The following is a 57,671-nucleotide window of genomic DNA, read 5'->3' as shown; positions in this document are numbered from 1 at the left end:
GAATATGGCTTCGTTGGGACCGCACATCGGAAACATCGGAGGCGGTGAACAGGTAGATAACCAGCATGTAAACCAGACCATGGTCGTTGCCGTATTTGATTGATAAGGAGGATATACGATGTTTGCATTTGGAAAAAATAATCAGGATACCTCAAGCGTTTCCTCTGGCAGATCATTCCATACGGACGAACTTGAAGGCCTCAGGTCCATAGGTGAATATGCTCTCAAGCAGAAAATGCTGCTTCAGAATGAGGAAACCAAGACCTCTGATGATCTTCAGGGCATTCAGGATTCCTTCGACATAGTGCGTCAGAAATCCGATGATATTTCCGATTCAGTAAGCTCTTTCCAGACCCAGTTTTCAAGGGTTCAGGAGATCGTGGACAGATTTGACAGCATCATCTCCAAGATGGCATCTACCGTCAATGAATCTCACAACAGTATGAACATGGTCAGAGAGAAGTCCAATGACGTTTACGAGACCATTTCAGCCGTTGAACAGGTTTTTGAAGAGTTCCAAAAGAGCTTTGCCGAGATTTCAAAAAATGTTGGTGCTATCAACAGAATCGCCAGCCAGACAAATCTCCTTGCCATCAATGCTTCCATCGAGGCTGCAAGAGCAGGTCAGGCAGGAAAGGGCTTCGCAGTTGTTGCTACCGAAGTAAACAAACTTTCCAAGAACATTCAGGAGATCGTTGGTTCCATTGACAGAAGTATGAACGATCTTAATTCAAACAACCTGAAGCTTAAGGACGCCATCATCAATACAAGAGCGGCTATCGATGAATCCCAGACTCAGGTCAATGAGACCGATGCGGTGGTTGACAGTATAAACGCTGTTTCTGATGACATCGCAAACGGCAACAAGGAGATGCTCCAGGTATTTGATGACTGCAACAGAAACATCGACATGGTTGCTGCCAATGTACGTGACTCTGCAGTCTACTATGATAAGGTTGAGGCCGACATACAGACCATGATGACCAACATCACAAAGAAAGGCTTCGTTTTCGAGGATCTGAACAACGCTCTTGAACAGATCGAGCCTTTAGTTGCAAGAGTGCACAACAGATGATAAAGCGGATGCACCCTAACATCCACTCTTTCATAAATATTTATACCCCTTCTTTAATAGCCCGCAGCCCTGCTGTGGGCTATATCCTCGCAGAAGGATTTTTCTTCTTTTGTAATGATTTCTAAAACAACTTCTAATTTTTTTATTCTGATTTGATGTTATGATGTGATATATAGGAGGAAGAATATTATGAGTAGAAAAAACTTTGCAGGACTTGCAATAGTCGCATCCCTGGCTCTTATTGTTTCAGGCTGCGGAGCGCAGAATACGCCGGAGGCTCCGGAATCCACAACAACAGGAACCGAAGCTGCTGAAACCACTGCGGCAGAGGAAACCACTGCTTCCGGAGAAAATGAAAAACCGGACGCAGCCGACAAGATAGAGCAGCTCGGCTTTGAATGTAAGCTGAATTACGATTACATTTACATGGATCCAAAGGCAGGAGATGACTCAAGACTTATAGCCATAGGACATTATCCTTCAATTAAACTCGGATTCTACGAGGACAGTGAATTTTCAGAGTATCAGGGGCTCTACGAAAAACTGTCAGACAGCATTTCTGCCTACAACAAGGATAGAAAAGAAAACTTTGAAGCCTTAGTAGAGGAATGCAGAGAACTTGCAAAGGATGACCCGAGGTTTGATGATAAGTCGGAGGACGCCTACGACTACAATTACTCTGTTGACACAGATACTACTGTCACTCGTTCCGACAGTGTCGTATTCAGTATTTCAGATACCACATATACCTTCATGGGCGGCCCACATCCGAATACCGTTTTTAACTGTTACAACATAGATTCAGAAACCGGAAAGGTTCTGAAGATATCCGATGTTGTTACTGACAGGGATGCCTTCATAGATGCTCTTGATAAAAAGCTTCATGAAACCTATCCCGATCTGGATAAGGATCTGTTTGATCCTGACCTTAATAAAACCCTCAATGACATGTATGATGAAGTAGACGGCATGTCTCTTACCTACAATCTGACCTATGACTCACTGGTTGTGTCATTTGCAGCCTACGAGCTGACACCATACGCTGTTGGTCCTCTGGAAGCTGTACTGCCGTTTGAGGAGTGTAAGGATATCATCGACTCTCGCTTCATTAAAACAGCAGAGAGTTATGCTTATGAGGTAAGCACACTTACACCTTACACCTTCGTAGCAAAAGATGGTTCTCCAAAGACGTTTAAAGTTGATCTGGAAACTGCTCAGGGCGACTACATGGATGACTGCTACGACCTGACCATATCTCTTGATGGCAAAGAGTTCAAAGATACCATCATGTATACCTATGGTGTATTCCCATATCTTATGTATGAGAACGGTAAGGCATTCCTCTATGTCCGCAGCAAAACGGATAATGACTATGAGTTCACAAGCATCTATGACCTGAACGGTGAAAAGGCATCCAAGGTAGAGGATAGTATGGACGGATCATTCTATTCCGTAACCCCTACAGACCCTGATGACTTCATCATGTTCACAAGATCAGCTCTTTTAAGCACCTTCTCAATTTTCCGTCATTACGAGCTTGATACAGATGGAAGGCCTCTGGCGAAGACCGAAGAGTGGTGGATTCAGACCGACAATGAGCTCACCCTGAAAAAGGATCTGACTCTGAGCATCATGGATGAACTTACACCGGATGGAATCGATAACGGAAAAGACGAAAAGCTTCCTAAGGGAACCGTCCTTAAACCAAAGCGCACCAACGGCTTTGCCTGGGTTGATGCCGAAACAGAAGACGGAAGATACGCCCGTATATATATCGACAATTCCGACTGGCCTCAGACTGTGGACGGTGTGGATATCGAAGAGCTCTTCGACGGAATAGTTTTTGCGGGATGAGTGCCTGATCTGACAAGGCAGGTATTGGCATTTTTCGTAAGATGCACAGCTTATCAAGTATAATAATTAACATTATTTAGAAAAAATTTTACATGGTATAAAAAAACTGTCCTTATACAATTACAGTAAGGGCAGTTTTTTATTGCCCTAAATCTCTGATATCGGATTTTATCAACAGAGAAAACTGATTTCCGATATCTTATTTTCCGGAGGCCACTTTGAATATTTCAATATATAACGACTGGGATCATATCCCTAAATACACAGCGAACGGAATCGACGAGGCCGTACTTTCCTTTAACGGAGAGTACAGGAAGGGGGATGTTATACATATATCCGACCTTGACCCCGGGAAGTTCTATGTTATGCAGCTTGATGCCGTACTTAACCCTTCCGTGGTTTACGTCACAAAAGAGGAGCTGCTTTATCCGGTTCCCTTTTACGATAAGAGGGAAAACCTAAATCCTCTCACATTCTCCGGAAACCGCCATGTGGTAAGCATCCGAAAAGCCGGGGCTCATGAGGTCATGATATACAGAAATCTCTCAGAGAACAGCTTTGATCCCCATGATGATATAGGTGTCTATCCCCACTCAAGCGCCAATATCGAAACCCGTGGTGAGTCAGTCTTTGCTGCCGCCAATGCCATAAACGGAAACATTGCCCACGGCTCCCATGGAGAATGGCCATACGAGTCCTGGGGCATAAACTGCAGAGATGACGCAGAGTTCAGGCTCGATTTCGGACGTCCCGTGAACATCCGGGAGATCTGGATCTATGAACGCTGCGACTTTCCTCATGATAACTGGTGGACGGAAGGAACTGTACTCTTTTCAAACGGTAAAAAGGAGATACTGAAGCTTGAAAAGAGGGCAGACGGAAGTGCACAGAAATTTAAAGTTGCAGAGGACAATGTTACAGGCCTCACTTTGTGCAATCTCATAAAATCTTCGGACCCCAGTCCTTTCCCGGCCCTTACACAGATAAAGGTGTTTGGAACGGAGTACTCCGGCATTGATTAAGTGTTTGGAGAAATTGAAATTCCATTGTGCTGACTAAGACTCTTTATAAGAATCTATATACCAGCAATAAAGAAAACTCTTTTACGAAGGATTTATTATGCTTTCATCAAAATATAAAACTACCATCCCGGATATGCCATTGGGTCTTTCTGACTTCGATCCACTATATCTTCCTGATATCAAAGAGCGTTCATTCTGGGAAAGTCTTCCTGAGGATTATCGTCATGAACGTCTGAAGCTGGCGGAAGATGCATATGAAAGAGACTGGCCTGAGATACTCATGTCAGACTATCTCCGATTCTCAAAAGACGGGAATCGTGTTGAATTTGAGGACAAATACTTTACCCGGCGCAGGATGCTTACTTCTCTCGTCATGGGCGAGTGCATAGAAGGGAATGGCAGATTTCTCCAAAAGATAATCGATGGGATTTATCTGATACTTGGTGAGACTACATGGTGCCTTCCTGCTCACAACAGCTACATAAGAGATACGAAGCAGTTCACCATCCCTGACACAGGAAGACCAGTGGTAGACCTCTTCTCCGGAGAAACTGCAGCGATACTTTCCGTATCGGAGGAACTGCTTCGTCCGGCGCTTTCAAACGAAAGCCCTTTTATATCTGCAGCTATAGACAACGCACTCCACGAAAGAGTGCTCGATCCGTATCTCAGATTTCATTTCTGGTGGATGGGCAACGGACTTGAGCCTATGTGCAACTGGACTCCCTGGATAACACAGAATGTACTTCTGACTGCATTTACGAGACCTGTTGGGGAAGAGCCCGCCATCCTTTCAGATGTCATATCCTCAAAAAAAGAAGCACAGGAAAACGGAAATACCAGGAAATCAATATTTCATGAGTCTTCCCGCAACACGGACTCTAACAACAGTATCATGTCTTCTCATGATGTGAATGCAGAGTTAAGTGATGTTTCTGCTTTCAGTAACAGTGTAATGTCATCAAAGAAACTGTCAGAACGTTTCTCTGATGAAGATGGTCGAGTTAATCCGCCTGATTGGGAAACAAAGCATCTTTTACCTACACCTGAAGACCTGCATCAGATTTATGATTCGGCTGTTAAATCAGTTCATCATTTCCTTTCGGAATATGCAATGGACGGATGCTGTGATGAAGGAGCCCAGTATTACAGCCACGCAGGGCTTTGTCTTTTCGGGTGCCTCAGTATACTGAAAAGTATCTCGGAAAGGAAAGGGAATCTCCATCAGTCAGATAATAATAGTTCACAATTTAATGAATCTGACTCTTTGATTACCGGCAGTGATTTTGCAGGAAGCCACCATTTGGTTGCTGGTTTAAATACACATGATTCATCTGAGAATTTTCCCGATTTCCAACAGGAGTTTTCTTCTGAGACAGAAAAGATCAAAAACATCGCTACATATATTATGAAGGTCCATGTGGGCGGGGAATATTATATAAACTTTGCAGACTGTTCCCCTAAAGCCGGAAGACGGGGTGCCAGGGAATATCTTTTTGGAGCATTCATACACGATACCAACATGTGTGATTTTGCCGCAGAAGATTACAGATCGGAATCCTGGACAGAGCGCCTGAATCCATCGGAAGAGAACCTCTGGTATCATGTTCTGAATGCCCGGTGCCACAGGAAGATGATGGAACATACTCCGGAAATCTGCGAGCACGAAAAAGCCGATGCCTGGTTTCCAAGCACGGGCCTTATGGTAGCCCGGGATAAGCATTATGTTCTGGCAGTCAAGGCCGGAGACAATGCCGACTCCCATAACCATAACGACGTGGGCAGCTTCATTCTTTACAAAAACGGTAAGCCATTCATCATCGATCTTGGCGTAGGCAGCTACACTCAGAAGACATTTTCAAAAGACCGCTACGATATCTGGACCATGCAGTCGCAGTATCACAACCTGCCGAGCTTCTGCGACGGCGATGGAAACATCATCATGGAGCATGACGGAGAGAAGTACTGCGCTGTCAATGTTTCCTGCCGCATGGATGAAAAAAGCTCAGAACTCTCAATGGAGCTTCAGGATGCATACTCAGGGCTGGACGGAAAACTAACGCGTTCTGTCAGGCTCTTAAAAAACACAGACACTTCCTCAGAGCCTGTAAACAATATTTCTATCGACACAGAATCTCGCAATGCTCCGGTAGTCATAAATGATCATTACGATGGAAAGCTGAAATTCACGGAAAATATAATTTGCTATGAAAAGCCGGAGCCAGAAGAACTCTGCCGTGATACAGCATGCTCTGAACGAACCCTAAGGATCGGCAATGTCGGAAAGATAAAAGCCTTCGGTTTCTCAGACATAAAAATAGAAGAGCTGCCCATAACAGATCCCCGTCTCGGAGAAACCTGGAAGCATTCCTGCTACAGGGTTCAACTTACTGCTTCAGTAAATGATGTATCTTTGATTTTCACATAAAACATAGTGCGATTAAAGAAGCTACTAAAAGTAATGATGAAAAAGCATATTTATAAGACGATGGCAGCGATGCTTCTATTGTCTCTGGTTAGTGTACCCTTTTCTCCCTGTTCAAAGACGCGAGTGATATGTCTTTAAGATTTAATCGACAGCCGCTCTTACGATTCATATAAGAGCTACCCATAACATATGGATGCACACCAAGCTTAAAACTACATAATCATTTCAAAAACGCCTCTGGTTATGATTTATATCTCATTTCATAACCAGAGGCGTTAATTTACATCAATTTTCAATTAATTTTTTGTGCAATATTCCATTATTTAAGCCCTGCCTTTTCTTCCTCCTCTTTTCATTTTGTCGATATTGAAAAAAAGAAAAATAAATCTATAATTAAATTAGTGCAATAATGCACACATCAGTATTACAGAATTACAATTGCAGAAAAACATTTTTACCTCGCGGTAAAACTCATCACACAAAAAGGATAGTATGTTAAACTTATTTGACAAAAAAAACGATGATTCAATCAAAGATGACGATAACATCAGCAGGAACATAACTGCATCCGGTTTAGAAAATGCAATGGAGCTTTGTTCTTTGGAGCGCCGACTCTTATGCACCTTTGACTCCCATTCAGCCATAACCACAAGGGATGATGGCCCCACCAGTACATTGATCATGTCCGTCACCACCAGAAAAGACGGTGAAAATGAAGTGACGGATTTTTTATCCTGCGAATATACATCTCAAGATAACAAAAAAGAAATCGAAAAGATGATGGAGGTCTTATCATCCGACCTTCAAAAATCCAAAAACAAAGGTGTGAAGTATTTTGTAGTTCCTCAGACCGGTCTGGATTTGTATGCTTATATAAAAGCAAGGCCCTCCATCGAGATTGATATGGATGATCTTGCAAATGAAATCAGAAACAACAATAATAAGAAGCTCAGAACAGATTTCATAAAAAACATACAGGTGGGCAAAAAGGTTAATGTTTTCATTGCCAAAAACAGTATGTATAACATGATTGCATACGAAATGTTGAAGAATGCCTATAACAATTATGCGAATGTGCATTTTTTTGACATTGAACCTGAAAAGACCGGAGACGCTATCACCTGGCAGAACAATACCATCGGCTCATATCTGTCACTTTACCGAAACGCCATAAATATCGGAGTGGGCGTTGAAGGTCCGGAACCGTCATATACACTTTCAATTGTTCAGACCGAAGATAGCAGTGTCATTTCTCAAACTGCTTCACTTCTCATGAATCCTCTGAATGCAAGAGAAGAACTCCTGGAAGCTCAGGCTGTAGGACATGCCCGGGAAATGATCAGAGTCGGACAAAAGAGATCCCTCAGCATGGAAGTAATCGAGAAAGCCATCAGAGATATGGCAAGGGATGCCGCTCTGTACCGTTATGACGAGAATGGATGGAATGAGTTTGAAACGATGGCCGTAAAGTCCAAGCGTATCGAAAACGGTTTATGCATAGTAAGACTTCCTTTTAATGATCCGACTTTGATTAAGAATTATTTCACAGAGGCGCATACAGGTCTTTTAGCAATTGTCCGGGATAAGGAACTGTATTATTACGGAGAAAAAGAAACTGTTTATCTGTTGACCGAAGAATATGGCTGGACTGCCACCGAGGGTGATATTGCCCACAAGATTTTCGACAATCGTGAAGCTATTTATGAGCTGTCTGACATGACTACAAAGCGAGAGTTCATAAAGACCATAAGCGCTGCAATCGAAAACAGACGCAGTTTGAAGCAGGCTTATGATTCCATAAGTGCTATTTCAAAGAAGTACAATGAAACCCTTGGAATAGATATGGAAGGACAGTTCAAACTGTTAAAGTACGTTGATGCCATAAAGGATGATGAAACAAAGATGAAATCTGTACGAAGGATCATAACTGAAGCATTGACACCTCGCTCCCCGTTTAATCCTTTTGGAGAACTTCTTAACCGCGGATTCTTTAAATGAAACACAAGTAATTTCACATAAGTGTGAGTGCGAAGGAGTCCGATATAGACCACTCACATTCTAGTATTGCTTTACATAGGCCGGTACATCGGGGCTTTCCCCTGTGCCGGCCTGTTTTTTGATCATTAAAGGGGGCCCGAACTTCTTGAAGGGCTGTCTCTATTATTATGAGTTTACAAAAAATTTATAATTATTGTTAGCACTCACCGTTGACAAGTGCTAACAATAAGACTATAACATAGTTGTAAACAAAAAGAGGGATTCAAAAGATAGGGTTTTGATTTTCTCATATAACGATGAGTTAAGGATTTAAAACACTCACATCTTCATATGAGAAGCAACGAAACCAAAACATTATCTTCATGAATCTGATAATACAAAGGAGGAATTGATATGTTGTACATGCCTAGTATTTTTGGTGAGAACTTAATGGATGACCTTTTCGGTGACTTCGATAGAGACTTTTATTCAAAGTCTGCACAGAACAAACAGACTGCAAGTCTCATGAGAACCGACATCAAAGAAAACGACAAGGCCTATGAGATGGCAGTCGAGCTTCCGGGTTACAAGAAAGAGGATGTTAAGTTAGAGCTTACTGATGGATATCTTAAGATAAGCGCAGCACATAACGACAACAAAGAAGAGAAAGATAAAGAGGGCAGAGTGATCCGCCGCGAGCGTTACAGCGGTTCCATGCAGAGAACCTTCTATGTAGGCGATGACTTCACACCACAGGATATAGCAGCAAAGTTTGAGGACGGTATACTCAAGATCGACCTTCCGAAGAAGGAAGTAAAGCAGATCGAAGCTCCTAGCTACATCGAGATAAAGTAAAAAGGTAGTTGCTGTTCGGTAACAGTTCAGTTGTTATTTTCGGAACGGCTTGTGTCCCTGCTGAACTGTGATATAAATCGAACATCGTTACAAAAATAAAATCCAGACAAACTTCACAAATGATTTATTGTCATCAAAGGATACAGAATAAAGATTAATCTTCAATGAAAGTGGCTTATGGTATGACCGGATAAAAAATCCCTTCATATCAAAGCCACTGTTTTTTTATGTCTAATGTTTCCGAAAAAGAAGCCGACTATCCATTTGGACAGATTTCCGAGGATAGTACTTTATTACACAGGAGGGAACACTATGATCATCAAAGCAGTAAAACTATTTGAAAACGGATATATGACAAAGGCCTTTGCTTTTGGCGGGGAAGGAATGGAGGGAATCGATCCAACCATGAAGTATCGGTCCAGCCTCCAGAATTATGTAATCGACACAGGAAACGAAGTCATCCTTGTGGATACCGGTGTGCCTTCTGAAATGCCGGAACAGGTTCCGGATGAGAAAACCATGATCTATATGGGAAAGAAGATTGGCAATTATGTAGACGCCCTTGCTGATGCAGGATATAAGCCTGCGCAGGTCACAAAAATCCTTATCACCCATAAGCATGCCGATCATACAGGGGAACTGCGGGCTTTTCCAAATGCCACGATTTTCGCTGCAAGAGAAGAGTGTATGGCTGATGAACTTAAGTCTTTTTCCAATGTTGAACCCGTGGACTTTACTGACGGGGCTTACAAAAATTTTCCTGCTTCAAAGAAAATAACAGACGGCGTCTGGTTCATTGAAGCGAAGGGACATACAAAAGGCAACAGCATTGTGATCGTGGAAGATGGGGATCTGTTTTACATGATCCATGGAGATGTCACATATACGGATGAAGCCCTTTATGAAAACAAGCTGTCCATTGTATTTGAGGATGTTAAAGCAGCAAGAGTGACCCTTGATGCTGTTCGGGAGTTCATAAGAAACAATCCTACCGTATATCTTTCAACCCATACGCCCCTTGGTTATGAAAACCTTGAAGAAAAGAAAGTCATATATCTCGACAATCCTCCGGAGACTAAGCCCGTGGGAGAGATCTCCGTGGGAAAAGCAACCGGTAAATATATCTGCTCCGTTTGCGGCTATGTATACGATCCTGCAGAACATGACGGAAAAGCCTTTGAGGATCTTCCGGATGACTGGAAGTGCCCAAAATGCAAACAGGGAAAGGATAAATTCAATAAAGCATAGGTTTCTGAACGCAATCAAGGAAAAAGCGTTCAGAAATCCCGCTGAGCCGGATGGTTTTTTGTCTAAAACCTAAAGACACAAGTACGGATGTTGAATTTCCCCGTAAATTCAGCATTCCATAGCAAAAAAGGAGGTTATTACTATGAAAAGTCGTTTTAAAATCTTTTTCTTAACACTTCTTTTATCCTGTTTAACCGCTATCTCATCTTTTGCATACAGCAGCTATCTTAACAGTGCAGACCCTTTAAACGGCTTAGTTAAAGAAGACATATTAGTCCCCTTCAGGAAAGAAAACTGGTTTAACCCGCAGATCGAACATGATACTCAGACAGAAGCATATCAACTGGGGGCGTGGGCTTTATATAAGCTCCAAACTCCAAGTGAAGAATTGATACTTATGAGTACCGGTATCGGGAACAGCTATGAATGGGTATTCGGAACTGATGTAGCCAATAATTTCCAAAATAATTTCCCGTACTATTATGCGTATTATTTTGCCCTTAAAGACTACTATAATTCTAACGGCAGAAATAGTTACACTACATATGCTAATCTTTATGAAGACTATTATTTCTTTAATTCTGGCAATGCTGATGTCGCTATCAAGCAATTGTATTCAGATCTTCAGGTATTTATAACTGCAAGTAATAATGCCCTGAGAGCAAAGTATAAATATCGCTGAAGCCATAAACATCTGACGTAATATTGCTTGTTTTCTCGGATTTTTTTATAAGTGGAATAGACATATTTTAAAAAACCGGGCCTCTTAAAGCCCGGTTTTTTGCTGTTTATTTTATTTCACAACAGTAAACTCAATAACTGTTGCATCTGAGTACTCTTTATTTAATCTCCGTAATGGTGCATCATATTCCACAACACCGTTATCACATGCATCCTGAACATGAATATCCGAATAGCTATGGTATGAAACATTTCCGGCCTTATCAAACTTTTCTGTTACTTCTTCATCAATCGCAAGTACTCCGTCATCTGTAACAGTATACTTTTTTGTTGAATGATGAGAAACAGCATAGAGATATCCCTCTGAAACGGCAAGCGGATTTGCCGAACCTCCCGATGTCACATAACCACAGTACAGAATCTTATCCCCATTTTTTATGTAAATATCAGAATCAACAGCTTCCACAGTTTCTTTTTCCCCTGTGCTGATGATCTTTGATGCAACTAAAAGAGTATCTTTATTACCAAGCTTAACATAGGCATAGCCCGTATCCTTTGAAAGCTTAGGGAACCATTGGTGCCTGTCACTGTGCAGGAATGTCCTGTAGTTTTATAACCCGGTACTATGCTAAACTAATCGTATTAGACACTTTCGTCGATATAGATCATAACGTTATACAGTATCTCTTAGAGATACATTGGCAGAAAGGAATGATACGATGTACAAAGTATTGGAATTTGACAGCGAGAAAGCCGGAGACAAACTGAGCCATGGTGAGGATGTATTTCATGAAGCACTGAGAAAGCAGCTGGAATACTGCCATGTGTACAAGGATGATCAGCCGCTGTACGATCTCCAAAAAATCGACAATAATTACACGATAAAGACCAGCAAAGGCGCTCAGGACAATGGTTTCTCCGAGCTGTTTTTCAACTTCAACAATTACGACGAAAATGATGACCGCACCCTGAATCTGTCACTGATAAAACGCTTTGGTTCCCTTGAGATTGAGGAATTAACTGAGTACTCGGTTGTGATCGCAAAGCTCGCAGCATTAAAGCTTGATATGCATGTCTACGTAACGGATTCCCGAATCAGCCTGTTCATGTCTGATATGGCCAATGTACACATAGTAGAAGAGCTTCCAGGCCGCGAGGACTCTATGATCATCACAAAGGATTTTGTGATCGGTATATACATGGGAGATGTGAAAAAAAATCACTCCATTCCTCTTTTCAGCGAGATATTTTTCGTGCAGGGACTTGCAGATGGCAAAGACCTGTCAAAAATAAAGTATTGCCAAATAGAGTTCGATAAAATCATCGGCATCGGAGCAATCCTGGATACCTATAACAAAATCGAGGCATTGCTTGCCGGATTCGGCATTGAATGCTTCCTGAAAGAGCATTGTTCAAGATACAGCGATGAGATGCTGAACAGATATTTTGTTCTTAAGAAAAGGCCGTCAGATGCAAATGAGGACAATACCTGTATTTGTGCCGACTTTATCAAGCTGTATGTCATACCGACCTTCCAAATGATGCAGATTCCGTTAAAGGAAACGGTTATCGATGATGAATTCAATAATCAGATTGATGAATACTATGAGGCGGTGTTTGGTGATGACAAGGTACTGGGTGTTCTGATCCGAGGAACTGATTACAAGCTAACGGAAGTTGGTGCAAACCATAAGCAGGCTTCCGCAAAGATACTGATCCCTAAGATCAGAGAATTCATGGAAGAGTATCATTTTGACAAGATTTTTCTCGCAACCGAAGATAATGATGCTCTGGATGCCATATTCTCCGAATTTGGCAAAGATAAAGTTCGTGTGATAGCACAGGAGAGATTTTCAGTATCGGATTTCAAAAATATACATCTGATCAAAGATCTTGAAAAGGAAAAGAGGACAGGAGAAGCTTATGAGGCGGCGCTCGAGGACATTACTGTCAATTATTTCTATGCGCTAAGATTTCTGGCAAAATGCAACAGCTTCATAGCCAGCGGAACCTGCAGCGGTACAAAAATGGTTTTAGGTTTTAATGCAGGCAAATTTGAACATCAGTATATATTTAATCCCCTAACCGAAAGCTAAACATACTTATAAAATATGAGTAACCACTAAATACATAGTAGTAGTTTGAGTAATATAGCTGACACCATTACATAAATAAAATCCAAATCACCATTCACAAATGCACTGAGATTCAAATATAAATATCGCTAAAATAAAAAACCGGGCCTCACAAAGCCCGGTTTTTTGCTGTTTATTTTATTTCACAACAGTAAACTCAATAACATCAGAATCTGAGTACTCTTTGTTTAATCTCCGTAAAGGTGCATCATATTCCACAACACCGTTTTCACACGCATCCTGAACATGAATATCCGAATAGCTATGGTATGAAACATTTCCAGCCTTATCAAACTTTTCAGTTACTTCTTCATCAATCGCAAGTACTCCGTCATCTGTAACGGTATACTTTTTTGTTGAATGATGAGAAACAGCATAGAGATATCCCTCTGAAACAGCAAGGGGATTTGCCGAACCCCCGGATGTCACATAACCACAGTACAGAATCTTATCCCCATCTGCCATGTAAATATCAGCATCAACAGCTTCCACAGTTTCTTTTTCCCCGAAGCTGATGGTCTTTGATGCCACTAAAAGAGTATCCGTATTTCCAAGCTTCACATTTGCATAGCCCATATCCTTTGCAAGCTTAGAGATTACCTGATCAAATGTTTTACATTCTGAAACATCCACGGGAATGTGTTCACCTTCATCGGGAGCATCAGTCCCGGACTTGCTTGAAGCATCTAAAATGGTCTCAGGGATACTCTGAAGCTCGTTTCCGGCAGGGCCGGTTTTCTCTTCACTTTCCGCAGATTCAGAATGATCGGATGTCTCCGTGATAACTGATTTTACTGCTTCTTCTGTTTTTTCAATCTGCTTTGTTGTTTCTGCCTGTTCCGTTACGGCTTCCGGAATATCTGCTGAAGTACCGCATGCCCCAAGTGTAGCTGCAAAAATCATTGTCAGTGCCAAGGTTTGTAAATTCTTTTTCATATTTTGATTTTCCTCTTACTCCGAGACTTTCAACTTTTTGGCCATCTCCAGTTGCTCGTCTGTAGCATCAAGGAGTTTTCTGGCCATTTCCTCTGTGCCGCCATTATCCAGGAATTTTCTTATGGACTTAAGAATACCCAGCTCAAGTTCTGACACATCCTTCTATAGGGTATTTTCATCCCTCACTTTTTGCCTGAATAAATTCCCTGGGGGAAACTCCCGTCACCTTTTTAAAGACCTTTGAGAAGTAGTAGGCGGACTCGAATCCGAGGGCATCCGCCACTTCATAGACCTTCATATCATCAGAGAGGAGCATTTTCTTTGCATGCTCGATCTTTCTCGTATAAACGTACTCGGAAAAACCTATATCTGTGTTCTTTTTGAAGAGAACTGAAAGATATGCCGGGGAAAGACCAAAGGCATCGGCAATTTCATTAAGTTGGAGTTTTCCCTTCAGGTTCTCATCTATATAGTCCTGAATCATAGCTATAAGCTTATCTTTTCCGGAACGGCGGTTTGCACCCACGATGTGGCTGAACAGTCTGATGGCCGCATCCTTATCCGTTTCTTTTTCAGCAGTTTTAGCCTCTTCAAAAGTGGTATGTATATCCATGGGAGAGGAGACTGCAGTTCCTATACCAAAGCGGAGAGAAACATTGAAATAATTGTTTATCATGGTATGGGCATTTTCCACCGCTTCCTGAATGTGGGTCATGCTTTCCGCCACCGGAGTGTTCTCAGTAAAGAAGAAAATCACTGTAAAGTGTTCGATATCATTTGACACAAGATAGCAGGGGGCGTAGCGTTCAACGATTTCTCTCGTCATGGAAAGGCAGGAGCGGTACAATGTTATCATTCGGTCAGCTTCACTTTCCATAACTTTCTCAGAAATATCATTTGCATGATATCCGCTTTTATCAGGGCTTTCTCCCGGCCATTTACCTTTCACAGCACTTATATCATCAGTGTTTTTCTCATCTGTTTCAAAATCCCCTGACTCAATATCCGCATCATTTCGGGATAATGAATCAAAGGTACAGTTTTGATGTTTTTTACTGTCACCCGGAAGCACGATCTCCGCATATGCCGCGATATATCTGTTAAACTTGAAATCCATTCTGACATTAGTTGCTTCATGCTTCAGAGCAGCTTCATCCGGAAATTCTCCATGTAAAAGCTTCAGCATAAAGCGTTGTCTCAGTTCCTCAAGCTGAACCGTATCCGCATTCTGTGAAAGCTCCGGAGCTTTTTGAACAGCTGGCTTTCTCACCTGATTTACACGGGCGACAGCTTTCTTTATTGCCTCACTCAGCTGTTCCTTATCAAGCTCCACCTTCACAAGATAATCAACAGCCTGATAGGAGAGGGCCTTACGGACCATATCAAACTCTTCATAGGCTGTCAGCATGATAAATGCCGGCACCGGTCCGAAATTCTTACTGGATTCAGCAAGCAGCTCAAGACCTGTCATAACAGGCATCTTGATATCCGCGATAACTATGTCCGGTTTCTGTGCCCCTATGATATCAAGAGCATCCTTTCCGTTGGAAGCAGAACCTATCACCTCAACATTTTCAAATCCCTGTAACATGGATTTGAGCCCCACCTGAACCAGAGGCTCGTCATCAACAATCAAAACTCTATACATAAATTAACATTCCTATATTTACATGTATTGGCTATCGAATTTCACCGAAAATTTGATAGCCCTACTGGCATTGGGGGACGCTTTTTACTTGATAGCGTCCGAAAACCACACCTTAAAGAACCTTTTATTTCATGAAAGACTTTTCATTTATTATACAGCTCTATATTATAGATATCCGTATCTCATCATTCTACAACGATTCTGACTGATCACCCGCAAATGATATTTAGAAGCCTGATAAAGAAATCTTATTCCGCTTCAACAAACGGAAGCGTAAATCTCATCACAGTATACTCTGAAACCTCCGACTCAATGGAAAGCCCGTATTCCTCTCCGAAGGTATATTTTATCCTCTGAGAGACATTGGCAACTCCTATGTGGCGGAAGAAATCATCAGCCCCTTCCAGTTCACCCGAAAGAGTCTTTTCAATCTGCTCCTGAGTCATGCCGACACCGTTATCTTTGACCTCGATGATGAGAAGTTTTCTTTCCTTAGTATTTCTTTCAGATACTGTATCCGAATCCATTCCTGCAGATTCACCACTTTCTTCAGTAGTATGATTTTCTCTGACAAAATCACCGCTTTTTTCAGTGGTATGTTTTTCATTAACAGAATTCTTGCCGGAAACATTGTCATCATTAACTTCCCGGTTCACAGCATCAATCTCCATTGCTGCTCTATCATCTTTCAAATAAACCGAGAGCACTATCTTCCCGGCTCCGCCCTTAGGCTCGATACCGTGGAAGATAGCATTCTCGATGATGGGCTGAAGTGAAAATCTGTTCACAGAAGCCTTCAGAAGCGACTCATCCTTTATGTCATATTCAAGCTCAATGGTGCCGCCGTAACGATACTTCATGATGGTAAAATAGTCCTTCACCAGCTGAAGCTCCTTTTCCAGGCTGATGACATTCTCCTTGCTCTTTGAGATATTCCTGAGGAGTCGTGAAAGTGCGGTAGACATGTCAGCGATGCCCTCAGACCCTTGAATGGTGGCCATCCACTTGATGGTATTCAGAGTATTGTACAGGAAGTGCGGGTTTATCTGGGACTGAAGTATCTGATATTCCAGTTCCTGCTTTTTCTTCTCATCCTGAACCTTCTTTTCCATAAGATTCTGTACATTCAAAGCCAAGGTGTTAATGCCTCCGCCTATAGCTCCCAGCTCCGAATCCCACTCTATGGACTCGTCACGGGTGAAATCTCCCTTGCCTATCCTGTCAAGCTTTTTGAGAAGCTTAGTTATAGGAACATTTATCACATGATTCATACGGTACCAAAGCAGAAGTCCGATACATATAATGAAAAATCCCATGAGTCCGATGACAGCTATATAGAAGTTCATCCTGATGTTCATGCTTCTCTGTGACGGAAGAAGATACAGTGTAAATGCCTTGTTCCTGAGTCTGTAACTTACAGTCCCGTCAGGCACGGAACACTCCGTGAGCCTGCCCTCTTTATACTCATATTTATGACCCTCACCTATGGACACAAAGACTCTTTCATCCTGTTCAAGTCTGTAATCACTAAAGATGGATGTAATGATGGTGGGTGACAGTTCCATATAAACAAAGCCTACAATGGCAGAGGAGGATGAAGACTGTATAGGTCTCACCATAGGGATAATGCTGTCCTCTGAATGAGCATTGACAGGACTCTGCTTTAATCCGAAGTACCGGAAGTCATCCGCATCAAGAAGCTGATAAAAGTAATTGGTAGACATTATCTTTCCTGTGACACCGGTAGAAGAGGTGATGGCTGCATTCTTTATGGATTGGAGATAATGTCTGCCATCCATGGTGCTCACCAGAACTCTCTGAATATGCCTTGTACGTCCCATGGCATTATATTCATCATTAAAATGCTCCCATGTGGAAAGGGCAAGGCGCCTCTCAACCCTGTTTTTCTCCTGCTGCTCCTCATAAGTCAGTGGTTCTTCTCCGGATGAAGTTCTCCCCGACGCTGTCATCCTGTTAAGGTAGGTGTTTATGGTACTGTCTATGGTGGTCCAAAGCGCAAAGTTTGTTGCATTATCCAGTGACTTATCCATCTCCGAGCCTAACAGCTGCAGGCTGCTAAGAGCAGTCTGCCTCACATTTCGTCTCAGATTATCTCTAATGTAAAAAAAGCTGATGGCTGTGATCATGAGAGATATCAGAATGGCAAATCCCATGGAATACACCACAATCTGAAATCTTATGGAACTGAATCTTTTATTTATATCCGGACCAATTTTCATACGATCTCTGTCCTTTATAAGTTCGTTTTAGTCTTTTATATCAAAAAATGTAGCCAAAAGAACCGAATTGAAATTTTCTACATCTTTTTCAAATAAAAATACATCTTTTAAAAACCTGCTAAAAAAAAGCAAAATTACTCTGAAAAAATTGTATTCCGTTAAAAACAGAGAAATTCTACAATAAATTCAGACTTAAGGCAATGTGCCGGAAACACTCAAGAGAGTGTAGACATTGACCCACTGGACACAGTCGTATCAAAGACTGTACGTGGTTCCGGCAAAAAATCAAAGAGGGTTATAATAACCCGACAATAGGAGGACAAACATGAAGAAGATCGTTAGTTCATTACTTGTTGCATCCATGGCTGCAACATCTCTTGCAGCTTGCGGCGGAAGTTCAACAACTGCTACAACCGCAGCTGCTGCCGCAACAACAGCAGCTGCCGCCGAAACAAAGGCACAGGAAGAGAAGGCTACAGAAGCTGCAACAGAAGCAGCAGGCGGAGAAGCCGTAACACTTAAGTGGGCACTTTGGGATGCATCATCCATCACTTACTATCAGCCGCTTATCGATGCTTACAAGGCTGAGCACCCAAATGTAAACATTGAAATGGTGGACCTTGGTTCAACAGACTATTCAACTGTTCTCGGAACACAGCTTTCCGGTTCAGGTTCAGATTTCGACGTTGTTACCATCAAGGATGTTCCGGGTTACATGACACTCGTTAACAAGGGCGTTCTTGAACCACTGAATGACAAGATCAAAGAGGCAGGAATCGATCTTAAGCAGTACGGCGGAATCACAGATCAGGTAACTATCAACGACAGCCTCTATGAGCTTCCTTTCCGTTCAGACATCTGGGTTCTTTACTACAACAAGGACGTTTTCGACAAGGCAGGAGTTGATTATCCCACAAACGATATGACATGGGAGCAGTACGATGAGCTGGCCCGCAAGGTAACAGATACAACACCGGGTTCCGAAGTATACGGTGCTCACTATCACACATGGAGATCAACAATCCAGCTTGACGGTATCCTCGACGGAAAGAACACCATCGTAGGCGGCAACTATGATTTCACAAAGCCATACTATGAGATGGTTCTCAAGCAGCAGCAGGACGGTGTCTGCATGGATTATGCAACGCTTAAGACACAGGGTCTTCACTACAGCGATGCATTTGCACAGGGTAATGTTGCCATGATGAATATGGGTTCATGGTTCATCGCAACTCTCATCAACAAGATCAAGTCAGGCGAGTACACAGACTGCACAAACTGGGGCATGGTTAAGTATCCTCACGCTGAGGGTGTAGAGGCAGGTTCAACACTTGCAACCATCACAGCTCTTGCACTTCCTACATCTGCTCCTCACAAGGACGAGGCCTGGGACTTCATCAAGTTCGTAACAGGAGAGAAGGGTGCTCAGGTTCTTGCCGAGACAGGCAATATCCCTGCTATGACAAACGAGAACATCGTTTCAGCCATCGCATCTATGGATGGTTTCCCTCAGGACGATACTTCCAAGGAAGCTCTCATCACATCTCACACATACCTTGAGATGCCTGCAAATGACAAGTCATCAGAGATCGAGACAGTTCTCAACGAGCAGCATGATCTCATCATGACAGAGTCTTCAACAATCGATGAGGCAGTTCAGGCTATGAACGAGGGCGTTCAGGCTATCATCGGCTAATGCTTACACTTTTGTGACTGAATAATTCACTTGAATCAAAAACTTATCAGGGCTGTCGTGCGACAGTGCGGCAGCCCTTATTCTATGAAAATCTTTCTGATAAATCAGAAGATATCTAATCGCTTATTTCTAAATTCCCCCGACTATACAAAACGGTTTAAGGCAGGATTCTGCAAAAGAGATCATATCTATTTCCTATGATGTTTTTTGCTGAATGCAGTTTTAAATCAAATGATATTTCAGGTTTTCCATGAAAACCCTGCATGTAGCGTCAGCCGTCGACGAAGTCGAATTTCAACCGGCTGACATCACAAAACTCAGGAGGCACCATATGACAGCAGCTACAACTGTAAGAACAACCGGCGTAGAAGAAGCAAATCGCAGAAAATTTAAACAGGCACTGGTTGCCTATTCCTTTATAGCTCCGAATTTCATCGGTTTCGCCATCTTTACTCTGGGTCCCATCATCCTCGCCATGATCATGGCATTTATGGAGTGGGACGGTAGTAACCCGTGGAAATTCGTAGGTATTCAAAACTTTGTAACTATCTTTTCGGATGACCGTTTCCTGGCATCTCTCAAGAACACAGTTATCTACAGCATCTTTACAGTGCCTCTTACACTGATGATAGCTCTCGGCCTCGCCATCCTTCTCAACCAGAAGATAAAAGGCAGGAACTTCTTCAGAACAGTGACCTTTTTCCCATACGTAGCTTCACTTGTTGCGGTAGCCGCTGTCTGGAACATGCTTTTCACACCTGCAAAGGGCGGAGTCATCAATCAGCTTTTACTGAATATTTTTCATATTCCCGCTCTCAAGTGGGCCGCATCACCTAAGACGGTTCTCATGACCATCATCATGTTCTCCATCTGGAAGAATATGGGTTACTACATGGTCATCTATCTTGCAGGTCTTCAGAACATCAACACAGAGCTTTATGAGGCGGCAGGACTTGATGGTGCCAATGTCTGGCAGAAGTTTAAATATGTGACTGTTCCCCAGTTAAAGCCTACCACCTTTTTCGTCATCATCATGCTCACCATCAACTGCTTCAAGGTATACGACATCGTATATATGCTGGCAGGAGGAAGCAACGGAGTCATTAACAAATCCGCCATCGTTCTTGTTTACTACATTTACGAAGAGGCTTTCAGAAACTGGAATCTCGGTATCGCAAGCGCAGGCTCTCTGGTACTTTTCGCCATCGTTCTTGCCATCACCATCATCCAGTTCAGCGGCGAGAAGAATTACGCTAATGATTGATGTGGCAAGTTCTGTAAGAACTTGGCATGTAGCGTCAGCCCCGAGCGATAGCGAGCTTTAAATGGGCTGACGTTCCCAGAAACGCCAACGCCGGCCCTCGAGCGCCAGCGAGCTTTAAATGGGCCGGCTTTCCCAGATAATGTGGCAGATTCCGAAGGGATCTGGCACCCAACGCCGGCCCTCGAGCGACAGCGAGCCTTGAATGGGCTGGCTTTCCCAGAAACGCCAACGCTGGCCTTCGCGAAGCGAACCTTAAATGGGCCGGCTTTCCCCAATTAATGAGGCAGGAGGATATTTCAAAATGAAAAGCAAATCAACCAATGAAACAATCGGAAAAACTCTTGTATATACAGTACTTATAGTGTTTGCAGCGATAATGCTCATTCCTTTCATTTGGATGATCACAGCATCACTTAAGTTCAACAAGGACATCTTCGTTATACCTTATCAGTGGTTCGGCTATGAGCCACAGTGGAGAAACTATCTTGATATCTGGACCAAGATACCTCTTCTTACTTTCACAAAGAATACAGTGAAGCTTACACTTATCGTAACTTTCTTCCAGCTTCTTACATCAAGCTTTGCGGCTTATGCATTTGCAAAATTAAGATTCAGGGGAAGAGACTTCCTGTTCCTTGCATATGTAGCAACCATCGCTATCCCATGGCAGTCCTACATGGTTCCCCAGTTCCTTTTCATGAGAAGACTTGGACTTGCAGATACCCACCTGTCCATCATCATACTTCAGGCATTCACAGCCTTCGGTGTTTTCATGATGCGTCAGTTCTATGAGGGCATCCCTGATTCGCTTTGTGAGGCAGCCAGAATCGACGGCATGAGCGAGTATCAGATATATCTCAGCATCATGCTTCCCCTTTCCAAGCCGGCTCTTTCAACTTTAACTATCTTCACCTTTGTAAATACCTGGAATGACTTCCTGGGACCACTTATCTATCTGACTTCAGAAAGCAAGAAAACTCTTCAGATCGGTCTCAAGATGTTCATATCACAGTATTCCGCAGAGTACGGTCTCATTATGGCCGCTTCCTGCATAAGCCTTATTCCGGTAGTCATAGTTTTCCTGATGCTTCAGAAGTACTTCGTAGCAGGAATTGCAAGCTCCGGTGTAAAGGGCTGATAATTAATCCATGAAATAATGGTACCGGTACATACACAAACACTATTTCAATGAAAGTGTATGTTGCTCCGCATTCGGCAGGCAGCTTACGAATCTTTCATAAAATCAACTACCTTTTTTTAACCTATTAACTCATGATTGATCCTCATGTTTACTAATCATCCGGTATCATTTTTTCAAAAGAAACCGAAGTCATATTTGAACTTCGGTTTCTTTTATATGATATATCAGAAAGGAATCCATCAAATCATGGCAACTTGGATAAACGAACATAATATAGCTCAATATAAAGAAATATCAGCGGAAGAGGTGACTGCCGCTCTGGATTTTGCAGTCACTCAGGTGGAAAGGAATCTTCCGGATTTTACAGACAGTTTCCCGGGACCTGCAAGCTTTTCCGGTTTCTATAAACCTGGAGAGAACAGGAACTGGACCACCGGCTTCTGGACAGGAGAGATATGGCTATCCTATGAAAGAGCCTCTGGGGAAGAGCGTGAAAAGCTTTTAAAAGCCGGTCTTACCCAGGTTTCATCCTTTCACAAAAGGATCAAAGAAAGATTCGATGTAGACAACCATGACATGGGTTTCCTTTTCAGTCCATCCTGTGTTGCGGCCTACAAGCTTACAGGAAATGAAACTGCCAGAGAAGCCGCCATACTTGCAGCGGAACAGCTCATAAGAAGATTCCATCCTGTAGGTGAATTCCTGCAGGCCTGGGGTTCCATGGATGATCCCGGGAACTACAGGTTCATCATAGACTGCCTTCTGAATCTTCCGCTTTTATACTGGGCATCAGAGGTAAGCGGTGATGTGAAATACAGAGACATTGCCGAAAAACATATACATACCACAATGAAATATATTCTGCGGGATGATGACTCCACCTGGCATACGGTTTTCCTTGATCCTAAGACAGGGGATTTCTCTCATGGTTCTACCTGTCAGGGTTACAAAGACGGTTCAGCCTGGGCGAGAGGTCAGGCATGGGGTATTTACGGTACAGCAGTGGCCTACAAGTACACAAAGAGAGAAGAGTACATCGCATATTTCAAGCGTATCGCCACCTATTTCCTGAATCATCTTCCTAAAGACCTGGTTCCTTTCTGGGATCTCACCTTCGGTGACGGAGATGAGGCTTCAGAGCCCAGGGACTCAAGCTCAGCCGCTATAGCCGCCTGCGGAATGCTTGAGATGTCAAAGTACATGAAGGAAGAGGATGCCGGATACTACAGATCCATCGCAAAGAAGTTAATGAAGGCTCTGTATGACGGATACCGTGTGACCGACAGCAAAAAATCAAACGGTCAGATACTTCACGGAACCTACAGCAAAAAAACTCCCTTCAACACCTGCACGGAAGAAGGTGTGGACGAATGCATAATCTGGGGAGACTACTACTACATGGAAGCCCTGACAAGACTGAGTGTCCCGGACTGGAAGATTTACTGGTAATGAAAGACCTAAGATAAACTCAGATTAAGCTTAAGATAAATGAAAACAGCAGTGTGTGATCTTAAGTGATTATGATAAAGAAAATCATCAGTGTAATCTTTAGTAATTAATGATGAAGAAAAACAGCAGTGTAATCATAAGTGTCAATCACCCCCTCACTGATGATTCCCAGAATGGAGCAGCTATGTTATTTCCAATAGAAAATAAATCAAGGGCCGTCATGAAGCTTGACGGTCTCTGGAAATTTAAAATCGATAAAGGTGAAGCCAAGACCGGGCAGTGGGAAAAGCATTTCCCAAAGGATGCGGAGGAGCTTTATGTTCCTGCATCCTACAACGACCAGCGGGAGGATCCGGTTTACAGAAACCACACCGGAGAAGCCTATTATGAAAAAACCTGTGTGGTTCCCGGCTTTTTCAAAGGCCAGCGCCTGTTCTTAAGATTTGACGCCGTAGCACACGACAGTACAGTGTGGCTTAACGGAGAAAAGCTCATGACTCATAGAGGCGGCTTCCTTCCATTTGAAGCTGAAATAACAGATCTTGTGACACCCGGTGAAGAAATAAAACTGACGGTTTCCTGCAACAACCGTGTGGATCACCACACTCTGCCTATGGGAAATGAAGAGGGTACAGCCTTCTTCGGTTCTGACAATGCTCAGGTTCCTGCAGTTCAAAAGGCAAAGGAGCACCGCGGCACCGTAAACCTTCCCAATTTCGATTTCTTTAACTATGCAGGAATCAACCGCCACGTTTCCATCTACACAACACCTTCGGATTACATAAAGGATGTAACCATAGTGCCGGAAGTGAACGGGGATGATGGGGTTGTGAATTACAGTGTTGAGGTTTCAAAATCCAATGCCACTGAAAAAGTTACGGCTGATGGGTGTGAAGCCTCCTTAAAAAACTGCAAATCAGAAACCGGCTCACAGGATGAGGCTGAAAGTCTTATCACTGTTTCAGTTCTGGATCGTGATGGCGAAGTCATCGCCGAAGCAAAAGGTCCATCCGGGACCATCCGTATTCCCGATGCACATCTCTGGAACCCATGGCCTGAGGATCCCTATCTCTACAGCCTCCGGGTACGCTTCGGTGAAGACGAATACACTGAGGAATTCGGCATTCGCACCGTGAAAGTCGAAGGCACTAAATTCCTTATCAACGGAAAGCCCTTCTACTTCAAAGGCTTCGGTAAGCATGAGGACTTCTATGTTTCCGGCAGAGGCATTAACGAAGGACTCAATGTAAAGGATGTGAGCCTTCTTCACTGGATTGGAGCCAACAGCTTCAGAACAAGTCATTATCCTTATGCAGAAGAGATGTACAGGCTCTGTGACAGAGAGGGTATCGTAATCATTGACGAAACACCGGCTGTGGGCATCGCAGGCGGCGGAGTAGCGGATCCCTACACCTTCCCCATAAAGGACTACCATAAAAGTATCCTAAGGGACCTTGTGGCAAGAGACAAGAACCATCCTTCAGTGGTAATGTGGTCTCTAGGAAACGAGCCAGACACCGAGAATTTCCCGGAGTCCGCCTACAGGTACTGGCATGAACTTTACGAATACACCCATGAGCTGGATCCTCAGAACAGACCTGTAACTCTTGTGTGCTGCCAGAATGACTACACAAGGGACATCACCACAAGAACCATGGATGTGGTCTGCATTAACCGTTATTACGGCTGGTACAACTTAAGCGGAGACCTGGACAGCGCGATTTATGCATGGAATCTGGAACTTGATTTCTGGGCAGAGCAGGGAAAGCCTGTGATGGTAACAGAGTACGGCTGCGACACCCTGCCGGGACTTCACGGAACCGTTGCGGAGATGTGGACGGAGGAATTTCAGACGGAATACTATCGTCGTATAGATGCTGAGTTTGACAAGCGGGACTTCTTTATGGGAGAGCAGTGCTGGGCCTTTGCAGATTTCGGCACCATCCAGGGAGTGTATCGGGCAGACGGTAACAGAAAGGGTGTCTTCACCAAAGAGCGTCGTCCGAAGATGGCTGCACATTTCCTGAAGAGCCGTTGGGAGACCCTTCCGAATTTCGGATATAAGAGTAATTAAAATACGATATGTTCAAGTTCAAAGTGTGTTCAACAGGGCTCTGTATTATCCTGCTGAACACACTTTTGGACTATACTCATACATTGAAGGTAATTAACATGAAATTATTTAAAGATTTAACCCCATCTGACCTGTCAGATAAACAAAAAGCGCAGAAGGTACTTCTTCAATTGTTAAAATCACTTATTCCGTTTTACTCAGAATCAGGAGCGAGACTCCGCATAGGAGATACCGGAACCCACTATGAACTGTCTTCCCAGGAGATGGAGGCCTTTGCACGACCTCTTTGGGGGCTGGTTCCTCTTTTGGCAGGGCTTTCCGAAGAAGAGAAATCTACAGTTTTAACTAAAGTCAATAAAACTGCCATAATGGAAAATAAAACCCTCAAGGATGGTTTCTGCTCCGATTCGTATACTGCATGTACTTCATCAAAGGACTCTGAACATATTCCCTCACTACTGGCTCTGATTTCCGAACTGGTAAGAATCTATATCAGGGGAATAGAAGCAGGAACCGATCCTGAGTCTCCTGACTATTGGGGACTTTGTCATGACTTTGATCAGAAATTCTGCGAAATGCCGGCTATTGGTTTTGCCCTGCTTTACGCCCCTGAATTTTTCTTTGATACCCTTTCCGATAGAGTAAAGGAAAATCTTTCTGACTGGCTTAATGAATGTAACCGCCACAACCTCTGCGCCTGCAACTGGCAGTTCTTCCAGATCATCACAAACCTTGCCCTTAAGGTTCGCGGTCTTCCATACAGCAAAGAAAATATGGAAAACGGCCTCCGGATGATTGACGAATACTACGGAAAAGGCGGATGGTACAACGACGGTAACGGCGGAGACAAGGACTACTACAATCCTTTTGTGATGCTTAGCTTCGGACTTATATACAGAGAGTTCATGAAGGAGGTCGACCCTGAACATTCTGAAAGATTTCTCGAAAGAGCCATGGCCTTTGGTAAGGATTTTGAGTACTTCTTTGATGACAGCGGCGCCTGCTTCCCCTACGGAAGATCCATGACCTACCGCTTTGCTCAGAGTGCATTCTGGTCAACCTGTCTCATGACAGAAGTGTACCCTATACCGAAGACACGTATCCTTCAGCTTCTTTGCAGGAATCTATCATGGTGGCTTAACCGGCCTATCTTTGACAATGCCGGCATCCTAACCATAGGTTACGGTTATCCGAATCTTCAGATGTCGGAAAGCTACAATGCTCCCGGTTCCCCATACTGGGCTCTGCAGGCATTTTTCTATCTGGCTCTGAAAGATGATGATGAAATCTGGGACTTCACAAATACAGATATATCTTTATCCGGTTCAGTTACCTCTTCAACCTGTGAAACCGAAACATTATTCCTTCCCCATGTACCCATGCTTTTGCAGCGTGGCTATAAGGATGGACACTGTACTCAGGTAGTGGCTCTGGTTCCCGGTAAGACAAACCATGAAGGCCACAGCCATAATGTTGAAAAGTATTCGAAATTCGCCTACAGCAGTAAATTCGGTTTCAGCATTGCCCGCTCAAACATGAACCTTCAGGAAAATGCCCCTGACTCCACCCTTGCATTTGTAATAGACGGTTTCGTTTACACAAAAAACATGACAGAAGAGGACTATATAATCGATAAAGACCATGTAGAGATGCACTGGAGCCCCGTAAGAGGCATTGATGTCATAACAGTACTCCGCCCGACAGAAAGGGGACATATCAGAGAGCATATGGTAAAAGTTTCCGGGAAACTTTATAAAGACGTTGAGATAAAAGCTTATGATTGCGGATTCGCAGTACCTGAAAACGAAGATGCCTGTACTGTTCATTCTCTGGGATGCGAAGGAAGAGTGGAACTGTTGATTCCTGAGCCTAACACTAACCTGATTTATCCAAAAACAAGGATACCGATGTGTGTTTACGATATCAACTCAGGAGATAATTATTTGAAAACAGAGTTTATTTATCTATAAAACCGATTGACTCATGACCGGCTTAAGCTCAAAATTAAGCTTACGTATGGTCATGAGTTTTTTTACCATAATCAAACAGGTTTTCCTGCCGATTTCATATATATACAAAATCACGAGTATGAAAGGTTTTTTATTATGAAAAATGTTTTTAAGAAACTGTTTTGTATCTTTTCTCTGGCATTTCTTTTTCTGCCCGTTTTTTTCTCCGAAAAAGCACTGGCTGACAGCGGCGCCCCCGGCTCCGATTCCGGCATACACTGGCAGGACTATAAGGTAAAACGATTAGGCGTCCTCACGGGAACTCTTATGGAGGATGCTGCGGCCAGATATTTTCCCGATTGTGAGTACCTGTATTACAACAATTATCCTGACTGTAATTCAGCACTTCTTGCAGGAAAGATAGATGCCTACTTAGGAGACGAGCCTAACCTGAAGACCATGCATGCAGAGAATCCTGAGATCGATTACATTCACGACCGTATAACCAGTCAGGACTACAGCTTCGCTTTCCGTAAAAACGACGAGAAGAGCGCAGCACTCTGCGAGGAATTGAATGAATTCCTGAAGAAGATCCGCACAGACGGTACACTTCAGGAAATAGACGACATCTGGATGGGTGTCGACGAAGAGAAGAAAACAGTACCCATGGATGACCTCTCAGGAGAGAAGGGCACCATCCATGTCATCACCACCTCCACAGACATGCCCTGGTCCTACATAAAGGACGGAAAAAATGTTGGTTATGACATAGATCTGGTAGTCAGATTCTGCCGTGACAGAGGCTATGCTCTGGATCTTGGGGATGTGGATTTTTCTGCCAGAATCCCTGCCATACAGTCCGGTAAATACGATTTCACCACGGATATGAATGTCACTCCCGAGCGCTCTGAAGAGGTGCTGTTTTCCGATCCCACAAGCTCTGGCGGTATAGTGCTTGCCGTTCCGGCAAAAAGTCTTTCATCTTTCACAGAAAACCTTGCTTCCCCTAAAGAAGCTGAATATAAGACCTTTGATGAATTGAACGGAAAAACCATTTCCATGCTTAACGGAGCTCCCTTTGAATCACTTATTTCCTCCAAGGTAAAAAGCGCAAAGGAGTATACCTACTTCACATCCCTGGCTGACATGATTCTTGGCATCAAAACCCATAAGACCGATGCCGGATTTATGAACAATGCGGTGGCCGAGCTGGCTGCAAACAGAGATGACGAGCTGGCCCTTTTCCCCATAAATCTAGGTGAAACAACCTTTGGATTCGGTTTCGCAAAAGATGATTCTCGTATAGAAGAGTGGCAGGCAGCCTATGACAGGATCCCGGAATCCACAAAAGATGCTCTTTGGAAAAAATGGACAGGGGCCGATGAATCCGTAAAAACTGTTCCGGTTCAGGATTGGCCCGGTAAAAACGGCACTGTGACCGTAGCGACAGGTGATGCTTTACAGCCTATGAGCTATGTGGGTACAGGCGGGGAGGTTCTTGGTCTTGACGTGGAAATGCTGCTCCTAATTGCCAAAGATCTGGATGTACATGTTGAGTTCATCCCTCTTGATCTCTCAGCCGTTCTTTCTTCCATAGGATCCGGAAAAGCAGATATCATCAGCGGTTCACTTGTTGTTACGGATGAACGAAAGGAATCTCTGAACTTTATAGAATATCTTCCTGCATATTATGTTCTTATCGTGAGAAGTGCAAGCACCGCCGGAAGAACAGAAGACAACACTTTCCTCGGCAGCCTTAAGGAAAGCTTTGAAAAAACCTTTATAAGAGAGGACCGGTACAAGCTGTTCATTTCCGGAATTCTCACTACCCTCATCATAACCTCACTTTCCATAGTTTTCGGTACGATCCTCGGTTTTCTTATCTACATGTTATGCAGAAATGGAAACAAGGCTGCCAATGCCTTTGCCGTTTTCTTTGTGTGGCTGGTACAGGGCATGCCCATGGTAGTGCTTCTCATGATCCTGTACTACATCATTTTCGCAAAATCACAGCTGAGCGGAACTGCTGTGGCTATAATAGGCTTTACCCTTGTATTCGGTTCCGGTGTATTCGGAATGCTTAAATCCGGAGTCGGAGCCATCGATAAGGGGCAGACTGAAGCCGCCTTTGCTCTTGGATACGGAGATATACATTCCTTCTTCCGTATCATACTCCCACAGGCGGTACCTCATTTTCTGCCGGCTTTCAAGAGCTCCATAGTATCACTTGTGAAAGCCACCGCCATAGTCGGTTACATAGCCGTTCAGGATCTCACTAAAATGGGAGACATCGTACGTGGAAGGACCTATGAAGCATTTTTCCCGCTTATAGCTGTAGCGGTTATATACTTTATTCTTGGCGGACTTCTCACCTTTATCGTGGGTCATATCGAAACAGGCATTGACCCGAAAAAGAGAAATCGTGAAGATATACTTAAGGGGGTGAATACTCATGATTGAGATCCGAAACCTTACAAAAAAATACAACAATGTATCACCGCTTAAAGATGTTTCCTTCACCATAAATGATGGAGACGTTATAGCTGTGATCGGACCTTCAGGCACAGGAAAATCAACCCTTATCCGCTGCATGAACCTTCTGGAAAAACCCACCTCGGGGCAGATCATATTTGACGGCGAAGACATTACCAGAAAAGGCTATGACATAAAAAAAGCGAGACAGAAGATGGGAATGGTATTCCAGTCCTTCAACCTCTTCGGGCATCTCACGGTCATTGAGAACCTGATGCTGGCACCCATGGATCTTTTGAAAAAAGGCAGGCAGGAAGCCTATGATAAGGGCATGGAACTTCTGAAAAGAGTGGGAATGGAGGACAAGGCCCTGAGCTATCCGTATGAACTTTCCGGCGGTCAGAAGCAGCGTGCCGCCATCGCGAGAACCCTTGCCATGGATCCGGAGGTCATACTTCTTGACGAGCCTACCAGTGCCCTTGATCCAACCATGGTATCAGAGGTACAGGCGGTAATAAGGGACCTCTCAAGAGGCGGAACCACCATGATGATAGTGACCCATGAAATGAATCTGGCAAGAAGCATATCAAACAGGGTTTTCTACATGGATGAAGGCGGAATCTATGAGGAGGGAAGCCCTGAGGAAATCTTTGACGCTCCGAAGAAAGAGCTAACCAGAAGATTCATCAGGAAACTGAAGGTATTTGAAGCAGTCATTGATACAAACTCCTATGACTTCATTCATTTCAATGCAGAGCTTGATGCTTATCTCCTGAAAAACGATGTTGCAGCAGCGGATAAGTACCGTATTCGCCTCATCATAGAGGAACTTATACAGCAGATTCTTATACCTCAGGGAGGAAGGCTTCCCATAAACCTGACTGTGGAGTATTCGGAGCAGGATGAGAACTGCATCATAAGCGCTTCCTACGGCGGAGACAAATTCGACATAAGGCATACCGATAACACCCTGTCTCTTACCATGATCGAAAACTCCGCAGAGGAAATCGAATATTTCTATGAAGAACATGCGGAGCAGGTCAATGTCATCAAAATAAAAATAAGAAAAAACGTAACTTTATGATAGGAATATGAAATGACAGAAAACGCAAAGGCTTACTACCACCTTCCGGGATTATTTGAGTTCTATGAATTGTATAAAGTGTTTTTATCGCTTTTTCGTGAACACAGAGAGTATTTCTATGACTGGTGTGATATAGGCTCCATATACGGCGCCCCTCAGGACTGTCTCTGGGGAGGCGGACGGGTCGGTTTCGGAGAAGAAACTCCTGAAGATGTTTATTCACTTATGAAGGAGTATGATATTTCCCCCCGTCTTACTTTCAGTAATTCTCTTATTGAAGAGAATCATTTAACTGATAAGAACTGTAATGCATTATGTGAAATGTTTGAGCACTGCGGAACCTCAAAAAGCGGAGTGATCATTCATTCTGATCTGCTGCTTAACCATATAAGATCAAACTACCCTGATTACTATTTTGTTTCCTCCACCACAAAGGTTCTGACGGATTTCAATGAGTTTGAAAAAGAACTTAACAGAGACGACTTCAGCTACGTAGTACCCGATTTCAGACTGAACAGGGAACATTTAAGGCTTAATGCCTTGTCAGCGGCACGAAAACAAAAGGTGGAATTTCTTTGTAATGAGTGCTGCTGGTACGGCTGCTACGACAGAAAAAGATGCTATGAAAATGTCAGCAGAAAGAATCTCGGCGAGGACTGTGAAGATCACATCTGTGTATCACCGGATGCTGAAAAAGGCTACAGATTTTCCGATGCCATGAAAAACCCCGGATTTATCGGAATAGAGGATATTCAGAACATATATGTACCGGAGGGTTTTTCACATTTCAAAATAGAGGGAAGAAGTCTCGGAAGCGCTGTGATCTTCGAATTCTTACTCTACTATATGACAAAGCCGGAGTATCAGCTAAAGGTACGGGAAGAAACCTATCTTGACAGTATGCTGGATCTGTTTTAACAAGGAGTTACAATCATGTCCGATGAAATCAAGATAATACATACAACAGGCAGAAACAACTGCGGAGGTCGCTGCATCATTCACGCCCATGTGCGTGACGGAAAGATCCTTCGCCTGACCACCGATACACAGGAGTGCGCCGCACCCGGCGTCCCTTTGACTGCATGCGCCCGGGGAATGAATTACCACAAGACCTTCCTTAGCGAAGACCGGCTGCGCTATCCGATGAAACGTGTAGGGCGGCGGGGTGAGGGAAAGTTCGTCCGTATCGATTGGGACGAAGCTGTGGACACCATCGCCCGGGAATGGATCAGGATTCGTGATACCTACGGTCCCGGATCACGCTATGTCAACTATTCCACCGGCGTCAGCGCCGTATTCCGCCCGGATCGCCTGGCCATGCGCCTGTTGAGTCTGGACGGCGGCTTTTTGTCCTACTATAACTCTTACAGCTCTGCCTGCATACGTCAGGCGAGTATTTTGATGTATGGCACCGGAAATACAGGAAACGCCCCGGAGGATTGGCTCAACAGTAATCTGATCATCCTTTGGGGACACAATCCTGCTGCCACCAAATTCGACTGCGAAACCATGTATTATCTTAGAAAGGCCCGGGATAAGGGCATCCCTATAGTTGTGGTAGACCCCCGGGAGAATGAGACTGTCCGTCAGCTTAAGGCCGAATGGATTCCCATTCGCCCTGCCACCGACAGCGCCATGCTGGACGCCATGGCGTGGGTGCTGGTTCAGGAGGGGCTTGTGGATCATGAATTTTTGGATCGCTGCTGTATCGGCTTTGACCCCGACCATATGCCCCTGGGGGTAGATCCCGGAGAGTCCGTTCTATCTTATCTCACCGGCGAACAGGACGGAGTTCCCAAAACACCGGAGTGGGCAGAGGCCATTACAGGTGTCAGCGCCGCGGTTATCCGGAACCTTGCCATTCGCTACGCCACAGCGCGTCCTTCCATCCTTTATCAGGGATGGGGCCCCCAGAGAAATGCTTATGGAGAGCAATGCGTTCGCGGCGGAATCCTGCTGGCATGTATGACGGGGAACGTGGGTATACATGGCGGATATGCCTGCGGAGCGGGAGACTACGCCGAGCACAAACGTCCTTCCCTCCCCATGCCGAAAAATCCCTATCCTTACCGGATACCGGTATTCCTGTGGACTGACGCTATCCTTAGAGGCACGGAGATGGGCGCGGCCGACGGTGTCCGCGGCGGTGAGCACCCCCTGTCCAACATCAAGATGATCCTGAATCTTGCCGGAAATACCCTGATCAACCAGCACGGGGATATCAACCGCACCAAAGAAATCCTCAGCGATGAGCTAAAGTGTGAGTTCATCGTATGCAGTGACCTCTTTATGACCGCAAGCGCCAAATTTGCAGATATCCTTCTGCCGGGGATTTCAATGTTCGAGTGCGACAATATCACCAATCCCTGGCAGTACGGAGAATTTCTTGGCTGCTGCAATAAGGTGATAGAGCCACTCTATGAAGGCAGGTTTGAGTACGAATGGCTTTCGGAGGTGGCGGAACGGCTGGGACTTCGTCAGGCCTTCACCGAAGGTCGGACCCACTCGGAGTGGCTGGAGTATATCTACAGTGAGCTTCAAAAAAGCGAACCAGAGCTGCCGGATTACGCCGTTTTCAAGGAGACTGGAATCTACCGGTATAAGGAGAAGCATGGGGGAGTTGCCTTTGAGATGGAGTGTAAGGATCCGGAACGGTATCCATTTCCGACGCCTTCTGGGAAGATCGAGCTTTATTCTGATCGGGTAAACCACCTCGCATTCCGGGACCCGTTCCCACCCATTCCCCGCTATGTAGCCCCTCCCGAGGGGCCTCAGGACCCATTGACTCAGCGATATCCCCTCCAGCTTGTGGGCTGGCATACGCCACGGAGATGTCACAGCATCCACGACAACAACCTCGCCATGCACGCGATAGATCCGCAGGCACTTTGGATGCATCCGAAGGACGCAGCTTCCCGCGGTATCCGCGATGGGGATATGGTCCTTGTATTCAATGACCGAGGAAAAACCAGAATTCCGGCCCATCTGACCGAACGGATCATGCCGGGAGTGACCGCCCTTTCTCAGGGCGCCTGGTACGACGCAGACGAAGAGGGCGTGGACAGGGGCGGATCCATCAACGTCCTGACTTCTTCCCATCCTACGCCCTATGCGCACGGGAATGGTCAGCACACAAATCTGGTGGAAGTAAAAAAACTTTCTTAAAATGTGGGAGGACCTCTCGAAGCGGTCCGATATTCACTTATGATGCGCAGCACATTATATTTCTTTACCACGCACAAAGCGGTTCCCAGGATATCTCTTCCCGGAACCGCTCTTTTTCTGTCATCTGTTAGGTAAAATTTATACCCACCTATAAATTAACCGTCTTATACAAAAATTGCCTCTTGCGTCATAATTACCAACAGCAAAGATAACGTGTCATCTTCTATAGAAGCCCTTCCATCTGGAATGTAAGAATAGGAAGCCAGATTGACTATGATAAGCTATGGGCTGATGACGGGCAGCGTGCAGCACTTTCTTCAGACCCGAAGGGAGAGATTTATCTCCGTCATCCAAAGGGAGAGACAGTGGAAGACTATCAGAGCGAGATTTCTGTTTCTCACTGGAATTTCGAATCACATGATGACAGATGTCCGGTCAATCCAGCTAACAGCATCCTGAGAGCAGATGCCAGCATAAATCCTCTGAAGGGACTTTTGAAAAATGAGTATTGAAAACAACAGAATAGTAAACACCTTTGTGGAGCTTAGCCGAATCGACGGTATCAGCTGCAAAGAACGACTTGTTGCAGATCACCTCATAAAAATATGGGGTGATCTTTCGGTCAACCTGACAGAAGACGCAGCCGGAGAAAAATTCGGCGGTGACACCGGTAATCTTTACGGCTTTATCCCGGGAACAGGGATAAAAAAGGATGATGAGCCGGTTCTTTTCTGCGCACATATGGATACGGTATCTCCGGGTCTCGATAAAAAGGTGATACTTCATGATGACGGCCGTATAACAAGCGACGGAACCACTGTTCTCGGAGCCGATGACAGAGCGGCACTTACCTGTATCTATGAAGCCTACAGAAAGCTTCTCGAAGAGGGGCTCGATCATCCTCCAATCGAGCTTTTATTTACCCCCGCAGAAGAAACCTACGGATTGGGAGCAGACGCCTTTGACTATTCCCTGATTAAATCCAAAAAGGCCTTCGTTCCCGATTCCAGCGGTGATTTCGGAGTCTACTCATCTCAGGAGCCGACACTAATTTATTTTGAAATAGAGGTTTCCGGACGTTCCGCCCACGCCGGATTTGAGCCTGAGAATGGCATAAATGCACTGGCCATAGCGGCACAGGCTGTAAGCAAGATAAAGCAGGGCTGGACAAACGACCACACCACCCTGAATTTCGGTACCATCAGGGGCGGCACAGTAAGCAATGCTGTTCCATCAGCAGTAACACTGACAGGAGAGGTGAGAAGCTCTGTTCATGAGGAAGCCCTCTCCACAGTAGCGAATATAAAAAAGGTCTTTGAAGCGGAGGCTTCGTCCTTAGGCGGAAACATCCGTATTAACAGCGCTCCAAAGATCTTCACCTACAGGATAGACAGCGAATCCGAAAGTCTCCGTCTCTACGAAAAAGCCCTTGCCGCTCTTTCGCTGAAGCCAATACCGAAAAAGTCCTTCGGAGGCAGCGACAACAATATACTCAAAAGAAGGGGTATCGACGGTCTTTGCATATTCAACGCCATGCATGATATACATACGGTCAATGAGTATACCACCGTGGATGAGCTGCAAAAAACCACTGAGCTTATAAAACTACTGATGTCATAAACCGGAGTTAATTATGAATATCACTTATAAAACAACTAAAGATAATATCAACTGAGAGGAGGAAGCGGGTGTTCTTAAACGCTCCTCTCTTTCTGCAGCCGGTGTCCTGACGGAGTTCCCTTACACAAGCATAGGGGCTGATAAGCAGCAATAAGTAAACACTATACCCACCTATAAACTTCAAGTAATATCCCTTTCTTTCGTACCGTGCTATGATTTATCCATCAAAGAAAAGCATTTGCCACATCTAAATACTTAGACATTGGCATAGAAACAGTCCATCGCTAAACGAAATTCAAAGGACTGGTACATAAGAAAGGTCGGTATCATTATGTCAGACATCAGAGAAAGCGCACTTGAACTTATAGGTGGAACACCTCTTTTAAAGCTTAACGGTTACAGCAGGAAGGCAGGCGTTGAAAACGCAACTATCCTTGCAAAGCTTGAGTATCTCAATCCTGCAGGATCAGTAAAGGACAGAGTAGCCCTCAGCATGATAGAGGATGCCGAAAAGAGCGGAAAGCTTAAGCCGGGTGCTACAATCATCGAGCCCACCAGCGGAAATACAGGAATCGGCCTTGCCGCTGTTGCTGCCGCAAAGGGCTACAAAGCCATCCTTACACTTCCCGACACCATGAGCGTTGAGAGAAGAAATCTTCTCAAGGCTTACGGTGCAGAGATCGTTCTAACAGAAGGCGCAAAGGGCATGAAGGGTGCCATCGAGAAGGCTTCGGAGCTTGAAAAGGAGATCGATGGTGCCATCATCCTCGGACAGTTCGTAAATCCTGCCAACCCTGCCGTACATAAGGCAACAACGGGTCCCGAGATCTGGAAACAGACTGACGGTAAGGTAGACATTTTCGTTGCAGGTGTAGGTACAGGCGGAACCATCACAGGTGTAGGCGAGTACTTAAAGGAGCAGAATCCTGATGTAAAGATAATCGCTGTTGAGCCTGCAACAAGCCCGGTTCTTTCCAAGGGTACAGCCGGTCCTCACAAGATTCAGGGAATCGGTGCAGGTTTCGTTCCGGATACTCTCAACACAAAGATCTATGACGAAGTCATTGCCATCGATAACGAGGACGCTTTCGCAGAGGGCAAGCGATTCGCAATTTCAGAGGGAATCCTTGTAGGTATTTCATCCGGAGCAGCTCTTAAGGCAGCAACCATCGTCGCAAACCGCGAGGAGAACAAGGGCAAGAACATCGTAGTTCTTCTTCCTGACTCAGGCGACAGATACCTTTCAACAGCACTTTTTGCTGACTGAAGTAAAAATGCTTCCTGCTGCTGAAGATCTTATTGTATTTTCAGACTTAACATGTTTTTTCAACGGGAGTTATGGGATGGTGCTGTAAAGTACCGGAACAATGTGGTATCATGACACGGAAACTAAAGGAAAGGGTTTTGTGTCATGACCATATTACAGTTAAAATATGTTATCGCTATAGATGAAGAAAGCTCCATGCGAAAGGCCGCTGACAGGCTCTATGTTTCTCAGCCCGGCCTTTCAAGTGCTGTAAGAGAGCTTGAGAATGAGCTCGGCATACAGATATTTGAAAGAGTCCACAACGGTGTAGTTACCACATCGGCGGGGGCTTCTTTTATTGCCTATGCCAGAAACGCCGTAGAGCAGTTCGAGAAGGTGGAAGAGAAGTATCTGAATACCAAAAAAGAAAAACCAACCTTCTCTGTTTCCATGCAGCATTACACCATAGCTGTCAATGCCTTCATCGACACCATAAAGGAATATGATCATGCCGAATACCAGTTCTCCATTCGTGAGACCCAGACCGGTGAAGTCATTGAAGATGTCAAAACCATGAGAAGCGAAGTTGGAGTCATAGCTCTCAGTGACTTCAATAAAAAGACCTTCAAAAAGATCTTCACAGATGCATCCCTTGAGTTCCATGAACTCTTTACAAGGGACGCCTATGTATATCTCAGTAAGGACCATCCCCTCAAAGACAGGGAGACACTTTCCCTAAAGGACCTTCAGGACTATCCATGCATGGTATTCGATCAGGGGGACCAGACCTCCTTTTATTACAGAGAAGAGGCCCTTGCCACCTATGATTACAAAAAAGTCATAAGCACCAACGAAAGAGCAACCTCCATCGAGCTAATGCTGGGACTTAACGGCTACGCAGTCGGTGCCGCCATGCTCGGCTCAGGAAGCACCTCTTCGGATATAAAGGTCATTAAACTGGAAGAAGACGAGACCCTGACCTTCGGATACATCGTAAGAAAAGGGCAGGAGCTCAGCGAAATGGCGAAGACATTTATAGAAAAACTTACAAATCACAAAACTTTATCATAATCTGGTTTTACAATTATTGCCCGAGTGTTTGAAATACTCTACTATAGAAAGGGATGGCTCTCATGAGTCATCTCGCTTTGCTTACATATAAACATTCGTGGCCTTCGATATTTTACATCCACGAATCTTTTCTCGCTTCAGAAAACATGATATACCATCGTCATTCTGAAGTAAGCAATCCAAATCCATCTACATCCGGAGAAAAAAATGAAAACTGCAATCATTACCGGTGCTTCCCGGGGAGTGGGGCGCGCCACGGCAGAAACATTTGCAAAAAAGGGCTACCGCCTCATCATAAACTGCCGCTCGAATTTCGAGCTTCTTGATGAAGTTGCGGCATATCTTTCAAAATATACGGAGGTTATACCGGTACACGGATCTATAACCGGCGACATACTGGCTTCGGCTCTCAGGATAGATCTAAGCGCCCTTCAGTCGGTTATTTCAGATGAAGCAGAGATATGTCAGAAATCTCATCAGGATTCAAGCGCCGATGCAGACGAGATAGTACTTGTGAACAATGCCGGCATATCCACTTTCAATCTGGCTCAGGACGTAACAGACGACGAGTTCGATACTATGCTGGAGGCCAATGTCTCCGACATGTTCAAGCTCACCAGAGCCGTCATTCCTTATATCCTGAAGACACAGAACGGCCGCATCGTGAACATTTCCTCCGTCTGGGGAGTTGTGGGGGCTTCAATGGAATCTGTCTACAGCCTTACCAAGGGAGCTGTCAATGCCTTTACCGAAGCTCTCGGCAAAGAACTGGCGCCAAATCATATCCCGGTAAATGCAGTGGCAATCGGATGCGTGGACACAGACATGAACAAGTGGCTGGAGCCTGTGGACAGAGCAAAACTTGAAGAGGAGATACCCTATGGAAGGATGGCTTCCCCGGAAGAGGTGGCCGACTTCATTTATCTTCTTACAAAAGCTCCACGCTACCTCACAGGTCAGATCATAAAGTTCGACGGCGGGTGGATATGATATAAGTCGGAGCGCATAGCGCGGAACGATTCGATATAAACTATTAAAACTCACGTCATTAATATAAACCCAAACAGGAGATAGAATCAGTTATGAAACGAAATATCAGGAAAAAAATAGTATTATCTGCAGCAGCCTGCATGGCTCTTTCAGTTTCTTTAAGCGCCTGCAAAAAGAGTTATGAATCCGAGTTCAATGAGGCTCAGGTTTCAGTGGAAGAGGGAACTCTTACAGATGCCGAAGCAAATACGGGGGCAGCCGAAGTTCAGTCTGTTACCAGCTTCGGTCCCACGGTTCCTGCAGATCACAATGAGACCGGAGCTTCAACCGGAACCGGGACAAATTCAGGCTCTCAGACAGCAGAATCCCAGTCCGGATCTGCCGGCTCTTCTGCGGCTTCAAAAGCAACAGCCACTTCTCAGACAGCAGAAACCGTTGTACAGGAAACCAAGGCACCCATCAGTTTTGAAACAAGAGATGAGACGGTATACATCATGAAGGATGATGTGAATATCAGAAAAGAACCTGTTGATGGAGAACCTCTCGGAAAAGCAAATACCGGTGACAGTTTCCACAGAACCGGTTACAGCAGCAGCGGCTGGAGCCGAATCGAATACAACGGAGCAACAGCCTATATCAGTTCCGAATTCACCACAACCGATGTGGTAGAGAAAAAGACTTCCGAGGCTGTGGCATTTAACACAGGCTGGGAGTTTGGCGGCAATTCAAAGATCAATTCAGGTACAGCTACTCTTTACTACGCTTCAGGCAGCAGTAAAAAGAACAAAACCGTTTGTGTCAATGCCGGTCACGGTACAAAGGGAGGCGAAAGCGTTAAGACTCTCTGTCACCCTGACGGAACTCCAAAGGTTACAGGAGGCAGCACTGCAGCAGGCAACACAAAAGCCACCGCTGTATCATCCGGAACCACCATGCTTGACGGCACTTCAGAGGCTTATGTGAACCTCAAGGTGGCAAAGGCTCTTAAATCAGTACTCCTTGAAAGAGGCTACAATGTCCTCATGATCCGCGAAAGCGAAGATGTTCAGCTGGATAACATTGCACGTACCGTTATGGCCAATGAGAAGGCCAGCTGCCATATTGCCATCCACTATGACTCCACAACCAGCAACAAGGGTGCATTCTTCATGACTGTTGCAGACGGAATCAAAAACATGTACCCGGTATCCACCATCTGGACTGAAAGTGACCGTCTCGGTGCTTCAATCATAAACGGTCTGTCCGGAAACGGCGTAAAAATCTTCGGAGACGGCACCATGCAGATGGATCTGACCCAGACCAGCTATTCAAAAATTCCATCCATCGACCTGGAGCTTGGAGACAGATCCTCCGATTACAGCGACGCAAGCGTTTCTGTGCTTGCCAAAGGCATTGCGGACGGCGTAGATATTTTCTACTCCTGACCTGTAAAAAAAGCTTAAATAATTTAAAAAGATTCGTCAGCGGCAGATGTGCTACCATTAATGTAGTTAAAACATTAAGTGGTTTTACATTTGCCGCTTTTATTTTTAATCGGCCATAACAGTGTAAAACTGCCGCCGAATGTTACGTAACCGGACTTTCCGGAACACATCACGTGGTGTTACATAAGTTAAAGGAGACAATTTGAAACATTCATCATACAAATATATAGCCATATGTACAGCATTATCTATAACCGCCGGCACATTTGCTCCGGGCTTTACAGCCTTTGCCGACGAGTCAGTGATCTCAGAGCTTGAAATATCCACCGAAGCTGATTCTCAGGATAGTTCTCAGAGTGCCTCTCAAGCTGCTTCTCAAGCTGATTCTGAGGAAGAGCTGCTCCTTGCCATAGGAGACGTTCCCCAGGATGACGAAGCCCTTGGCATATCATCCGATGAGGATATAACCGCACTTACTGACGGCTCCATGATTCCGGAATACTCCGTAACAACCATTGATGAAACAAGTGCCAATGTTGTTACGGAAAACTATACCGAAGCCAGAACTTCCACCGCAAAGGAGACCATGGAAGAGTCCTCTGCGGTTTCCGGCGGAGAAGATAACCTTTTAGAGGTAGTTGATGATGTTGATGATTTCAGTGCTTTCAGTTCAGGCTTAACCACCATAGCCCAGGATGTAAGTAATATGGTCTCAACCGTCATTGCTTCATCTGAACGCAGTACATCGGATTCTGACTCTGCCATAGAAGTGAATACGGCACCAACGGTTGAGACAACCTCCATAGTATCAACCGTAAAATCCGCTATTTCATCCGTAACTTCCGGAAATATTTCCGTTCCGGTCATAGCCACCACAGCAGGCAGACAGGCACTTATTAATTACGCAAAGCAGTTCCTCGGCAATCCTTACGTATATGGAGGAACTTCCCTTACTGAGGGTGCTGACTGTTCCGGCTTCGTGCAGCAGATATTCAAATATTTCGGAATAACAACCGGAAGATCTTCAAGAGATCAGATAGAGAATGCACAGGCCATAAGCTTTGAAGAACTCCAGCCCGGTGATCTCGTTTTCTATGCATCCGGTGATTATGTAAACCACGTAGCCATCTATGCAGGAAACGGAGTTATCATCCACGCAGCAAGTTCAAAGACAGGTATCTGTACCGGAAGGTACGACTACAGAGAGCCATACGCCTACGGAAGATTCCTCAGTAACTGACGGCTCCGGGTCTATCACAGATTTCACCAAAATTTCATTTTTATACTGTTGAAAAATTGGAATTATCTTCCTTTAAGTGATATAATCAGAATATCTCAACAGAGATGTTGAGAAATATAGAAAAGGGAGCGTGATTCCATGAAGTTTAATATCACGGGAAGAAACATTAACGTATCTGATGGCATGAAGGACCAGATTGACAGAAAGCTCGGAAAGCTGTCAAAGTTCTTCAAAGAGGACACCATCTGCAATGTCACTCTCTCAACCGAGAAAAACATGTACAAGGTGGAGGTCACCATTCCTATCAGAGATGGTGTTATCCGCGCGGAGGAAACAACTTCAGACAAATTCCAGTCACTGGATCTTGTTGTTGATATAATTGAACGCCAGATCCGTAAACACCGCACAAAACTCATGAACCGTAAGCTCGCAGCAGGTTCATTCTCAGATGCTTTCGGTGATGAACCGGATGATGATATCGCAGAAGAAGAAATCAACATCGTTCGTACAAAGCATTTTGACTTAAAACCTATGACTCCCGAGGAGGCATGTCTCCAGATGGATCTTGTAGGCCATGCATTTTTCGTATTCCAGAACGGCGATACAGGAAACGTTGCCGTAGTTTATAAGAGAAAGGGAAACAGTTACGGACTTATCGAGCCGGAGTACTGATACCCCGGAATTTTAACACAGAATTCAGGACAGCCGATCCGGCTGTCCTTTTTTTATAAAAATACAATTTTTCAAAAAAGTTAGTTTATCATTACGATATTTTTTGTGGTATATTCTGTCAAAATAACAAATATGGATTATAATATGTGTTAGATATGACTAACGGCCCACAAAATTTTTTTATCATATGGAGGATATAAACCATGATTAGTTGGAAGAAAGTTGCATGTTTCGCAGGCGGAGTTTTATTTGGCACAGCAGGTATCAGCATTCTCAAGAGTAATGACCTTAAGAAAGCATATACTCACTGTACAGCTGCAGTTCTTAGATGCAAAGATACGGTTATGAAGACCGGAACAACAATCCGTGAGAACTGTGACGATATCTACGCTGATGCATTAGACATTAACGAGAAGCGCGCAAAGGAAGCAGAAGAGAAGGCCATCCTCGATGCAAAGGCAAAGATCGAGGAAGCACAGGCACATCTCGAGGAACTTGAGGCTGCCAAAAAAGCTGATGAAGCAGATGCAGAAAACTGATCATTGGATAGAAGCCTTATAGTATAAGGGGGTTTATATAAAAATAGGATTCCATAAAACCGGACGTCAGCCCATTATCACAGTTTGAATATGAGCTGACGTTTTGCATAGTTAATATGATCAGTATGTCAGGTATGGGTGTGAACATTTCCGAGCCATGCCTGACTATGGAGAACAAAAATGAATTGCAGAATTTTACATGAATCCTCCGGTCGTATGCGTGTCCACATCGACAGGTTCCGTATGACTGCCCAGCAGGCGGATATGGCAGAGTATGCCATCCGACGCTTAAACTGTGTGGAGGATGTCAGGGTTTATGAACGTACCGGTAATGCCATCATCAAGTACAAACGCGGCAACCGTCGCGCCGTTATAAAGGCTCTTTCCGAGCTTGATTACGAGGACGAAAAGATCCGGGCTCTTGTTCCTGAACACACAGGACGTGAGATGCGTAACAAATATGAGGAAAAACTGGTTTTCAGCATACTAAATAAAGGCTTTCGAACCCTGTTTTTCCCCACCGTACTGAACACTGCCATAACAGTGGTAACAGCCATTCCTTATTTTGCCAAAGGCTTACGTTCTCTTATTCACGGTAAAATCGAGGTTACGGTTCTTGACGCAGCTGCCATCGGAGCATCCCTCTTGCGCGGTGATCCTGATACAGCGGGTAATGTTATCTTCCTGCAGGGCATAGGCGATATCCTGGAGGACTGGACCCGTGAGAAATCTGTTGATGATCTGGCTGAGATGATGAGCCTTCACGCAGACCGCGTCTGGGTGAAGTGTGCAAACGGCGAAGAAGTCCTGATGGATACAGGCGATGTTTCCGCCGGCGATATGGTCATAGTCCGTACTTCCAATGTTATCCCTTTGGACGGTGTTGTCATATCCGGCGAAGCAAGCGTCAACCAGGCTTCCATGACAGGAGAGTCCGCTCCGGTATTCAAATCGGAAGGAGCCTCTGTTTTTGCAGGCACTGTGGTAAATGAGGGAGAACTTGTTTACAAAGTGACGCAAAAAGCCGGTAAGGGTAAATATGACCAGATCGTCAAAATGATAGAGGACTCTGAAAAGCTCAAGAGCAATACTATAACCGCAGCATATCATCTTGCGGATCAGCTTGTTCCCGGTGCTTTTATCGGAATGGGTCTCACATATCTTTTGACGAGAAACATTACCCGTGCCATGTCTTTCCTGATGGTTGATTTCTCCTGCGCATTAAAGCTGTCAATGCCGCTGTCTGTGATGTCAGCCATGCGTGATGCCGGAAAGCACGACATCTCAGTAAAGGGAGGAAAATTCCTTGAGGCGGTTTCGGAAGCTGAAACTATCGTATTTGACAAAACCGGAACCCTGACTCATGCCACACCAAAGGTTGCAGATATAATCACCTTTGACGGATGGTCTGAGACAGAGGCCCTCCGCCTTGCCGCATGCATGGAAGAGCATTTCCCTCATTCCATCGCCAATGCCGTGGTTAGGGAAGCTGCCGATCGAGGCATCAGCCATGACGAGTTTCATACCAAAGTCGAGTATATCGTTGCCCACGGAATAGCAACCACCATAAACGGAAAGCGTGCTGTTATCGGAAGTCACCATTTCATAATGGAAGACGAGAAGATTGCGGTTGCGGATGCTGAACGGGAGAAATACGACAGTATTCCGGAACAGTATTCACCTCTGTATCTTGCCGTTGACGGAAAACTCGCTGCAGTTCTCTGTATTGAGGATCCAATAAGAGAAGAGGCTGCAGAGGTTATTGAAAGTCTTCATCATTTGGGACTAAATAAGATCTGTATGATGACAGGCGATAACTATCGTACTGCAGAAGCTGTTGCAAAAAGGCTGAATCTGGATGAATTCCATGCGGAAGTACTTCCGGAAGACAAGGCTGCTTTTGTACGTTCCGAGCATAAAAAGGGCCGCAAGGTAATTATGGTAGGAGATGGCATCAATGACACTCCTGCGCTTTCTGAAGCAGATGTGGGACTTGCTGTTTCAAACGGTGCTCCCATAGCTCAGGAAGTTGCGGATATAGTGATCTCAAACGGTTCCCTTGAAGAGATCATAAGAATGAAGCAGATCGCCGATGCTCTTACCCGGAGAATCAACGGAAATTACAGAAGAATTATGGGCTTCAACAGTATACTGATAGGACTTGGCGCCATGGGACTTCTGGCACCTTCATCTGCTTCACTGCTTCATAATCTGTCTACCATCGGCATCGGGCTGCATAGTATGACTCCGCTGTCAGAGGAAAAGTAGAGATTGACGTAAAAAGATTTTTTCATCAGGAATGAATAAACTTATTTAGTGTAAAATGGTGTTGGTTTTTCAACAAGGAGCATATTATGAATTATTTCAAATGGCATAAATGGAGTGCAATCATCATGTTGACCGCGGGAGTCATCTGTCTTTGGACCGGACACAAAATGGTTTCAAAACACTAAAACCGGTTTAATGATTCAGGAGGAGACTTATACAGTTCTCCTCCTGAATTTTTTCCAAAATATGAAATATATTTAAAGTTCCTGTGCTGACTTGAATAAAAAAGGGTTTAGTGATACTATTTCATAGTTATAGCCGAAAATAGGACTAAATCTGTGCGTCAAAGGTCTGCGCACTGTTATTAAGGAGTATATAAATGAGTTTATTAGAGAAGGTTTTCGGTACCCACTCTGAACGTGAGTTGAAGAGAATTGATCCGATTATCAAAAAGATCCTGTCATACGATGATGAGATGACAGCCATGTCTGATGAGGAATTGAAGGCACAGACAGCTAAATTCAAAGAGCGTCTTGCAAACGGAGAAACTCTGGACGACATCCTTCCGGAAGCATTCGCAACAGTTCGTGAGGCAGGCAAGCGTGTCAACGGCATGAAGCACTTCCCTGTACAGCTCATCGGTGGAGTAGTACTTCATCAGGGCCGTATCGCAGAGATGAGAACCGGTGAAGGTAAGACTCTTGTTTCTACCGCACCTGCATATCTTAATGCCCTTGAGGGAAAGGGTGTTCATATCGTTACAGTAAACGATTATCTTGCAAAGCGTGACTCTGAGTGGATGGGACGTATCCATGAGTTCCTCGGCCTTAAGGTCGGTGTTGTTCTTAACTCTATGACAACAGAGGAACGTCAGAAAGCATATAACTGCGATATCACATACGTAACAAACAACGAACTCGGTTTCGATTACCTTCGTGACAATATGGCCGTATACAAGAATCAGCAGGTTCTTCGCGGTCTTCACTACTGTATCATCGATGAGGTAGACTCAGTTCTTATCGATGAGGCCCGTACACCTCTTATCATTTCAGGCCAGTCCGGAAAGTCAACAAAGCTCTATGAGGTATGTGACGTACTGGCAAAGCAGCTTCAGAGAGGTGAGGAGTCAGCTGAATTCAACAAGCTGGATGCACTTCTCGGCGAAGAGATCGAGGAAACAGGTGACTTCATAGTTAACGAAAAGGAAAAGACAGTCAACCTCACACAGGAAGGTGTTCAGAAGGTTGAGCAGTTCTTCCATATAAAGAACCTTGCAGATCCCGAGAATCTTGAGATCCAGCACTGTGTGATCCTTGCTCTTCGTGCAAACAACCTTATGCACCGTGACAAGGACTACGTTGTTAAGGATGATGAAATCCTTATCGTAGATGAGTTCACAGGACGTATCATGCCGGGTCGTCGTTACAGCGACGGTCTCCACCAGGCAATCGAAGCCAAGGAGCATGTAAAGGTAAAGCGTGAATCCAAGACACTTGCTACCATCACTTTCCAGAACTTCTTCAACAAGTTCGACAAGAAGGCCGGTATGACAGGTACTGCACAGACAGAGGAAAAGGAATTCCGTAACATCTACTATATGGACGTTATCTGTATTCCTACAAACCGTCCTGTTCAGCGTATCGACCTTGATGATGCTGTATACAAGTCAAAGAAGGAGAAGTTCCAGGCTGTAGTAGATGAAGCAGTCAGAGTACACGAAACAGGAGCACCTGTACTTATCGGTACCATAAACATCGACACATCAGAGCTTCTCAGCGGTATGCTTAAGCGCCGCGGCATCAAGCACAACGTACTTAACGCGAAGTTCCATGAAATGGAAGCAGCTATCGTAGCTGACGCCGGACAGCATGGTGCAGTTACCATCGCCACCAACATGGCAGGACGTGGTACCGATATCAAGCTTGATCCTGAAGCTCTTGCAGCAGGCGGACTTCATATCATCGGTACAGAACGTCATGAATCAAGACGTATCGACAACCAGCTCCGCGGACGTGCCGGAAGACAGGGTGACCCGGGACAGTCTCAGTTCTTCATTTCTCTTGAAGATGACCTTATGAGACTTTTCGGATCAGATCGTCTCATGAGCATGTTCGAAGCACTGGGCGTACCGGAGGGTGAGCAGATCCACCACAAGATGCTTTCAAGTGCCATCGAAAAGGCTCAGCAGAAGATCGAGCTTAACAACTACGGAATCCGTGAGAACCTCCTTAAGTATGATGAGGTAAACAACGAGCAGAGAGATGTAATTTATGAAGAGCGTGCCAAGGTTCTCAACGGAGACAACCTTCGTCCTCTTATCATCAATTTCATCCAGGACATCATCGAGAACTATGTTGATGCCAATGTTGCAGAGGATTCTACTGCAAAGGATTGGGATCTCAGCGGCCTCAATGATACACTCATGACCATCATTCCTCTTCCTAAGATCAAGCTTACAGAAGAGCAGTACAACTCCATGACCAAAAATGAGTTCAAGCAGCTCCTGAAGGAAGAGGCCATCAAGCTTTATGAGCAGAAGGAGTCCGATTTTGCAAATCCTGAGCAGATGCGCGAAATCGAGCGGGTTATCCTTCTTCGTGTCATCGATCAGAAGTGGATGAATCACATCGACGATATGGATCTTATGCGTGACGGTATCGGTCTTCAGGCTTATGGTCAGAAGGATCCTCTTGTTGAGTACAAGATCCAGGGCTTCGCCATGTTTGAAGAGATGACAACAGCCATCAAGGAGGACACCGTTCGCATCCTTTACCATATCAAGGTTGAGCAGAAGGTAGAACGCGAGCAGGTGGCACAGGTTACAGGTACAAACCGCGACACAAGCTCTGTCGCAGCCCCTAAGAAGCGTGAGATCCGTAAGGTTTATCCTAACGATCCATGCCCTTGCGGTTCAGGAAAGAAGTACAAGCAGTGTCACGGAAGGAACGAGTATCTCAAGACTGTAAGCGGTCAGGAAGATGCTTCCGAAGATACATCAGATAAAGACTAACTATTTTGTCAGGCGGCGGATATAAGTATTCGCCGTCCGACTGTGCCGCGAAACTTCATTTCGCGGCATTTTTCGTAAGGTTTCTCAGGATATACATGACAACGGTCCGGAGAGGCATTATGATATTCAACACCCATTAACCGTTAGTACAAAAGGAATAACTATGATTTTAGAGTTAGAGCAATACAAATTTGAACTTAATGGCAAGGAGCAGTCACTGAAGGATCTTGGTGCATCCCTTGACCTGGAAAACAAGAAGAAAAGAATAGTTGAGCTTGACCGTATGATGGAGGAGCCGAATTTCTGGACAGATCCTGAGTCTGCCAACAAGTACTCAACAGAAGCACGCCGTCTCAAGGACGACGTTAAGGCTTATGAGGACCTTTCTCAGGCTTACGAGGATATCGGAGCCCTCATTGAGATGGCAGAAGAGGAAGAGGATCAGGAAAGTGTTCAGGAAGTAAAGGAAATGCTTGACGATTTCACTGAAAAGCTTGATGCCATGTCCACAAGACTTCTTCTTTCAGGCGAATATGACAGTATGAACGCCATCCTCCGTCTCAATGCAGGTGCCGGCGGAACAGAGTCCAACGACTGGGCAGGCATGCTTTACCGTATGTTCACAAGATGGGCAGAGCGCCATGGATTTACATACAAGATCCTCGACTACCTGGAGGGTGATGAAGCAGGAATCAAATCCGCAACCATCGAGATCGACGGACAGTACGCTTACGGATATCTCCGTTCAGAAGCAGGTATCCACAGACTTGTACGTATTTCTCCCTTCAATGCCCAGGGCAAGAGACAGACATCCTTCGTTTCCTGCGATGTCATGCCTGATATCGAGACAGACATCGACATCGAAGTTCGTCCCGAAGACATCAAGATGGAAGTATTCCGTGCATCAGGTGCCGGCGGACAGCACATCAACAAGACATCATCAGCAGTTCGTCTCATTCATATCCCAACAGGTATAGTAGTTGCCTGTCAGGAAGAGCGTTCACAGGTTCAGAACCGTGCAAAGGCCATGCAGATGCTGAAAGCCAGACTCTATCTCAAGGAGAAGGCTGAGCAGGATGAAAAGATCGCAGGCATACGTGGAGAAGTGAAGGATAACGGCTGGGGCTCTCAGATCCGTTCCTACGTTCTTCAGCCATACCGCATGGTAAAGGATCTTCGTTCAGGTGAGCAGTCTTCCAATACTGATGCTGTTCTTGACGGTGATATAGATCGTTTTATCACAGCATACCTTAAGTGGATGCAGCTTGGCTGTCCTGACAGAAGAGTACAGGGTGACGACTGATTGAATCTCTAAGCGGCTGATTTTCCATCGGGAAAACAGTGCCGCTATATTACTTATCTGGAGGCTTCAGAATGAATAGCGAATCCGATTATTTTGTTGTAAGAACAAAGGCATTACCTACAGTTTTGAAAAAAGTTGTTGAAGTAAAAACCATTCTTGAATCGGAAAAAGGTATATCTATAGCAGAAGCAACCGAAAGAGCGGGGCTTTCCCGCAGTTCCTTTTACAAGTACAAAGACGATATTTTTCCGTTTTATGACAGCACAAAGGGAAAGACTGTGACACTGGTTATACAGATGCGTGACGAGCTTGGATATCTCTCCAAGATATGTTCAAAGATATCCGAGTATCGGGCCAATATCCTTACCATTCATCAGTCTATCCCCATTAACTCAATAGTAACACTGACAGTATCTATCGAAGTTCGTGAAGATACTTCCGACATCAATACCATGATTCGGGAAATCGAAGAGTGGCAAAACATACAATATGTAAAGATTTTATCCCAGGAAAATACTCCGGGATAAGAAAATCAGAAAGGAAGTAAGCTATGAAAGTCGCAATTATGGGTTATGGCACTATAGGTTCAGGTGTTGCCGAGGTTCTCAGGGTAAATCAGGATCAGCTCCAAAAGAAGGTTGGTGAGCCTGTAACTCTCAAATATGTTTTGGACATAAGAGACTCCATACCTGAGGACGCAGACAAGCTTATAAATGATTTCTCCATTATCGAAAATGATGAAGAGATTAAACTTGTGGTTGAGACCATGGGCGGAATCCATCCTGCCTATGAGTTCGTAAAGTCCTGTCTTGAGAAGGGCAAGCATGTTGTAACTTCCAATAAGGCTCTGGTTGACGCTTTTGGCTCAAAGCTTATAGGCATCGCAAAAGAGCACCATTGCAACTTTTATTTTGAAGCTTCCGTTGGCGGCGGTATACCTGTTATCCGCACCATATATCACAATTATGCCGGAGAAAATCTCACTGAGATTACCGGTATCATGAACGGAACCACAAACTTCATACTCACAAATATGAGAGAGAAGGGCGCGGATTTTGACGAGGTCCTTGCGGAGGCACAGCGCCTCGGATATGCAGAACGCGACCCGTCCTCAGACATTGACGGCTTCGATACCTCCAGAAAAACCGCCATTCTCCTCAGTATGGCTTCGGGAAACCGCTGCCGCCATGAGGATATATATACAGAGGGTATCCGGAATATTTCAAAGCTTGATTTCGAGTATGCAAAAGAACTCGGTATGACCATCAAGCTTCTTGGTTCTGTACAGCAGGTGGAAGATAAGTATTTTGCCTATGTAGTACCTATGGTGGTTCCAAAGTCCGATCCGCTTTTCAGTGTTGACGGTGTTTTTAACGGAATCAAGATAGTAGGAAACTGTCTCGGAACAACCATGCTCTACGGAATGGGTGCAGGAAAGCTTCCAACCGCAAGTGCTGTTGTTTCCGACATCATTGCAGCCGTACGCCACCAGGATGAATTCCAGGGTATCGGCTGGTCTGAAAAAATGCTTGAGATCGAGCCTATGGGTTCCAATGCTTTTACTTATCTGCTTCGTGTTGAGGGAACCTGCGAAGAAATAAAGGATGATCTTAAAGAGTTCTTCCTTGAGGATTCAGAGCTGAAGCCTGTAATTCTGAACGGCAGAACAGACGAATTCGCTTTTATTACAGATGTAATGTTCGAAAGTGATTTCCTTGATAATCTGAAGGCGTTTGAAGAGAAAACCGGACGCCGCATCATCCACTACATTCGTACTGAGAAAGAAGAAAACTGATGCTTTTTGAAAGTAATTCCGCGGATGAAACATTCGCATTCGGAAAGAAACTCGGTGAAGCCGCAAAGCCCGGGGATATCATCTGTCTCGACGGAGATCTCGGAGTGGGCAAAACCGTCTTCACCCAGGGATTTGCCGCAGGATTGAACATAGATGATTATGTCAATTCTCCCACCTTTACCATTGTAAAAGAATATGAGGGCCGCCTGCCTCTGTATCATTTTGATGTATACAGAATCGGAGATTCTTCAGAGATGGAAGAAATCGGTTATGAAGATTATTTCTATGGTAAGGGAGTCACAATCATAGAATGGCCGGAGCTTATTCCGGATATCATTCCTGAGGAGGCCCACTGGATCCGCATAACAAAGGATCTGGAAAAGGGCTTTGACTACAGAAGGATCGAGTACTGATCATCTGCAATTTCTGATGGTTATTCACATCAATTAGTTCACCGGCAGATTCTCAGGAATCTGCCGGGATAGTAAATTCATGAAACGGATATAAAACTATGCTTATTTTAGGTATTGATTCCTCAGGACATACCGCCTCCTGCGCGCTTTTCAGCGACGGTATCGTCCTTTCTGAATATTCCACAAATATCGGGCTTACACATTCTCAGACACTGCTTCCAATGGTGGCTGAGATTTTTTCGCGTACAGGACGGGAGGTCAAAGATCTTGACGCCATCGCCGTAAGCGCAGGCCCGGGTTCATTTACAGGACTTCGTATAGGTGCTTCCACTGCCAAAGGTCTTGCTTTAGGCTACGGAATCCCCCTTATTGAGGTCAGCACTCTTGAGGCACTGGCAAGAAATGTCTCTGACACAGCAGAACTTTACTGTTCTTCAGACTATACAGACGTAAAGTCAAAGGATAATGAATGTCAGAAAGCAAAAGCAGCTGATGACTGTCTGTTCGTCCACCCTATCATGGACGCCCGCAGAAATCAGGTTTACACCGCTGCCTTCGTAAACGGAAAACTTTTAGGCTCGGAAGAGGCCATAGGTGTTGATGAACTTACGGAGCATATCAATGCCTCAGGCGGAAGACATCTGTTCCTCGGAGATGCTGTTCCTGTATATAAGGACTTCCTTACCGGACATCTTTCTGTGCCATACAGCTTCGCCGGACCTCAGAATCTTTTACAGAGGGCTTCTTCCGTTGCCATCATCGGTGCCGAAAAGCTCTTAAAAGGTGAAACAGTAAGCGGACAGGATTTCCGTCTCAGCTATATAAGAAAACCTCAGGCTGAGCGCGAAAGAGAAGAGGCCGGACTCAGAGAGTTCGACATCACTCATGACGATCCGGATAAGCTGAAAAAAGGAAAGACCGTGGATGTTCTTGCTGCCAGAAATTATAAGATCGGAACCGATGCAGGTTATGAAGACGAGTCTCTTCCCGAGAATCTGTAAGATACCATCAGGCCCTGTAAGTGTGAATTATAACTGCGGCTTTATACTCCCCATCGGAAATCTGATTTAAAAAGGACATATTTATGACAAATGATTTTGAAATAAAAGAAATGGCTGATTATGACATTCCCGAGGTTCTTATGCTTGAACGTAACGCCTTCGGAAAGATGGCCTGGAGTTCAAAGGATTTCGAATCTGCCATAAATTCGTCTTATGATCATCCCTTTGTAATACATAAGGCACCCGATTCAGGGGTTGCCGGCTACAGTGTTCTTCGGGTCCTGGCACCTGAAGCCGAGGTGGAAGACATTTGCGTATCAGAAGATATGCGAAAACTTGGTATAGGCGAATGTCTGCTTCGTCACATGATTTCCGTCGCCAGAGAAAAAGACGCCGGAAATATCTATCTCGAGGTTCGCTCGAAAAATGAAGCTGCTATCGGACTATACAGAAAACTGGGATTTCAGGATTCTTACGTAAGAAAAGGATACTATCGGGATCCTGTTGATGATGCCGTTATAATGGTACTGAAACTGTGATGTGACTTCATGTGTTCCATCTCCGGCTTTTAATCGAAACAAAAGCAGCAACAGTTTATGATGCTTTTGTTATCAATTTATAAAGGATAATTATATATGCTAGATCTTTGTTTACTTGGAACCGGCGGCATGATGCCCCTTCCAAACAGATGGCTTACCAGCCTTATGCTCCGCTGCAGCGGCAGCAATATGCTCATAGACTGCGGAGAAGGCACACAGATCGCCATGAAAGAAAAGGGCTGGTCACCAAAGCCCATAGATATAATATGCTTCACACATTTTCATGCGGACCATATCTCCGGACTTCCGGGAATGCTGCTATCCATCGGAAATGCAGAGCGTACAGAGCCTATTCATATCATTGGCCCAAAGGGTCTCAGAAGAGTAGCGGACGGACTTCGTATAGTTGCACCGGAACTTCCCTTCGAGGTCATTTATCATGAACTTGAGGAGCCTGTGCAGCAGCTCAGCTTCGGACCATTTGTCATAGATGCTTTTAAGGTGAACCACAAGGTTACCTGCTACGGCTATCGTGTAAGCATCAGGAGACTTGGCAAATTCGACGCCGCAAGAGCACAGGAGCAGAACATTCCCATACGGTACTGGAACAGACTTCAGCATGGAGAGACAGTGACTCTTGATGACGGAGTCATATATACACCTGATATGGTCATGGGTGAGGCAAGAAGAGGTCTCAGTGTGACCTACTGTACAGACACCCGTCCTACTCCTGCCATTACCGAAATGGCAAAGGATGTGGATCTTTTCATCTGCGAAGGTATGTACGGTGAAAGAGACAAGCTTGACAATGCAAAAAAGAACAGGCATATGATGATGTACGAAGCTGCGGAAATCGGTGCTGCAGCAAAACCAAGGGAGATGTGGTTCACACACTATTCCCCAAGCGAGATGCGTCCTGATATTTACAAGGACGATATCTGGAAAATACATCCCGTAAAATTTGCCAGGGACGGCTGGACAAAGGACCTTACCTTTGATGATGAAGATAAAGACTGATGAAATTTTTTCCGTTCTGACATCTGTGAATCCGGGGTGATAAGGTCGAACATAGACTTTCAGTCTTGATTAATGAGGCAGGATTGGGCTCTGATAACCGGAAAACAATGGTGTCTCATGGAGGTAAAAATACATGAATGATATCAATATTTTGGGAATTGAATCCAGCTGTGATGAAACAGCCGCTGCGGTCATCCGAAACGGCCGCGAGGTACGTTCAAACATCATTTCATCACAGATAGCCATTCACACAGAGTATGGCGGAGTTGTTCCTGAGATCGCTTCACGTAAGCATTTGGAAAAAATAGACGATGTTGTATCACTGGCTCTTAAGGAAGCTGACTGTACATTTGACGATATTGACGCCATTGCAGTCACCTACGGTCCCGGTCTTGTTGGTGCACTCCTTGTGGGAGTGGCTGAAGCCAAGGCACTCAGCTTTGCTCTTAACAAGCCTCTCATCGGTGTACATCATATCGAAGGACATATCAGTGCAAACTACATTGAGAACAAAGACCTGGAACCGCCATTCGCATGTCTTATCGTTTCTGGAGGACACACTCATCTTGTAATGGTGGAAGATTACGGAAAATACGAGATCGTCGGCCGTTCCCGTGACGATGCTGCGGGAGAGGCATTTGACAAGGTTGCAAGAGCAGTGGGCCTCGGTTACCCGGGAGGGCCCAAGGTGGACAATGCTGCCAGAACCGGTGATCCCCATGCCATCGAATTTCCGAGAGGTGTAGTCGCAGGAAATCCATATGACTTTTCCTTTTCGGGAATCAAATCTGCGGTACTGAATCACATCAATAAAGCGAAAATGACCGGTACTGAAATCAATATTCCGGATCTCTGTGCTTCTTTCCAGGAGGCAGTAACGGATTCTCTGGTGTCGAGAGCCATCAATTTATGCAAAGAACGCGGCATTAAGAAGCTTGCCATCGCAGGTGGTGTCGCATCAAACTCACATATCAGATCAAGACTTGAATCGGAATGTAAGGAAAACGGAATCAGATTCTATCGCCCAAGTCCTGTGCTTTGCACTGATAATGCTGCCATGATAGGATGCGCCGGATACTACGAATATCTGAAAGGACTGAGAGACGGTCTTGAACTGAACGCCTGTCCGAACCTGAAATTAGGCGAGCGATAAATCACCATCATTTTGTTATATGTTTCATATAATCCATTATCATGTATAATAGAATCTATTATCCGAAACGGTTTCTGCAATCTGCAGATGCCGTTTTTTATTTTGCGATTAGGCTGATAATATTATATTCAAATATCTCATCTGAATATTTAATGATTTTGTTGTATAATGACATAAGTGAGAGCGCAACCCGCTGAAGGATTCAATGTCAAATCATGACACTCACGTCGTAAAAAAATTATCCGGAGGTATTTTATGTACGAAGGAAGAAAAGTATATGCCATAGTTCTTGCAGCCGGCAGCGGAAGACGTATGCACAGCAAGCAGAAGAAACAATTTATGGAGATTCTTGGAAAACCTCTCTATACCTGGAGCGCGGAACAGTTCGATTCACATTCTGCAATTGACGGTATCATCATCACAACAGCGGAAGAAGATATCCCCTATATGGAAACATTGACAGGAATCGAAAAAAACGGAACATCTGACATCTACTGCACATGCGACTCTGAAAAAAGATATCCTTTACAGAAACTGGCTGCCATCATTCCGGGAGGAAAAGAACGATACAATTCTGTATATAACGGGTTAAATGAGATCAGAAAGATAGAACACCTTCCTGAAACGGACTTTACATCAGATTTAACCGTCTCAGATGAAACAAATCCGATCGTGCTGATTCATGATTGTGCCCGCCCCATGCTTACCCATGCAATAATCGATGATTCTCTGCACTATGCAGCAAAGTATCATGCTGCAGTTATAGGTATGCCGGTTAAGGATACCATCAAGATCATTGATGAAGAACATTTTGTAAAATCAACACCTGAAAGAAGCTCTGTATGGCTTATGGAAACTCCTCAAAGCTTCGACTTTTCACTCATATACAGTGCATATTCGAAACTTATAAAAAAAGAGAAGGAAGGACGCCTCATGATACCGGTAACAGATGACGCCATGGTAGTTGAGACCTTCACCGGAGCCAGAGTAAAGGTTGTTGCCGGAACATATGAAAATATAAAGATAACAACACCTGAAGATGTAAAAATAGCGGAAACTTATCTTTCAAAATAAGCTTTTCATATAAAATCGTCAATTAGCATAATTTATTATGCCAAACTTTCTGCTCGATGATCATCTTTAATGTAAAAACAAAGATGTATACATTAACTGTTGAAAGATTACCGGATAAGCAGAAATCTGATCCGATAAAATTGAATAGTTTTAAATCTTAAAGCGACCTGCCTATGCATCACCTGCCTTATCTTAAGCTGCCTTAACCTTGACTTTTTTCTAAAAAATGTCATAACTGTACAGGCAATTACAGAAGAAAGGAAGTAGAGTCATGCATACAATAGTCGCTTTTTTTAATGCTTTTTGTGCAGCAGTAGCAGAGTGCAAGAAAAACCATGTTGAGATTTACTAAATATCTTTTTTTAAAAACCTCTTGACGATAAGAAAAGGATAGTATATAGTAAGCAAGTCGCCAAAAGCGACAGAAAACTTAATTGAATAAGTTTTGCAAAGATATTTAATATCATGCAGAGGTATCGAAGTGGTCATAACGAGGCGGTCTTGAAAACCGTTTGTCCGCAAGGGCACGTGGGTTCGAACCCCACCCTCTGCGTTTGGGATAACATCCCATAAGAACCTTGAAAATCAAAGATCGATTAATACACAGACCCTGAAGATTCTAAGAATTAGATTTTCAGAAACGATGCAAATCGTAAGCGAATTTATTCGCAGTAAAGAATAACGGACAGAACAAAAGCCAAGCTTAAGTTTTGAACGGGAAGAACTTAAAGAGAGAAATCTCTTAACATTTTAAGATGAGAGTTCGATCCTGGCTCAGGATGAACGCTGGCGGCGTGCCTAACACATGCAAGTCGAACGAGCGAGAGATGAAACCTATTGATTCTCGAGCGAGTGGCGGACGGGTGAGTAACGCGTGGGTAACCTGCCTTACAGAGGGGGATA

General features: G+C 44.5%; 44 protein-coding genes, 1 tRNA gene, 1 rRNA gene and 1 pseudogene (1 of these 47 running past the window's edge). 42 read left to right on the top strand and 5 right to left on the bottom strand.

Annotation, left to right across the window (positions count from 1 at the left end):
- From T515_RS02860 to T515_RS02815, 9 genes are all read left to right on the top strand, one after another.
- Positions 1 to 103, top strand: partial view of an FIST N-terminal domain-containing protein gene (locus T515_RS02860; RefSeq protein ID WP_036607379.1) — the end only. The gene continues 992 nt to the left of window position 1, outside the view; only the last 103 of its 1,095 coding nucleotides appear in the window; its start codon lies off the left edge, out of view; it ends in the stop codon at positions 101 to 103.
- A gap of 15 nt (positions 104 to 118) precedes the next feature.
- Entirely contained in the window at positions 119 to 1,075 is a 957-nt protein-coding gene (locus T515_RS02855) for a methyl-accepting chemotaxis protein (RefSeq protein ID WP_036607377.1), read from the top strand.
- A gap of 189 nt (positions 1,076 to 1,264) precedes the next feature.
- Complete coding sequence (locus tag T515_RS02850) at positions 1,265 to 2,929, top strand: DUF3298 and DUF4163 domain-containing protein (protein WP_036607375.1); 1,665 nt, start codon at positions 1,265 to 1,267, stop codon at positions 2,927 to 2,929.
- A gap of 218 nt (positions 2,930 to 3,147) precedes the next feature.
- Positions 3,148 to 3,951, top strand: coding sequence for a hypothetical protein (locus tag T515_RS02845; RefSeq protein ID WP_051671370.1), 804 nt, complete (start codon positions 3,148 to 3,150; stop codon positions 3,949 to 3,951).
- 97 nt (positions 3,952 to 4,048) lie between these two features.
- Positions 4,049 to 6,379, top strand: a complete 2,331-nt coding sequence (locus tag T515_RS16325) for a heparinase II/III domain-containing protein (protein WP_051671369.1) — start codon at positions 4,049 to 4,051, stop codon at positions 6,377 to 6,379.
- 492 nt (positions 6,380 to 6,871) lie between these two features.
- Complete coding sequence (locus tag T515_RS02830; RefSeq protein ID WP_036607372.1) at positions 6,872 to 8,377, top strand: hypothetical protein; 1,506 nt, start codon at positions 6,872 to 6,874, stop codon at positions 8,375 to 8,377.
- 396 nt (positions 8,378 to 8,773) lie between these two features.
- Positions 8,774 to 9,211 carry an Hsp20/alpha crystallin family protein gene (locus T515_RS02825; protein ID WP_155988249.1) on the top strand — a complete coding sequence of 146 codons (438 nt, stop codon included), beginning with the start codon at positions 8,774 to 8,776 and terminating at the stop codon, positions 9,209 to 9,211.
- Positions 9,212 to 9,523: 312 nt separating this feature from the next.
- Positions 9,524 to 10,459: an MBL fold metallo-hydrolase gene (locus T515_RS18550; RefSeq protein WP_036607366.1), complete on the top strand. Its 936-nt coding sequence runs from the start codon at positions 9,524 to 9,526 to the stop codon at positions 10,457 to 10,459.
- 142 nt (positions 10,460 to 10,601) lie between these two features.
- Positions 10,602 to 11,141 (top strand): hypothetical protein, encoded by a 540-nt coding sequence (locus T515_RS02815; protein WP_036607363.1) that lies wholly within the window; start codon positions 10,602 to 10,604, stop codon positions 11,139 to 11,141.
- A gap of 111 nt (positions 11,142 to 11,252) precedes the next feature.
- Here the strand turns inward: T515_RS02815 and T515_RS02810 are convergent, their stop codons facing one another.
- Entirely contained in the window at positions 11,253 to 11,606 is a 354-nt protein-coding gene (locus T515_RS02810) for a hypothetical protein (protein ID WP_036607359.1), read from the bottom strand.
- 253 nt (positions 11,607 to 11,859) lie between these two features.
- On the opposite strand from T515_RS02810, the gene T515_RS02805 reads away from it, so the two are divergent.
- Positions 11,860 to 13,236 (top strand): hypothetical protein, encoded by a 1,377-nt coding sequence (locus tag T515_RS02805; protein ID WP_036607356.1) that lies wholly within the window; start codon positions 11,860 to 11,862, stop codon positions 13,234 to 13,236.
- Between the two features lie 177 nt (positions 13,237 to 13,413).
- Here T515_RS02805 and T515_RS02800 read toward each other — a convergent pair whose 3' ends face one another.
- The 4 genes from T515_RS02800 to T515_RS16315 form a co-directional block, all read right to left on the bottom strand.
- Positions 13,414 to 14,211: a hypothetical protein gene (locus T515_RS02800; RefSeq protein WP_036607353.1), complete on the bottom strand. Its 798-nt coding sequence runs from the start codon at positions 14,209 to 14,211 to the stop codon at positions 13,414 to 13,416.
- Positions 14,212 to 14,226: 15 nt separating this feature from the next.
- Complete coding sequence (locus T515_RS17315) at positions 14,227 to 14,367, bottom strand: hypothetical protein (RefSeq protein ID WP_155988242.1); 141 nt, start codon at positions 14,365 to 14,367, stop codon at positions 14,227 to 14,229.
- Positions 14,368 to 14,386: 19 nt separating this feature from the next.
- Positions 14,387 to 15,859: a response regulator gene (locus T515_RS16320; protein WP_051671368.1), complete on the bottom strand. Its 1,473-nt coding sequence runs from the start codon at positions 15,857 to 15,859 to the stop codon at positions 14,387 to 14,389.
- A gap of 248 nt (positions 15,860 to 16,107) precedes the next feature.
- Positions 16,108 to 18,099, bottom strand: coding sequence for a sensor histidine kinase (locus T515_RS16315; protein ID WP_051671367.1), 1,992 nt, complete (start codon positions 18,097 to 18,099; stop codon positions 16,108 to 16,110).
- Positions 18,100 to 18,424: 325 nt separating this feature from the next.
- Between T515_RS16315 and T515_RS02785 the strand changes: the two genes are divergently transcribed.
- From T515_RS02785 to T515_RS02630, 32 genes and pseudogenes are all read left to right on the top strand, one after another.
- On the top strand, positions 18,425 to 19,795 hold the full coding sequence (locus tag T515_RS02785) for an ABC transporter substrate-binding protein (protein WP_036607351.1): 1,371 nt from the start codon (positions 18,425 to 18,427) through the stop codon (positions 19,793 to 19,795).
- Between the two features lie 331 nt (positions 19,796 to 20,126).
- A complete protein-coding gene (locus T515_RS02780; protein ID WP_051671366.1) occupies positions 20,127 to 21,059 on the top strand; it encodes a carbohydrate ABC transporter permease in 933 nt (310 codons plus the stop codon).
- Positions 21,060 to 21,360: 301 nt separating this feature from the next.
- A complete protein-coding gene (locus tag T515_RS02775; RefSeq protein WP_036607348.1) occupies positions 21,361 to 22,197 on the top strand; it encodes a carbohydrate ABC transporter permease in 837 nt (278 codons plus the stop codon).
- 249 nt (positions 22,198 to 22,446) lie between these two features.
- Positions 22,447 to 23,649, top strand: coding sequence for a glycoside hydrolase family 88 protein (locus T515_RS02770; protein WP_036607345.1), 1,203 nt, complete (start codon positions 22,447 to 22,449; stop codon positions 23,647 to 23,649).
- A 184-nt stretch (positions 23,650 to 23,833) separates the two neighbouring features.
- On the top strand, positions 23,834 to 25,723 hold the full coding sequence (gene uidA / locus T515_RS02765; protein WP_036607617.1) for a beta-glucuronidase: 1,890 nt from the start codon (positions 23,834 to 23,836) through the stop codon (positions 25,721 to 25,723).
- Between the two features lie 98 nt (positions 25,724 to 25,821).
- Entirely contained in the window at positions 25,822 to 27,693 is a 1,872-nt protein-coding gene (locus tag T515_RS02760) for a DUF2264 domain-containing protein (protein ID WP_036607615.1), read from the top strand.
- Positions 27,694 to 27,828: 135 nt separating this feature from the next.
- A complete protein-coding gene (locus T515_RS02750) occupies positions 27,829 to 30,132 on the top strand; it encodes an ABC transporter permease subunit (RefSeq protein ID WP_081832635.1) in 2,304 nt (767 codons plus the stop codon).
- Positions 30,125 to 30,841 (top strand): annotated as a pseudogene (locus T515_RS18395) (amino acid ABC transporter ATP-binding protein); the annotation flags it as partial. The gene T515_RS02750 and the pseudogene T515_RS18395, both read left to right, overlap by 8 nt.
- Before the next feature lie 399 nt (positions 30,842 to 31,240).
- Positions 31,241 to 32,146, top strand: a complete 906-nt coding sequence (locus T515_RS02740; RefSeq protein ID WP_036607333.1) for a hypothetical protein — start codon at positions 31,241 to 31,243, stop codon at positions 32,144 to 32,146.
- Between the two features lie 15 nt (positions 32,147 to 32,161).
- The gene (locus T515_RS02735; RefSeq protein ID WP_036607330.1) at positions 32,162 to 34,393 is read left to right on the top strand and encodes a DMSO/selenate family reductase complex A subunit; all 2,232 of its coding nucleotides are present in this window, start codon (positions 32,162 to 32,164) and stop codon (positions 34,391 to 34,393) included.
- A 365-nt stretch (positions 34,394 to 34,758) separates the two neighbouring features.
- Positions 34,759 to 34,905: a hypothetical protein gene (locus T515_RS17310; protein ID WP_155988241.1), complete on the top strand. Its 147-nt coding sequence runs from the start codon at positions 34,759 to 34,761 to the stop codon at positions 34,903 to 34,905.
- Positions 34,895 to 36,013, top strand: a complete 1,119-nt coding sequence (locus T515_RS02730) for a M20/M25/M40 family metallo-hydrolase (RefSeq protein WP_036607327.1) — start codon at positions 34,895 to 34,897, stop codon at positions 36,011 to 36,013. The genes T515_RS17310 and T515_RS02730 overlap by 11 nt, the downstream gene beginning before the upstream one ends.
- 331 nt (positions 36,014 to 36,344) lie before the next feature.
- Complete coding sequence (cysK, locus tag T515_RS02725; protein WP_036607325.1) at positions 36,345 to 37,280, top strand: cysteine synthase A; 936 nt, start codon at positions 36,345 to 36,347, stop codon at positions 37,278 to 37,280.
- Positions 37,281 to 37,424: 144 nt separating this feature from the next.
- Positions 37,425 to 38,330 (top strand): LysR family transcriptional regulator, encoded by a 906-nt coding sequence (locus tag T515_RS02720; protein ID WP_036607323.1) that lies wholly within the window; start codon positions 37,425 to 37,427, stop codon positions 38,328 to 38,330.
- Positions 38,331 to 38,537: 207 nt separating this feature from the next.
- Positions 38,538 to 39,320, top strand: a complete 783-nt coding sequence (locus tag T515_RS02715) for an SDR family NAD(P)-dependent oxidoreductase (RefSeq protein ID WP_036607322.1) — start codon at positions 38,538 to 38,540, stop codon at positions 39,318 to 39,320.
- A 92-nt stretch (positions 39,321 to 39,412) separates the two neighbouring features.
- Positions 39,413 to 40,744, top strand: a complete 1,332-nt coding sequence (locus T515_RS02710) for an N-acetylmuramoyl-L-alanine amidase family protein (protein WP_036607320.1) — start codon at positions 39,413 to 39,415, stop codon at positions 40,742 to 40,744.
- A gap of 202 nt (positions 40,745 to 40,946) precedes the next feature.
- Positions 40,947 to 41,984, top strand: a complete 1,038-nt coding sequence (locus tag T515_RS18545; RefSeq protein WP_036607318.1) for a C40 family peptidase — start codon at positions 40,947 to 40,949, stop codon at positions 41,982 to 41,984.
- 138 nt (positions 41,985 to 42,122) lie between these two features.
- Entirely contained in the window at positions 42,123 to 42,656 is a 534-nt protein-coding gene (hpf, locus tag T515_RS02700; protein WP_036607316.1) for a ribosome hibernation-promoting factor, HPF/YfiA family, read from the top strand.
- Positions 42,657 to 42,859: 203 nt separating this feature from the next.
- Positions 42,860 to 43,195 (top strand): DUF6110 family protein, encoded by a 336-nt coding sequence (locus T515_RS02695; RefSeq protein WP_036607313.1) that lies wholly within the window; start codon positions 42,860 to 42,862, stop codon positions 43,193 to 43,195.
- Between the two features lie 180 nt (positions 43,196 to 43,375).
- Positions 43,376 to 45,463, top strand: coding sequence for a heavy metal translocating P-type ATPase (locus tag T515_RS02690; RefSeq protein WP_036607311.1), 2,088 nt, complete (start codon positions 43,376 to 43,378; stop codon positions 45,461 to 45,463).
- A 379-nt stretch (positions 45,464 to 45,842) separates the two neighbouring features.
- The gene (secA, locus tag T515_RS02685; RefSeq protein ID WP_051671364.1) at positions 45,843 to 48,473 is read left to right on the top strand and encodes a preprotein translocase subunit SecA; all 2,631 of its coding nucleotides are present in this window, start codon (positions 45,843 to 45,845) and stop codon (positions 48,471 to 48,473) included.
- A gap of 163 nt (positions 48,474 to 48,636) precedes the next feature.
- The gene (prfB, locus tag T515_RS02680) at positions 48,637 to 49,776 is read left to right on the top strand and encodes a peptide chain release factor 2 (RefSeq protein WP_330372631.1); all 1,140 of its coding nucleotides are present in this window, start codon (positions 48,637 to 48,639) and stop codon (positions 49,774 to 49,776) included.
- Between the two features lie 71 nt (positions 49,777 to 49,847).
- On the top strand, positions 49,848 to 50,303 hold the full coding sequence (locus T515_RS02675; RefSeq protein WP_036607308.1) for an ACT domain-containing protein: 456 nt from the start codon (positions 49,848 to 49,850) through the stop codon (positions 50,301 to 50,303).
- 23 nt (positions 50,304 to 50,326) lie between these two features.
- Positions 50,327 to 51,571 (top strand): homoserine dehydrogenase, encoded by a 1,245-nt coding sequence (locus T515_RS02670; protein WP_036607305.1) that lies wholly within the window; start codon positions 50,327 to 50,329, stop codon positions 51,569 to 51,571.
- Complete coding sequence (gene tsaE / locus T515_RS02665; protein ID WP_036607303.1) at positions 51,571 to 51,984, top strand: tRNA (adenosine(37)-N6)-threonylcarbamoyltransferase complex ATPase subunit type 1 TsaE; 414 nt, start codon at positions 51,571 to 51,573, stop codon at positions 51,982 to 51,984. The genes T515_RS02670 and tsaE overlap by 1 nt, the downstream gene beginning before the upstream one ends.
- A gap of 98 nt (positions 51,985 to 52,082) precedes the next feature.
- Positions 52,083 to 52,985, top strand: coding sequence for a tRNA (adenosine(37)-N6)-threonylcarbamoyltransferase complex dimerization subunit type 1 TsaB (tsaB, locus tag T515_RS02660; protein WP_051671363.1), 903 nt, complete (start codon positions 52,083 to 52,085; stop codon positions 52,983 to 52,985).
- 83 nt (positions 52,986 to 53,068) lie between these two features.
- Complete coding sequence (gene rimI / locus T515_RS02655) at positions 53,069 to 53,524, top strand: ribosomal protein S18-alanine N-acetyltransferase (protein WP_051671362.1); 456 nt, start codon at positions 53,069 to 53,071, stop codon at positions 53,522 to 53,524.
- Positions 53,525 to 53,620: 96 nt separating this feature from the next.
- Entirely contained in the window at positions 53,621 to 54,541 is a 921-nt protein-coding gene (locus T515_RS02650; RefSeq protein ID WP_036607301.1) for a ribonuclease Z, read from the top strand.
- Between the two features lie 133 nt (positions 54,542 to 54,674).
- Positions 54,675 to 55,694: a tRNA (adenosine(37)-N6)-threonylcarbamoyltransferase complex transferase subunit TsaD gene (tsaD, locus tag T515_RS02645; RefSeq protein ID WP_036607299.1), complete on the top strand. Its 1,020-nt coding sequence runs from the start codon at positions 54,675 to 54,677 to the stop codon at positions 55,692 to 55,694.
- 255 nt (positions 55,695 to 55,949) lie between these two features.
- A complete protein-coding gene (gene ispD / locus T515_RS02640) occupies positions 55,950 to 56,768 on the top strand; it encodes a 2-C-methyl-D-erythritol 4-phosphate cytidylyltransferase (RefSeq protein WP_036607298.1) in 819 nt (272 codons plus the stop codon).
- A gap of 467 nt (positions 56,769 to 57,235) precedes the next feature.
- Positions 57,236 to 57,321 (top strand) — tRNA-Ser (locus T515_RS02635).
- A gap of 198 nt (positions 57,322 to 57,519) precedes the next feature.
- A 16S ribosomal RNA gene (locus T515_RS02630) occupies positions 57,520 to 57,671 on the top strand; the annotation flags it as partial.

The sequence above is a fragment of the Oribacterium sp. P6A1 genome, from assembly GCF_000702885.1.
In the GTDB taxonomy this organism is placed as follows: Bacteria; Bacillota; Clostridia; order Lachnospirales; family Lachnospiraceae; genus Oribacterium.
Note: the sequence above shows the minus strand (reverse complement) of the source record. Positions and strands in the feature narration are given on the sequence as shown.

Bases quoted from the DNA above. Each gene is read 5' to 3' on its own strand.
- T515_RS02855 (WP_036607377.1), top strand. From the start codon at position 119: ATGTTTGCATTTGGAAAAAATAATCAGGATACCTCAAGCGTTTCCTCT.
- T515_RS02850 (WP_036607375.1), top strand. From the start codon at position 1,265: ATGAGTAGAAAAAACTTTGCAGGACTTGCAATAGTCGCATCCCTGGCT.
- T515_RS16325 (WP_051671369.1), top strand. From the start codon at position 4,049: ATGCTTTCATCAAAATATAAAACTACCATCCCGGATATGCCATTGGGT.
- T515_RS02830 (WP_036607372.1), top strand. From the start codon at position 6,872: ATGTTAAACTTATTTGACAAAAAAAACGATGATTCAATCAAAGATGAC.
- T515_RS18550 (WP_036607366.1), top strand. From the start codon at position 9,524: ATGATCATCAAAGCAGTAAAACTATTTGAAAACGGATATATGACAAAG.
- T515_RS02815 (WP_036607363.1), top strand. From the start codon at position 10,602: ATGAAAAGTCGTTTTAAAATCTTTTTCTTAACACTTCTTTTATCCTGT.
- T515_RS02805 (WP_036607356.1), top strand. From the start codon at position 11,860: ATGTACAAAGTATTGGAATTTGACAGCGAGAAAGCCGGAGACAAACTG.
- T515_RS02800 (WP_036607353.1), bottom strand. From the start codon at position 14,211: ATGAAAAAGAATTTACAAACCTTGGCACTGACAATGATTTTTGCAGCT.
- T515_RS16320 (WP_051671368.1), bottom strand. From the start codon at position 15,859: ATGTATAGAGTTTTGATTGTTGATGACGAGCCTCTGGTTCAGGTGGGG.
- T515_RS16315 (WP_051671367.1), bottom strand. From the start codon at position 18,099: ATGAAAATTGGTCCGGATATAAATAAAAGATTCAGTTCCATAAGATTT.
- T515_RS02785 (WP_036607351.1), top strand. From the start codon at position 18,425: ATGAAGAAGATCGTTAGTTCATTACTTGTTGCATCCATGGCTGCAACA.
- T515_RS02780 (WP_051671366.1), top strand. From the start codon at position 20,127: ATGACAGCAGCTACAACTGTAAGAACAACCGGCGTAGAAGAAGCAAAT.
- T515_RS02775 (WP_036607348.1), top strand. From the start codon at position 21,361: ATGAAAAGCAAATCAACCAATGAAACAATCGGAAAAACTCTTGTATAT.
- T515_RS02770 (WP_036607345.1), top strand. From the start codon at position 22,447: ATGGCAACTTGGATAAACGAACATAATATAGCTCAATATAAAGAAATA.
- uidA (WP_036607617.1), top strand. From the start codon at position 23,834: ATGTTATTTCCAATAGAAAATAAATCAAGGGCCGTCATGAAGCTTGAC.
- T515_RS02760 (WP_036607615.1), top strand. From the start codon at position 25,822: ATGAAATTATTTAAAGATTTAACCCCATCTGACCTGTCAGATAAACAA.
- T515_RS02750 (WP_081832635.1), top strand. From the start codon at position 27,829: ATGAAAAATGTTTTTAAGAAACTGTTTTGTATCTTTTCTCTGGCATTT.
- T515_RS02740 (WP_036607333.1), top strand. From the start codon at position 31,241: ATGACAGAAAACGCAAAGGCTTACTACCACCTTCCGGGATTATTTGAG.
- T515_RS02735 (WP_036607330.1), top strand. From the start codon at position 32,162: ATGTCCGATGAAATCAAGATAATACATACAACAGGCAGAAACAACTGC.
- T515_RS02730 (WP_036607327.1), top strand. From the start codon at position 34,895: ATGAGTATTGAAAACAACAGAATAGTAAACACCTTTGTGGAGCTTAGC.
- cysK (WP_036607325.1), top strand. From the start codon at position 36,345: ATGTCAGACATCAGAGAAAGCGCACTTGAACTTATAGGTGGAACACCT.
- T515_RS02720 (WP_036607323.1), top strand. From the start codon at position 37,425: ATGACCATATTACAGTTAAAATATGTTATCGCTATAGATGAAGAAAGC.
- T515_RS02715 (WP_036607322.1), top strand. From the start codon at position 38,538: ATGAAAACTGCAATCATTACCGGTGCTTCCCGGGGAGTGGGGCGCGCC.
- T515_RS02710 (WP_036607320.1), top strand. From the start codon at position 39,413: ATGAAACGAAATATCAGGAAAAAAATAGTATTATCTGCAGCAGCCTGC.
- hpf (WP_036607316.1), top strand. From the start codon at position 42,123: ATGAAGTTTAATATCACGGGAAGAAACATTAACGTATCTGATGGCATG.
- T515_RS02695 (WP_036607313.1), top strand. From the start codon at position 42,860: ATGATTAGTTGGAAGAAAGTTGCATGTTTCGCAGGCGGAGTTTTATTT.
- T515_RS02690 (WP_036607311.1), top strand. From the start codon at position 43,376: ATGAATTGCAGAATTTTACATGAATCCTCCGGTCGTATGCGTGTCCAC.
- secA (WP_051671364.1), top strand. From the start codon at position 45,843: ATGAGTTTATTAGAGAAGGTTTTCGGTACCCACTCTGAACGTGAGTTG.
- prfB (WP_330372631.1), top strand. From the start codon at position 48,637: ATGATTTTAGAGTTAGAGCAATACAAATTTGAACTTAATGGCAAGGAG.
- T515_RS02675 (WP_036607308.1), top strand. From the start codon at position 49,848: ATGAATAGCGAATCCGATTATTTTGTTGTAAGAACAAAGGCATTACCT.
- T515_RS02670 (WP_036607305.1), top strand. From the start codon at position 50,327: ATGAAAGTCGCAATTATGGGTTATGGCACTATAGGTTCAGGTGTTGCC.
- tsaE (WP_036607303.1), top strand. From the start codon at position 51,571: ATGCTTTTTGAAAGTAATTCCGCGGATGAAACATTCGCATTCGGAAAG.
- tsaB (WP_051671363.1), top strand. From the start codon at position 52,083: ATGCTTATTTTAGGTATTGATTCCTCAGGACATACCGCCTCCTGCGCG.
- rimI (WP_051671362.1), top strand. From the start codon at position 53,069: ATGACAAATGATTTTGAAATAAAAGAAATGGCTGATTATGACATTCCC.
- T515_RS02650 (WP_036607301.1), top strand. From the start codon at position 53,621: ATGCTAGATCTTTGTTTACTTGGAACCGGCGGCATGATGCCCCTTCCA.
- tsaD (WP_036607299.1), top strand. From the start codon at position 54,675: ATGAATGATATCAATATTTTGGGAATTGAATCCAGCTGTGATGAAACA.
- ispD (WP_036607298.1), top strand. From the start codon at position 55,950: ATGTACGAAGGAAGAAAAGTATATGCCATAGTTCTTGCAGCCGGCAGC.